General features: G+C 69.5%; 36 protein-coding genes (1 of these 36 only partly in view). 25 read left to right on the plus strand and 11 right to left on the minus strand.

The window, feature by feature from the left end; genetic code table 11:
* Window positions 1–4: the end of a polyprenyl synthetase family protein gene (locus OG246_RS31150; protein ID WP_266470653.1), read on the plus strand. 1,061 nt of this gene lie to the left of the window's left edge; only the last 4 of its 1,065 coding nucleotides appear in the window; its start codon lies off the left edge, out of view; it ends in the stop codon at window positions 2–4.
* A 217-nt stretch (window positions 5–221) separates the two neighbouring features.
* Window positions 222–1,988, plus strand: coding sequence for a M4 family metallopeptidase (locus OG246_RS31155; protein WP_266470655.1), 1,767 nt, complete (start codon window positions 222–224; stop codon window positions 1,986–1,988).
* 55 nt (window positions 1,989–2,043) lie between these two features.
* Here OG246_RS31155 and OG246_RS31160 read toward each other — a convergent pair whose 3' ends face one another.
* Complete coding sequence (locus OG246_RS31160; protein ID WP_266470656.1) at window positions 2,044–2,721, minus strand: AIM24 family protein; 678 nt, start codon at window positions 2,719–2,721, stop codon at window positions 2,044–2,046.
* A 105-nt stretch (window positions 2,722–2,826) separates the two neighbouring features.
* Window positions 2,827–3,390, minus strand: coding sequence for an NAD(P)H-dependent oxidoreductase (locus tag OG246_RS31165; RefSeq protein WP_266470658.1), 564 nt, complete (start codon window positions 3,388–3,390; stop codon window positions 2,827–2,829).
* Window positions 3,391–3,506: 116 nt separating this feature from the next.
* Here OG246_RS31165 and OG246_RS31170 point away from each other — a divergent pair, with 116 nt between their 5' ends.
* Entirely contained in the window at window positions 3,507–4,160 is a 654-nt protein-coding gene (locus tag OG246_RS31170; RefSeq protein ID WP_266470660.1) for a TetR/AcrR family transcriptional regulator, read from the plus strand.
* 36 nt (window positions 4,161–4,196) lie between these two features.
* Window positions 4,197–5,315 carry a sulfite oxidase gene (locus OG246_RS31175; protein WP_266470663.1) on the plus strand — a complete coding sequence of 373 codons (1,119 nt, stop codon included), beginning with the start codon at window positions 4,197–4,199 and terminating at the stop codon, window positions 5,313–5,315.
* A gap of 55 nt (window positions 5,316–5,370) precedes the next feature.
* On the opposite strand, the gene OG246_RS31180 is transcribed toward OG246_RS31175, so the two are convergent.
* Window positions 5,371–6,567, minus strand: coding sequence for a glycoside hydrolase family 64 protein (locus OG246_RS31180; RefSeq protein ID WP_266470665.1), 1,197 nt, complete (start codon window positions 6,565–6,567; stop codon window positions 5,371–5,373).
* A 288-nt stretch (window positions 6,568–6,855) separates the two neighbouring features.
* Between OG246_RS31180 and OG246_RS31185 the strand changes: the two genes are divergently transcribed.
* Together OG246_RS31185 and OG246_RS31190 are read left to right on the plus strand one after the other, a co-directional pair.
* Window positions 6,856–7,491, plus strand: coding sequence for a hypothetical protein (locus tag OG246_RS31185; RefSeq protein ID WP_266470667.1), 636 nt, complete (start codon window positions 6,856–6,858; stop codon window positions 7,489–7,491).
* A 110-nt stretch (window positions 7,492–7,601) separates the two neighbouring features.
* Window positions 7,602–9,737 carry a hypothetical protein gene (locus OG246_RS31190; protein WP_266470669.1) on the plus strand — a complete coding sequence of 712 codons (2,136 nt, stop codon included), beginning with the start codon at window positions 7,602–7,604 and terminating at the stop codon, window positions 9,735–9,737.
* A 6-nt stretch (window positions 9,738–9,743) separates the two neighbouring features.
* Here the strand turns inward: OG246_RS31190 and OG246_RS31195 are convergent, their stop codons facing one another.
* Window positions 9,744–11,858, minus strand: a complete 2,115-nt coding sequence (locus tag OG246_RS31195; RefSeq protein ID WP_266471041.1) for an alpha-galactosidase — start codon at window positions 11,856–11,858, stop codon at window positions 9,744–9,746.
* 177 nt (window positions 11,859–12,035) lie between these two features.
* On the opposite strand from OG246_RS31195, the gene OG246_RS31200 reads away from it, so the two are divergent.
* From OG246_RS31200 to OG246_RS31230, 7 genes are all read left to right on the plus strand, one after another.
* Window positions 12,036–13,214 (plus strand): ROK family transcriptional regulator, encoded by a 1,179-nt coding sequence (locus OG246_RS31200; protein WP_266470671.1) that lies wholly within the window; start codon window positions 12,036–12,038, stop codon window positions 13,212–13,214.
* Between the two features lie 66 nt (window positions 13,215–13,280).
* Window positions 13,281–14,594: an ABC transporter substrate-binding protein gene (locus OG246_RS31205; RefSeq protein WP_266470673.1), complete on the plus strand. Its 1,314-nt coding sequence runs from the start codon at window positions 13,281–13,283 to the stop codon at window positions 14,592–14,594.
* 26 nt (window positions 14,595–14,620) lie between these two features.
* On the plus strand, window positions 14,621–15,553 hold the full coding sequence (locus tag OG246_RS31210) for a carbohydrate ABC transporter permease (RefSeq protein WP_266470676.1): 933 nt from the start codon (window positions 14,621–14,623) through the stop codon (window positions 15,551–15,553).
* Window positions 15,550–16,476 carry a carbohydrate ABC transporter permease gene (locus tag OG246_RS31215; RefSeq protein WP_266470678.1) on the plus strand — a complete coding sequence of 309 codons (927 nt, stop codon included), beginning with the start codon at window positions 15,550–15,552 and terminating at the stop codon, window positions 16,474–16,476. Before OG246_RS31210 ends, OG246_RS31215 begins: the two co-directional genes overlap by 4 nt.
* Window positions 16,477–16,554: 78 nt before the next feature.
* Window positions 16,555–18,393 (plus strand): carbohydrate-binding protein, encoded by a 1,839-nt coding sequence (locus OG246_RS31220; RefSeq protein WP_266470681.1) that lies wholly within the window; start codon window positions 16,555–16,557, stop codon window positions 18,391–18,393.
* A gap of 163 nt (window positions 18,394–18,556) precedes the next feature.
* Window positions 18,557–20,986, plus strand: a complete 2,430-nt coding sequence (locus OG246_RS31225) for a glycoside hydrolase N-terminal domain-containing protein (protein WP_266470684.1) — start codon at window positions 18,557–18,559, stop codon at window positions 20,984–20,986.
* A complete protein-coding gene (locus tag OG246_RS31230; protein ID WP_266470687.1) occupies window positions 20,983–22,272 on the plus strand; it encodes an SGNH/GDSL hydrolase family protein in 1,290 nt (429 codons plus the stop codon). Before OG246_RS31225 ends, OG246_RS31230 begins: the two co-directional genes overlap by 4 nt.
* 25 nt (window positions 22,273–22,297) lie before the next feature.
* On the opposite strand, the gene OG246_RS31235 is transcribed toward OG246_RS31230, so the two are convergent.
* Entirely contained in the window at window positions 22,298–24,094 is a 1,797-nt protein-coding gene (locus OG246_RS31235) for a coagulation factor 5/8 type domain-containing protein (RefSeq protein WP_266470690.1), read from the minus strand.
* 443 nt (window positions 24,095–24,537) lie between these two features.
* Here OG246_RS31235 and OG246_RS31240 point away from each other — a divergent pair, with 443 nt between their 5' ends.
* Window positions 24,538–25,410, plus strand: coding sequence for a universal stress protein (locus tag OG246_RS31240; protein WP_266470693.1), 873 nt, complete (start codon window positions 24,538–24,540; stop codon window positions 25,408–25,410).
* 52 nt (window positions 25,411–25,462) lie between these two features.
* Here OG246_RS31240 and OG246_RS31245 read toward each other — a convergent pair whose 3' ends face one another.
* Window positions 25,463–26,017 carry a DinB family protein gene (locus OG246_RS31245; protein ID WP_266470696.1) on the minus strand — a complete coding sequence of 185 codons (555 nt, stop codon included), beginning with the start codon at window positions 26,015–26,017 and terminating at the stop codon, window positions 25,463–25,465.
* A 285-nt stretch (window positions 26,018–26,302) separates the two neighbouring features.
* Here OG246_RS31245 and OG246_RS31250 point away from each other — a divergent pair, with 285 nt between their 5' ends.
* The 4 genes from OG246_RS31250 (at window position 26,303) to OG246_RS31265 (ending at window position 30,816) form a co-directional block, all read left to right on the plus strand.
* Window positions 26,303–27,298 (plus strand): LacI family DNA-binding transcriptional regulator, encoded by a 996-nt coding sequence (locus tag OG246_RS31250; RefSeq protein ID WP_266470699.1) that lies wholly within the window; start codon window positions 26,303–26,305, stop codon window positions 27,296–27,298.
* Window positions 27,299–27,455: 157 nt separating this feature from the next.
* Entirely contained in the window at window positions 27,456–29,345 is a 1,890-nt protein-coding gene (locus OG246_RS31255) for a discoidin domain-containing protein (RefSeq protein ID WP_266470701.1), read from the plus strand.
* A 147-nt stretch (window positions 29,346–29,492) separates the two neighbouring features.
* On the plus strand, window positions 29,493–30,095 hold the full coding sequence (locus OG246_RS31260) for a hypothetical protein (RefSeq protein WP_266470703.1): 603 nt from the start codon (window positions 29,493–29,495) through the stop codon (window positions 30,093–30,095).
* 10 nt (window positions 30,096–30,105) lie between these two features.
* Complete coding sequence (locus tag OG246_RS31265) at window positions 30,106–30,816, plus strand: fibronectin type III domain-containing protein (RefSeq protein WP_266470707.1); 711 nt, start codon at window positions 30,106–30,108, stop codon at window positions 30,814–30,816.
* Between the two features lie 3 nt (window positions 30,817–30,819).
* Here the strand turns inward: OG246_RS31265 and OG246_RS31270 are convergent, their stop codons facing one another.
* Window positions 30,820–31,188: a hypothetical protein gene (locus tag OG246_RS31270; RefSeq protein WP_266470709.1), complete on the minus strand. Its 369-nt coding sequence runs from the start codon at window positions 31,186–31,188 to the stop codon at window positions 30,820–30,822.
* Between the two features lie 107 nt (window positions 31,189–31,295).
* Between OG246_RS31270 and OG246_RS31275 the strand changes: the two genes are divergently transcribed.
* Both OG246_RS31275 and OG246_RS31280 read left to right on the plus strand, forming a co-directional pair.
* Window positions 31,296–31,967 (plus strand): NUDIX domain-containing protein, encoded by a 672-nt coding sequence (locus tag OG246_RS31275; protein WP_266470711.1) that lies wholly within the window; start codon window positions 31,296–31,298, stop codon window positions 31,965–31,967.
* A gap of 72 nt (window positions 31,968–32,039) precedes the next feature.
* Window positions 32,040–33,026, plus strand: coding sequence for an aldo/keto reductase (locus tag OG246_RS31280; protein WP_266470717.1), 987 nt, complete (start codon window positions 32,040–32,042; stop codon window positions 33,024–33,026).
* 41 nt (window positions 33,027–33,067) lie between these two features.
* Here OG246_RS31280 and OG246_RS31285 read toward each other — a convergent pair whose 3' ends face one another.
* Both OG246_RS31285 and OG246_RS31290 read right to left on the minus strand, forming a co-directional pair.
* Window positions 33,068–35,599, minus strand: coding sequence for a SpoIIE family protein phosphatase (locus OG246_RS31285; protein ID WP_266470719.1), 2,532 nt, complete (start codon window positions 35,597–35,599; stop codon window positions 33,068–33,070).
* A gap of 236 nt (window positions 35,600–35,835) precedes the next feature.
* On the minus strand, window positions 35,836–36,762 hold the full coding sequence (locus tag OG246_RS31290; RefSeq protein ID WP_266470721.1) for a LysR family transcriptional regulator ArgP: 927 nt from the start codon (window positions 36,760–36,762) through the stop codon (window positions 35,836–35,838).
* A gap of 66 nt (window positions 36,763–36,828) precedes the next feature.
* On the opposite strand from OG246_RS31290, the gene OG246_RS31295 reads away from it, so the two are divergent.
* From OG246_RS31295 to OG246_RS31310, 4 genes are all read left to right on the plus strand, one after another.
* Complete coding sequence (locus OG246_RS31295; protein ID WP_266470724.1) at window positions 36,829–37,440, plus strand: LysE/ArgO family amino acid transporter; 612 nt, start codon at window positions 36,829–36,831, stop codon at window positions 37,438–37,440.
* 113 nt (window positions 37,441–37,553) lie between these two features.
* Window positions 37,554–38,864, plus strand: coding sequence for an MFS transporter (locus OG246_RS31300; protein ID WP_266470727.1), 1,311 nt, complete (start codon window positions 37,554–37,556; stop codon window positions 38,862–38,864).
* A 37-nt stretch (window positions 38,865–38,901) separates the two neighbouring features.
* Window positions 38,902–39,723 (plus strand): methyltransferase domain-containing protein, encoded by an 822-nt coding sequence (locus OG246_RS31305; protein WP_266470730.1) that lies wholly within the window; start codon window positions 38,902–38,904, stop codon window positions 39,721–39,723.
* 107 nt (window positions 39,724–39,830) lie between these two features.
* Window positions 39,831–40,199, plus strand: coding sequence for a DUF6479 family protein (locus tag OG246_RS31310; protein WP_266470731.1), 369 nt, complete (start codon window positions 39,831–39,833; stop codon window positions 40,197–40,199).
* A gap of 46 nt (window positions 40,200–40,245) precedes the next feature.
* Here the strand turns inward: OG246_RS31310 and OG246_RS31315 are convergent, their stop codons facing one another.
* Together OG246_RS31315 and OG246_RS31320 are read right to left on the minus strand one after the other, a co-directional pair.
* A complete protein-coding gene (locus OG246_RS31315) occupies window positions 40,246–41,190 on the minus strand; it encodes an ATP-dependent DNA ligase (RefSeq protein ID WP_266470732.1) in 945 nt (314 codons plus the stop codon).
* 116 nt (window positions 41,191–41,306) lie between these two features.
* Entirely contained in the window at window positions 41,307–42,200 is an 894-nt protein-coding gene (locus OG246_RS31320; RefSeq protein WP_266470734.1) for a Gfo/Idh/MocA family protein, read from the minus strand.
* Between the two features lie 230 nt (window positions 42,201–42,430).
* On the opposite strand from OG246_RS31320, the gene OG246_RS31325 reads away from it, so the two are divergent.
* Complete coding sequence (locus OG246_RS31325) at window positions 42,431–43,219, plus strand: PIG-L deacetylase family protein (RefSeq protein ID WP_266470737.1); 789 nt, start codon at window positions 42,431–42,433, stop codon at window positions 43,217–43,219.
* Window positions 43,220–43,250: the final 31 nt, after the last annotated feature.

The raw sequence follows: 43,250 nt of genomic DNA on the forward strand, positions 1-43,250 counted from the left end.
CTGACACGACATCGCCTCCGGTCCCGCCCGCCTGAACTCCATCGTGGGCCGGAGGCGCGCTGCGACCTCGGTCACATGCACGTGTCAACGCACCCCACCAGGCAACCTCCCCATCTCCTCGAACATCTGTCGCCCCGGGGCCCGACAGTCCCCACGGCGCTCAACGGTGCCGTGCGTCAGGGCGGTTGGCGACCCCGGCCGCCCCTGTTCGAAGGAAAACAGTGCGTAGACCCCACATACGCCGCGTGGCGATCGCCGTCGCGGTGACGACGGCCGTCACGCTCCCGACCGGCCCCGCCTTCGCGGCCGCGCCCGACTCGTCGGTACGCATCGCGGCTTCGGCCTCATCACCGGTGGACGCCGCCCGGGCGGCCGCGTTCGCCCACGCGTCGGCCACCGGCGTCGGTCAAGGTGACACCCTGCAGGCCAAGGACGTCATGACGGATCCGGACGGCAAGCAGCACGTCCGCTTCGTCCGCACCCACCTCGGTATGCCGGTCCTCGGCGGCGACCTGGTCGTCCACCTCGGCAAGCAGTCCGACTACCTCGGCGTGACCCGGGCCGCCGACCATGCCGTCGAGCCGGCCACCACCGAGGCGAAGCTGACGCCGCAGCAGGCAGAGCAGAAGGCCGCCGCGGTCGCGAAGGGCGACGCGGGCGCCGCCGAGCTCGTCGTCGACGCCCGTGACGGCGCGGCCGCACTCGCCTACCAGGTGCGGGTGACGGACAGCGACACGGCCGAGGCCGGCGGCTCGCGCACGGTAGTGGTGGACGCCCGGTCCGGCCGGATACGCAGCAACACTCCCGACAGCGACGAGTTCATCTCGCCGACCCTGGGAGAGACGCTGCGCGAGCGTGGCGAGCAGCTGAACCCCGAGACGGGCACGTCGGCCCGGCCGACCGGACTACTCGGCGCGACAGCTGCCACGACGTACCCCGTCAAGGCCACCGGCACCGGCGCCTCCCTCTTCGCCGGCAAGGTGACGCTGACCACCACCCGTACCGCGCGCACCAGTTACCTCCTCAAGGACCCCACCCGGTGGAACACCGAGACCCGGGACGCCAGAGGCCAGGAACTGGAAGCCTTCGCGCGCGGCAAGAAGTTCACCGACGCCGACAACAAATGGGGCAACGGGGCCACTTCCAGCCGGGTCACCGCCGCGGTCGACGCCCAGTACGGCATCACCAAGACCCTGGACTTCTACAAGGCGACCTTCGGCCGCAAGGGCATCAAGAACAACAGCGCCGGCGCCCGCGCGATGGTCCACTTCGGCAACAAGGTCGGCAACGCCTTCTGGGACTCGACGTGTGGCTGCATGCTGTACGGCGACGGAGACGGCGACATGCTCAAGAAGCCGCTGGTCGTCCTCGACGTCACAGGGCACGAGCTGACCCACGGCGTCGTCGACGCGACCGCCGCCCTCGAACCCACCCGCGTGGACCAGGACGGCAACCAGTACGGCGAGCCGGGCTCGCTGAACGAGTCCCTCGCCGACATCTTCGGCTCGGCGGTCGAGTTCTCCGCCAACAACCCCAAGAACCCGCCCAATTACCTGGTGGGCGAGAAGCTCGGGCTGGCGCAGAAGTTCCTGCGCCGCCTCGACCAACCGTCCCTGGACAAGCTGGAAGGCGCCGTCGACTACTGGTCGCCCGAGGTCTACGACACCGAGGTCCACGCGGGCTCCGGCGTCTCCTCGCACGCCTACTACCTGCTCGCCGAGGGCAGCGGCAGGAAGACGATCGGCAGCGTCACGTACGACTCGCCCACGTACGACGGTTCGCGGGTGACCGGCATCGGACGTGCCAAGGCCACGGCGATCTTCTACCGCGCGCTCACCCGCTACATGGTCTCCACGACCGACTTCCACGACGCGCGGAAGGCCACGCTCAAGGCCGCCGCCGACATGTACGGAGCGAGCAGCACGGAGTACAAGACGGTGGCCAAGGCCTGGGCCGCGGTCAATGTCACCGCTGCCAACGGGCGGTAACGGAAGACATGAGGGTGCCCCGCCACAGAGGGGGGCACCCTTCGCCGTTCCCCTTCTAGTGCTGCTGAGCCTTCTGCGGTGTCGCCTCGCTGGGCCGTACGACGACGTACCCCTCGCCCTCCAGCTTGAGCTGCACGGCCTCACCGGAGCCGCCGCGGATCATCGAGCCGATCGACTGCGAACGGTGCAGCGAGGTGTGCAGATTGGCGGTCCAGCCGACGATCGCGTCCGTGTCGACGAACACCGGCTGCTGCGGTGAGACGGGGATGACCAGCGGGTTGCCCTCGCAGACAAGACCGAGCTTGCCATGGCCGGTGAAGACGCTGTTGAAGAGCCCGCCGCCCGAGATGCCCGCGCCCTTCACGGTCTTTATCTCGTAGGACACCGTGGCGTCGAAGCACAGCACATTGCGCCCGTTGACGGTGAACACGTCGCCGGGCTCTATGTCGACGATGAAACAGTTCTGCGCCTCGTGTGCGAACCAGGCCTCGCCCTGCCCGCGGACGGTCATCAGCGGCAGTCCCTCACCGGTGACGGCCCGTTTGAGCATGCCGCCCACGCCCTGGCCCTTGCGCTCGAACTGCAGATTCCCCCGGTAGGCGATCATCGCCCCCTGGCGCGCGAGCATGTCGCCGTTGACGGCGTACTTGATCGACTTGGCGTTCTGGATGGTCATGCCCGGCGCTACGGCGGACTGCACCATGTGGTCACTGGAAAAGAGATCACCCTTCATGCGGGCATCCTGTCCCGGAGGGTCGCGTTCCGCCAGGATCTCGGCGACCTGGAGACACATGAAAGGCCGGCCCGGGTCAACCGGACCGGCCTTTCACGGGAGTTGTCAGGCGGCGGCGGGCGTACCGGCCTGGCCGAAGAGGGCGTGGATGACCTCGGTGAGCTGAGCGGCGACCTCGGTGTCGTCAACCGGGTGCGTGTCGGCGAAGCGGGTCACGGAGCCCGGGATGGACAGCTTGACGTCCTCGAGGACGGTGCCGCCGGCGATGCCCACGGCCTTGCGGGCCTCGTCCTGCGCCCACACGCCGCCGAACTGGCCGAAAGCGGTGCCGACCACGGCGGCCGGCTTGCCGGTGAAGGCGCCGGCGCCGTACGGGCGGGACAGCCAGTCGATGGCGTTCTTGAGCACGGCCGGAATCGTGCCGTTGTACTCCGGCGAGAAGAGGAGGAAGGCGTCGGCGCGGCCCGCGGCCTCACGCAGACGGGCAGCGGCGGCGGGCACGCTGCCCTCGACGTCGATGTCCTCGTTGTAGAAGGGGACCTCGGCCAGGCCCTCGAAGAGCTCGACCTCGGCGCCCTCGGGGGCGAGCTTGACGGCCGCCTCGGCGAGCTGGCGGTTGTGCGAGCCGGCGCGCAGGCTGCCGACGAGAGCGAGGATCTGTACGGACATGGATAACTCCCGAAGCTGAAACATTGCGGCAACAAAGCGGACCAAGGTCCGTTTAAAGTTGTATCACTGAAGCGGACCGCAGTCCAGTTGTCCGTCTGTGCCGTTACGCTGCATTCATGTCCACCCCACTGCCGCCCTTCCCGAAGCGACAGGAACCGTCCGACGAGCCGGTTCTGATGGAACTAGCGCCCCGGGGCGGCGCGCCGCAGCTGCGCGCCGACGCCGCGCGCAACCGTGCCCGTCTGCTGGAGGCCGCCGCCCGGCTGGTCGAGGAGCGCGGGGTGGCCAACGTGACGATGGAGGCCGTCGCCTGCGCGGCATCGGTCGGCAAGGGAACCGTCTTCCGGCGGTTCGGCGACCGCACCGGCCTGCTGATGGCGCTCCTCGACCACACCGAACAGCAGTTCCAGGCCGCGTTCCTCAGCGGCCCGCCCCCGATGGGCCCCGGCGCCTCACCGGTGGAGCGTCTGCATGCCTTCGGTATCGGCGCCCTGCGCCAGATGTCCGACCAGCTCGACCTGTACCTCGCCGCCGAATCGGACGTCACCCGCCGCTTCAGCCTGGCCCCCTACCGCGTCCGCCTCATGCATGTCGCGATGCTGCTCCGCCAGGCGGTCCCGGCCGCGGACACCGAGCTCATCGCCCAGACGCTCATGGGATATCTGGAGCCGGCCCTGATCAACCACCTGACCCGCCAGTGCGGCATGCCGCTCGAACGCCTGGAGTCCGGCTGGCACGACCTCGTCAACCGGAGCACCGCCACCGTCTGATAGCGGTACCCCGCGGCTCGGGAGGACAATACGGGCATGGCGCATCGCCTTGAAGACGTGAGCGGGCCTGCCCAGGTGGCCGGGGCAGGTGAGGGCATCAGCAGGCAGGAGCTGGCCCTCGCCGCCCGGAACCATGGGCTGCCACTGGAGGCCCTGCGGTACGACGTGACCCCACCGGGGCTGCACTACGTGCTGACGCACTACGACATCCCGTACACCGAGGACTCCTCGTGGCGACTGGACCTGGGGGGCCGGGTGCGGCAGCCGCTGGTACTTGCAATGGACGAGCTGAAGTCGTATCCCGCGGTGACCCAGCGGGTGACCATGGAGTGCGCGGGCAATGGCCGGGCCCTGCTGACGCCACGGCCGGTGAGCCAGCCGTGGCTGGTCGAGGCGGTCGGTACGGCGGAGTGGACCGGTGTGCCGCTGCGGGTGCTGCTCGCGGAGGCCGGAGTCGGGGCCGGGGCGGTGGACGTGGTGTTCACCGGCGCCGACCACGGGGTCGAGCGAGGCGTCGAGCAGGACTACCGGCGTGCGCTTCCGCTGGACGTGGCCACCGGCGGTGAGCCCGAGGTACTGGTGGCGTACGAGATGAACGGCGCCCCGCTGCCCCCGCAGCACGGGCGTCCGCTGCGGCTGGTGGTGCCCGGCTGGTACGGCATGGCGCATGTGAAGTGGCTGCGTGACATCACGGTGACCGACACACCGTTCACCGGCTTCCAGCAGGCCGTGGCCTACCGGCTCCGGCAGGACGCCGGGGACGAGGGCGAACCGGTCACCCGGATCGCCCCGCGAGCCCTGCTCGTCCCGCCCGGCTTCCCGGACTTCATGTCCAGGGCGCGGGTGGTGCGGCCCGGCGCCGTGCCGCTGGAGGGACGGGCCTGGTCCGGGCGCGCGCCGGTCGCCCGGGTCGAGGTGAGCACGGACGACGGACGCAGCTGGTACGAGGCGGAGTTGGACCCGGCCGACAAGCACCGGTGGTCCTGGCGGACTTGGCGTCTCTCCTGGACGGCAAGCCCCGGCAGTCATGTACTCAGCGCGCGGGCCACCGACGCGGAGGGGCACACGCAGCCGCTGGAACAGCCGTGGAACCGGGGAGGCTTCGCGGTCAACCTTGTCCAGCGGGTTCCCGTTCTCTGCGTGGACCCTGACTGAACCCCCGTACGGACGGCCGGAGTCGCACAACCACCCCGGCCGTCCGCAGGCCCCGTCAGCTGAACGGGTCCAGGGTGATGTAGGCCTGTTGCGGGTTGCCGTCGTGCACGAGCGACTCGTGGGCACCGACGTCGTCGAAGGCGAACGCGTAGGCCTTGCCGTCGGCCATCTGCGCGTGGATCTTACGGGCGTAGTGGTTGGTCACCGTGTCCAGGTAGAAGTTCGCCGAGCTGGTGTCCGGCTGGTTGGGGTTGACCAGGAGCGTAGAACGGTTGAAGCCCGCGCACAGGGTGCGTGAAATCGGGCCGCGCACCAGGTCGTTGGGGGCGTCGAGGAGCTTGTAGCAGCCGAAGATGCTGTCGGCGTCGGGCTTCTGGAAGCTGGTGACGACCGCTCCGGCGCTGTTGGTGAAGTTCATGACGTTCCCCGAGACCCGGCCGAAGTACTTCGTGTTCGGCTGGTCGGTGAACGGCGTCACCGTCAGCGTCGACGACGTGTACTTCTGCCAGACGCGGTTGATGTAGTCGTTCATGACCGTGCTGGGCAGCGCGCCCACCTGGACTCCATGACCGGGAGCGAGGGCTCGCAGGACGGTGCCGTCCGGCTTGGTCTGGATCAGGTTCGCCCAGCCGCCCGGCTGACCTCGCAGCGCGTTGAAGAACCCGTTGTACCCACCCGCCTTGAGGTGACCGGTGTTCTTCGTCGAACCGTCGGCCAGCTGCACTCCGACGGCGTACGGGGCCGAGAACATGTCCACCTGTGTGCTGTTGATCCACAGACCGGCGTCATTGAGTGTGTACTCGGACCAGTTGAAGAGGATGTTTCGGTTCGGGTCGCTCGGATTCTGCACGGCCGGCTGCACCAGACCGCCGGTGGTGAGCCGGAAGTCGAGCTTCTGCCCGTAGGAGAAGTAGACCCGGCCGGAGAACTTGGGCATCCGGATCGTCTTGGACTGCCCGTTCGCCGGTCCCGCTATCGACGCGTCAGGCGCGGGCGTCGGCGGATTGCCGCCGGCGGGCCAGGCGTGGAAGGTGCCGTTCGCGTCGGCCCAGCCCTGCTGACCGGTCGTCAGCAGTGTTCCGAGGTTGTAGATGTAGACCGCGTCGCCGCGGGCCGAGTTGTTGGTGATCTTCAGCGGGATGGTCGCCGGGACGGCGGCCTCGGCCCCGGACGGGGCCCCAAACGTGAACAGGGCCGCGGCGAGGGTGGCCGCGGCCACCGCCATGGACCGCCATCTGAGTTTTCCGAACACGCTCTTCCTCCTTCGGGTGGGGGCCTCCGGTCTTCGTGAGAGCGCTCTCAGAGTTCCGCCGGGCTGCGTACATGTCAACGTTTTCTGCAGTATTGGTCTGGTCCAATCTTGGGGCGGTCGCTTTACGGCCCATGTCGGCCAGGAAGTGGCACCGCCGTCGTCCGAAGAACGGCACCGCCGTCGTCCGAAAGGCTGCCCGGCACTCCAATGGGCCCGCGCCGTTCGCGCCGCCCGGCACCGGCACCGAGCATGAGGGAGTCCCGTACGGCAGGAAGAGGACGAGCCCCCATGACCAGACGCACCCCCTCCGGCACCGGCCGATCGAGCCGATCACGCAGGACCGCCGCCCTCCTGGCCACCCTCGCGTGCGGCGCCGCGCTCGTCTCGTGCAGCACGGACAGCGGCAACGACAGCGGTGCCTCCGTCAGCCCGCGCCCCACCGCGCCGAACGAGTCCTCCTTCACGGGGACGGCGCCGTCCGCCCTCGCCTCGGCAGGCGCCTCGGTCATCGATTCCGCTCGCGCCTCCGCGTCGGCGGCGGCCTCCTCCGTATCGGCCGCGGCATCCGAGTTCGCGGCCTCGGTCTCGGCCGACACGGCGCGGGCCAGTAAGGCTGCGGAGGCGGAGCTGAAGAACGTGCAGGGCAGCGGCAACGCGACGTCGGAAGTCGCCATCACCGGGTTGCCCAGGGCGCAGACCGGCGGGCTGCTTGCCGTGCTCGTCGCCATCACCAACAAGACCGACAAGAAGGCCTCGTACGCCGTGCAGGTCGACTTCGAGGACTCCGACGGCAAGGTCGTGGAGACCAGGTTCGTCGGAGCGCAGGACCTCGAACCCGGCAAGCGGGCCGAGCCCGTCGCCATCAGCAGGTCGCCCGTCGAGCCCAAGCTGACCGCTCGGCTGGCCAAGGCCCAGCGATACTGACCCGGCGCCCGGCTCGCCGCCCCGCCCCGGTCGGCGGAGCATTGAGGCATGGGCATGGCCGCAACCCCTGAGCAGCCGGGCGTGGGCGGGGCCGGCAGAGGGTGCGCGCGGTGCGCCTGGTGGCCTGGGTGCTGGCCGTCGTGTGCGTCGTGGTCGTGACGGCGACGGCGACCGCCCGCTCCACCGTTCTCAACGCCGGCTTCTACCGCAGCGCACTCGACGACCAGCACGCGTACGACCGGATTTTCGATCAGGTGCTGGTCGACCCCGCGGTCGCGCCCGTAACCCGCGACCTACTCGGACAGCTGCCCGTCCCGGAAGCGCTGGTCACCTCCAACCTGAAGACCGTCCTGCCGCCCGAGACACTTCGCGCGCTCGTCGACGCACAGGTCCGGCACCTCATCGCCTACCTGCGCGGCGACGAGAATCCGCTGAGCCTCTCGGTCGACCTGAGGCCGCTGACGGCGAACATCGGGGACCTCGCCCAGATCTACTTCGGCGATCTGGTCGCCTCGCTGCAGGAGCGGCCGGTGGCCGACTTCGCGCAGTTCCGGACCAACCTCGGCCAGTCCATGGACCGCCTGGCCAAGGGGGAGGCACCCGCGTGGCTGCCCGTGCTCGACCTCTCCGAGGAGCAGGCGGCGGCCGCCACCGAGACACTTCTGGGGCTCGTGCCACCGGCGGAGCGGTCCGCGTTGCGCCCCGACATCGAGGTGGCGCTGGAGAACGGGAACGTCGCCGGGGCGCTCGCCGCCGTCGGGCCTGTGGTCTTCTCCGACCGCACCCGCGAAGCCGCGGACCATCTGCGAGGCGTCGCCGACGGCGACACCTGGAACATCTCCGCCGACATCGACGAGACCGACGGGACACTCCAGCACGTTCGCGCCGTGACCCGACTCGCCCTGGACGTCGTGGAACCGCTGGCCCTGCTGCTCGCGGCCGCCTCCCTCGCCGTGCTCTGGTTCACGGGTCCGAGGAGCGTGCCGCGGCGGTTGCGGCAACTGGGCTGGGCGCTCGCGGCCGGTGGTCTGATCGCCGCCCTGGCCGCGCTGATTCTCGGCCTCGTGACCGGCCGTCAGGTGGTGGGTACCCCCGCCTCCTGGCCCGAAGCGGTGTCGCGCCTGGTCGACGACGTGCAGAGCGCCGCGTTCGACCGCCTGCTGACCGTGGCCGCGACGACAGCCCTGGTGCCCATCACCGCAGGCGCCCTCCTCGTCGCCCTCGCCTGGGCGGCCGAGCGGCGCCCGGAACCGTTCGCCACGCGCCGCGCACACCTCGCCCCGGCGCTCGGAGCCACGGCTGTCGCCCTGGCAGGCGTCGCGCTGGTCCCGCTCGCGTTCGCCGGCCAGGGCGTCCGCGTCTGCCAGGGCAGCACCCGGCTGTGCGACCTGCCCTACGACGAACTCGCCCAGGTCACCTCGCACAACGCCATGTCGACGACGGCCGACCGATTCATCGGCCCCCTCCAGGACCCCGACATCACCGGCCAACTGAACGACGGGGTACGGGCGTTGCAGATCGACACCTACCACTGGGAACGCCCCGAGGACATCACCCGGCGGCTGGCCGAATCCGACTTCCCGCCCGAGCTGCGCGCGCAGATCAAGGACGCGGTCAACCGGTTCAACCCGCCCCGCGAGGGCCTGTGGCTGTGTCACTCGGTGTGCCGGGCGGGCGCTCTGGAACTGGTGCCCACCCTGCGGGAGTTGGGGGACTGGCTGCGAGCCCACCCGTCCGAGGTCCTGACCCTGATCGTGCAGGACGACATCAGCGGTGCCGACACCGCGGATGCCGTCCAACAGGCCGGTCTGAACGACCTGTTGTACCCCCCGGACGAGGATCCGAACCGCCCGTGGCCCACCCTCGGCGAGATGATCGACGACGACCACCGCCTTGTCGTCTTCGCCGAGCGGGCCGACGGGCCGGCGCCCTGGTACCGGAACTTCTACCGGTACGGGATGGAAACCCCCTTCGCCTTCCGGACCCCGCAGGAGATGACCTGCGGACCCCACCGGGGAGGCACCGACAAACGGCTCTTCCTCCTCAACCACTTCATCACCATCGACGGCGGCAGCCGACTGGACGCGGGGCAGATCAACCGGCGTGACGACGTGCTGGAGCGCGTCCACGCCTGTGAGCGGGAGCGCGGCCGGCCGGTGAACTTCATCGCCGTGGACTACACCACGATCGGGGACACGGAGGGCGCCGTGGACGCGCTCAACGCCGAGCGCGTCCAGGGCCGTTGAGAGGGACTACGCCTCCGGCTCCCGTACCAGGTGCAGCGCGGCGCTGGACCAGTCGCCCAAGGGCAGGTCGACGTGCAACCCGTACTCGCCGAGCACGGCTGCGTGGTGCACGGCACCGGTGCGGGCGTCGCGGTAGCGCCCCCCGGGGTGCAGGCCGCGCAGCCGGACCGGAACCTGCGGGGCGCCGTGCCGCGAGACGCGCCGATACACGAGGAGCAGGGTTTCCGAGGCGTCGGCGGCGGTGTACTGAACCACCGAGACGGCGTCCTCGGCCGGTGGCGACAGACGGTCGAGCCTGCCGTGCTGCACGAGGTGGCGCACCTGCTTGTACTCGGCCACCAGAGTGGCGCCCTCGCGCAGTTCCTCCTCGGACCAGTGGGTGAGATCGCCCCCGATGCCCAGGGCGCCGGCCATCGCCACATGGAAACGGAAACGCAGCGGAACCGTCCGGCCGGTGAGCTGGTTGGGCACGTCCGTCACCCACGCGCCCATCGTGCGCGCGGGATAGATCTGGCCGTAGCCGTGCTGGATCCCCATCCGGTCGGCGGCATCGGTGTTGTCCGACGCCCACGCCTGGTCCGTACGGGACAGGATGCCCAGGTCGACCCGGCCGCCACCGCCGCTGCACGACTCGATCCGCAGCGCCGGATGGTCCGCGCGGAGGCGGTCGATGACGCCGTACAGATTGCGTACGTACTGGGGTCCGAGGCGGTCGGCGCCGTCCTGCTGCCCGGGCCAGCCGGCCTCGCTGAACGCCCGGTTCATGTCCCACTTGAGGAAGTCGATGCCGTTGTCGCCGACGAGCCGGGTCAGCCAGTCGTACGCCCAGTCCGCGACATCGCGGCGGGCGAAGTTGAGGACCAGCTGGTTGCGCAGCTCGGAGCGGGGGCGGTCGGGGAAGTGCAGTACCCAGTCCGGGTGTTGGCGGTAGAGATCACTGTCCGGGTTGACCATCTCGGGTTCCACCCAGAGTCCGAAACCCATCCCCAGCCGGTGCACCGAGTCGACCAGCGGCGTCAGCCCGTTGGGGAAGCGGTCCGGTGAAGGCGTCCAGTCGCCGAGGCCCGCTCGGTCGCTGCGGCGCGCTCCGAACCAGCCGTCGTCGACGACGTACAGCTCGACCCCGAGCTCCGCGGCCCGTTCGGCGAGCGCCTTCTGGCTGACCTCGTCGACGTCGAAGCCCGTCGCCTCCCAGGAGTTGTACAGCACCGGCGCGACCTCGTCCGGATGCGGCAGGACATGCGCGATGGTGTACGCGTGCCAGGCTCGGCTGGCCGCGCCGAAGCCGCCGTCGGTGCACAGACCCGCGAACGGGGGAGTGGCGAACTCCTCGCCCGGCGCGAGCGGCACATTCGTACCGTCGTGGCCGACGCCTCCGGTGAATCCGGCCCGGCCGTCGGGGGTGCGCTGCGTGGTGATCCGCCAACTCCCGCTCCAGGCAAGGGCGGCGCTCCACACCCGGCCGTGCTCCTCCGTGGCCTCGCCCGCGTCGAGCATCACCCACGGGTTGGCATGGTGGCTGGTGGTACCGCGACGACTGGTCAACACGGTCTCGCCGTACGGCAGTTGTTCCCGGCGCAGCTGACTCTCGGCACACCACTGGCCGGTGACGTGGCTGAGGCGGTAGTCCCGCAGCGCCGGCAGCGCCCACGCAGCGGAATCGGTGCGCAGCAGGGTGACGGGCTCGTCACCGGCGTTGCGGACCACGGTCCAGCGCTCAATGACGTCCGTGTCGCCGTGCACACGGTAGTGGAGTGTCACATCCAGCGGGTAGTTGCGGTCGCGGAACCCCAGTTCCAGCTTGTCGTCACTGACGCGCCGCCCGGTGGGCTGCCACTCGAACGCGCGTGATCCGTCCGCGAACCGGACCTGGAGCGACGGCGGCCCGTAGCGCGTCCCGCCGTCGACGGGAAGCTCCTCCCTGAAAGGGGGAATGCCCTCGAAGCTGCTGGCCGCCGGAGCCTCGGGTGCGACGAGCGCCTCTGCCTCCGCGAGCGTAAGCCGTGGGCCCCATGCGAGGTGGCAGGGCGTCCCGGTCTCGTCGACTCTCAGCGCGTACGACGTGTTCGGTGTGGCCAGCAGATAGACCCCGGAGTCCGGGGCGAAGGAGATCATCGACAGGGGTCCTCACGTTCCAGTTGTGCACGAGATGGTCGAAAGCCAACCTCGACCTTCGATCATGTGTCAACACCTTGCCCGTATCTGTCTTTTGCAGGCGACATGCCCTTCAGGGAAGGTGCCCAAGTTAATCCTGCTTATTTTATTGACAGCAGAAAATAAGGGACTTAGGTTCCGGCCATGCGCTCGACCAGTCGAACAGAGGCGTTCCCGGCCCATACGCCGGCCGTCTCCCAGATCTTCACCACCGTGCTGTCCCACGGCCCGCTCACGCGGTCGGAGATAGCGGGGCGAACCCAGCTGTCCGCGGCGGCGGTCACCAAGGCGGTCCGGCCTCTGATCGAGGCCGGTTACCTCCAGGAGGACGTCGACGAGGAGGCGCGGCAGTCGTCTCTCGGCCGGCCGGCCAACCCGGTGCTTGTCGACGGTGGCAGGGCGCTGTTCATCGGAGTGAAGATCACGGGCGACGAGCTCATCGCCGTCCTCACGGACCTGTGCTGTCGCATCAGGGTCGCCCGGCACGTGCCCCTCACCACGCATGACCCCAAGGCGGTGCTGGCCTCGATCGCGGGGCTTGTGCAGGAGTTGCTGACGGAGGCCGACGGCTTCGGGGTCCAGGTGCAGGGCCTGGGCATCGCGGTCTCGGGCGATGTGGACCGTGCCGCCGGAGTGGTGCGGTACTCACCCTTCCTGGAGTGGCGCGACGTGCCGCTCGCCGAACTGGCCCGGATGACGACGGGGCTGCCGGTCACCGTCGACAACGACGTCCGGGCGCTGACCGTCGCCGAGCAGTGGTTCGGCGCCGGAGTGGGCCTCTCCGACTTCGCCGTGGTGACCGTCGGCGCCGGTATCGGCTGCGGCCTCGTGGTACACGGGCAGGTCGTGTCCGGGGCGTACGGCGTGGCCGGGGAGATCGGGCACGTCGCCATCGATCCGGCCGGCCCCCTCTGCCACTGCGGCAACCGGGGCTGTGTGGAGGCGATCGCCGCGGACTCGGCGATCGTCAGCAGGGTCCGGGAGGTGACCGGCGTCCAGGTCGCCGACGCCGCCGAGGCCCTGGACCTCGCCCACGACGGTGACCCCGGGGCGCGGGAGGTGTACGCGCGGGCCGGAGAGGCGATCGGCCGCGGTATCGCGACCGTGGCCAATCTGCTCGGTCCCGAGCGGGTGATCATCTCCGGTGAAGGCCTTGCCGCGTACGACCTGTTCGCCGAGCAGATTCGCGACGCCTTCGCCGCGGCCGCGTTCGGATCGGCCGCGCGGTGCGACCTGCAGACCCGCCCCCTGCCCTTCGAGGAGTGGGCGCGCGGGGCCGCGGCCACCGCGATCCAGTCCTTCATCCGAGCCGACACGAACTGACCGTCGGACGCGTCCAGACCCGTTCCCAAATGCAGTGATACGCACTGAAACGCACGAGGAGTAGCTATGACGCAGCAGAGCCGCAACCCCTTGGCTGCGCGTGGGCCAAGCCGCCGCAGAGTGACCGGCGGACTGTTCGGACTTGGGGCCGCCGCGCTGGCCGCGCCCGTTCTGACCGCGTGCGGCGGGGGACCGGCGGCCGACCCGAAGACGGTCACCTTCGGATCCAACGGCGCCGACGCCACCCCGAAGAAGGCCTACAAGACCGTCACCGACGCCTTCACCAAGGACAGCGGACTGACGGTCAAGACGAACACCGTCGACCACGACACCTTCCAGAAGAGCATCACCACGTATCTGCAGGGCACCCCGGACGACGTCTTCACCTGGTTCGCCGGCTACCGCATGCAGTACTTCGCCAAGAAGAACCTCGCCACCCCGATCGACGACGTGTGGGACAAGATAGGCGGCGGCTTCAGCGACGCCGCCAAGCAGCTCTCCAAGGGCGAGGACGGCAAGTACTACTTCGTGCCGCTGTACAACTACCCGTGGGGCGTCTTCTACCTCAAGAGCGTGTTCGAGGAGCGCGGCTACGAAGTCCCGCAGAAGTGGAGCGAGTTCGTCGCGCTCGCCAAGAAGATGAAGGCGGACGGCCTCTCCCCGATCACTTCGGGATACGGCGGCGGCGACACCTGGAGCATCCTCGGCGCCTTCGACTACGTCGACCTGCGGGCCAACGGCTACGACTTCCACATGTCCCTGCTGCGTGGCGAGACCTCCTGGACCGACAAGCGCGCCGTCGCGATCCTCGACACCTGGCGTGAACTGACCCCCTACTACCAGGCGAGCGGTGGCGGCCGCTCCTGGCAGGACGCCGCACAGTCCCTGATCGACAAGAAGTCCGGCATGTCGGTCACCGGCCTCTTCATCGGCCAGCAGATCACCGACGAGGCGGTTCGCAGCGACCTCGACTTCTTCCCCTTCCCCGAGATCGACTCCGCGTACGGGCAGGACGCCGTCGAGGCCCCCACCGACGGCTTCATGCTCAGCAAGAGCCCCAAGAACGAGGACGGCGCCAAGAAGTTCCTGGAGTTCCTCGGCGGTGCGCAGGCCGAAGAGCTGTACGCGGGTGTCGACCCGAGCAACCTCGGCGTCAACGACCAGACCTCCACCAGCGCGTACAACGCCCTGCAGAAGAAGTCCGCCGAACTCATCGGCTCCGCCAAGAACATCAGCCAGTTCGCGGACCGCGACAGCGACCCGGGCTTCATCTCCACCGTCGTACTCCCCGGCCTGACCGAGTGGCTGAGCCACCCCGACGACGGCACCGAGACGCTGAAGAAGATCGAGTCCCAGCGCTCGCGCTACTTCAAGGCCTGACCAGGACCGGAAAGGTCTCACGCACCGTGTCCTCCCTCCCCTCACCCCGTACGATCCGCAAGCGCGCCCGCAGTCTCGGCCGCGGTGACCGGATCTTCCTCACCGTCATCATCGGCATCCCCCTTGCCGCGCTGCTCTTCTTCGTCTGGCTGCCCGCACTGGCCTCGCTCGCGCTGTCCTTCACCACCTGGGACGGCATCGAACTGGCCGACATCCAGTGGATCGGCCTGGAGAACTACAAGGAGATCTTCACCAACTACCCGCCGTTCTGGCCCGCGGTGCAGCACAACGTGATCTGGCTGCTGTTCACGGCCCTGCTGCCCACGCCGTTCGGCATCTTCCTCGCCTACCAGCTGGACCGGAAGATCCGTTTCACGAAGTTCTACCAGACCGCGATCTTCCTGCCGATGGTGCTCTCCCTGGCCGTCGTCGGCTTCATCTGGGAGATCATCTACAACCCGGACACGGGACTTCTCAACGGCATCCTGAACGCCGCCGGAGACGGCAACCACATCGACTGGCTCGGCAACCCCGACCTCAACCTGTGGGCCGTGCTCGTCGCTTCGGCCTGGCGGCACACCGGCTACATCATGATCCTCTACCTGGCCGGCCTGAAGGGTTTCGACCCGGCGCTCAAGGAAGCCGCGGCGCTCGACGGCGCCAACGGCCGCCAGACCTTCCTGCGGGTGGTCTTCCCGGCCCTGAAACCGGTCAACATCATCATCCTGGTCGTCACGGTCATGGAGTCCCTGCGGGCCTTCGACATCGTGTACGTCCTCGGTGGCGGCGTCGGCAGCAAACCCGGCATGGAACTGCTCTCCCTCCTCATCACCGACAACATCATCGGCGAGTCCAGCCACATCGGTTACGGGTCCGCCCTCGCGGTCATCCTGCTCCTGGTCTCCCTTGCCGCCATCGGCACCTTCCTCGTCCAGACCGTCCGCAAGGAGGACCAGTGACCACGACCGTGCCGCGTCCGGCCTCCCGACTGCGGGCCCGGCGCGAATCCCAGGCCCAGGACGGCCCCTCGAAGCCCCGCAGCCAGGCAGGACGCCACGTGATGCTGGGCGGCATCGCCCTGCTCTGGCTCATCCCGCTGCTGTGGGCGATCTACACCTCGCTGCGTCCGTACTCGGACACCGCGAAGAACGGCTATCTCTCCTGGCCGCACAGCCTGAGCCTCGGCAACTTCACGGACGCCTGGGAACAGTCCGGGATGCCGCACTTCTTCTGGAACTCGGTCCTCATCACGGTCCCCGCGGTCCTGGGCACCCTGCTGTTCTCGGCGGCCGTCGCCTTCTTCGTCTCCCGCTTCGACTTCCGCTGGAACATCGTCCTGCTGATGCTGTTCACCGCGGGCAACCTGCTGCCGGCGCAGGTCCTCATCACCCCGCTGTACAAGCTGTATCTCCTCATCCCGCTGCCCTACTGGATGACGGACTCGCTGCTTATGTACAACTCGATCTGGGGCATCATCTTCATCCACATCGCCTACCAGTGCGGGTTCTGCACCTTCGTCCTCAGCAACTACATGAAGACGATCCCCAAGGAGATCTCCGAGGCGGCGCTGGTGGACGGCGCCCAGGTCTGGCGGCAGTTCTTCCAGATCATCCTGCCGCTGTGCCGCCCGGCGTTCGCGGCCCTCGCGACGCTCGAATCGATCTGGATCTACAACGACTTCTTCTGGCCGCTGGCACTCATCGAGACCGGCGACAAGCGCCCCATCACCTCGGCCCTGGCCAACCTCCAGGGCGCGTACTTCACCAATCCCAACCTCATCGCGGCCGGTGCGCTGATGACCGCGATCCCCACGCTGCTGGTGTACTTCGCGCTTCAGCGCCAGTTCATCAGCGGACTCACCATCGGCTCCGGAAAGGGCTGAGCCGCCGGAACGCAGGGGCTTGAGCCGCCCCGTGCCCCCAACCGTCCCGTTGACAACGTCGTCCTGGAGGTCGGACCCATGCGGTCATCGTCGTTCTTCACCATGCCCGGAGCCACCTCGCGCTCCGGCCGCCGCGCCATAAGATCGCTGCTCGTCATCGCCCTCACCGCGGGCGTCGCCACAGCCGTCCCGGCGGCTCAGGCGGACACGCCCACCGCGACTCCCGCCGCCACCGCCGCCGAGGTGGCCGCCAAGCCCTACATGGGCTGGTCGAGTTGGAGCATGCAGTCCTCGAAGTACCCGGGCCTCAACCCGGACGGCGACTACAGCTACCTCACCGAGGCGAACGTCCTGAAGCAGGCGGACGCCCTCGCCTCCAAGTTGAAGAACTACGGCTACGAGTACGTCAACATCGACGCCGGCTGGTGGATGGACAAGAACTGGAAGTCCGGGTTCGACCAGTACGGCCGGCAGACGCCCGACCCGGTCCGGTTCCCCAGCGGCATGAAGTCGGTCGCCGACCACATCCACTCCCTGGGCCTCAAGGCCGGCATCTACCTGCCCGTCGGTCTGGAGAAGGGCGCCTACAACGACGGCAAGACGCCGATCTGGAACGCCGAGAACTGCACCACCGCCGACATCGTCTACGGCGACCTGCGCACCACCAACGGCTGGGACAGCGCGTACAAGATCGACTTCTCGAAGCCGTGCGCGCAGAAGTACATCGACTCCCAGGCGCAGTTGTTCGCCGACTGGGGCTACGACTTCCTGAAGATCGACGGCGTGGGCCCGGGCTCGTTCAAGTCCGGTGACAACTACAACAACGTCGCCGACGTCGCCGCCTGGCAGAAGGCCATCGCCACCGCCGGGCGCCCGATCCACCTCGAGCTCTCCTGGTCGCTCGACATCAACTACGCCGCCGACTGGAAGAAGTACTCCAACGGCTGGCGCATCGACACCGACATCGAGTGCTACTGCAACACCCTTGTCACCTGGGAGAACTCGGTCGACAACCGGTGGGACGACGCCCCCGCGTGGAGCAACAAGGGGGGCCCGGGCGGCTGGAACGACCTCGACGCCCTCGACGTCGGCAACGGTGAGATGGACGGCCTCACCAAGGCCGAGCGGCAGAGCTACATGACCCTGTGGGCCATCAGCAAGTCGCCCCTCTACACCGGTGACGACCTCACCAAGCTGGACAGCTACGGCGTCTCCCTGCTCACCAACAAGGAAGTCATCGCCGTCGACCAGAGCGCCTCGCCCATCGCGCGGCCCGTCACCACGGTCAACAACGAGCAGGTCTGGGGCACCAAGAACGCCGACGGCAGCTACACCGTCGCCCTGTTCAACCTCGGCGACTCGCCTGCCTCCGTCACCGCCAACTGGGCTTCCTTCGGATTCACCGGCAACGCCTCCGTGCGCGACCTGTGGAACAAGTCGAACCTCGGCACCTACAAGAACAAGATCACCGCGGCGCTGCCCGCCCACGGCTCGCGGCTCTTCACCATCAAGCCCGCCGGCACCACCCTGGCGACCACGAGCTACGAGTCCGAGGACGCGGCCAACACCCTGTCGGGCAACGCCTCCGTGGCCGGCTGCGACGCCTGCTCGGGCGGCAAGAAGGTCGGCAACCTCTACACCGGCGGCAAGCTGCAGTTCAACAACGTCACGGTGAAGAAGGACGGGATCTACACCGTCAAGGTCGCCTACGTCAGCGGCGACGCCCGCTCGGTGAACGTCTTCTCCAACAGCGGCAACGGCACCAGCCAGAAGTTCCCCTCCACGGGTGACTGGAGCACCGCCGAGACCGTCAGCGTCCAGCTGGCACTGAAGGCGGGCACCAACACCATCACCTTCGACAGCGGCAGCGGATACGCCCCCGACATCGACAAGATCGTCGTTCCGCAGACCGTCTGACCTGCTTCCCGTGGGGCCCGGTGACCTGAACCCGGGCCCCACGGGGACCGGCCCCACGCCGACGGCCGCCTGCGGTGATTCCCCCACTCGCCGTTTCCGCAGCGGCCGTCCCCCCACCAGCCGTTCCTGCCTGAGCCGTTCTCGCACGAGCCGTTCCCTGGATATGGAGTGCCCCGTGGACATCAAGCGCACCGAATCACGCGACAACCCCCCCAGCCGCAGAGGCTTCCTGACCCTCGCCGCCGCTGCCGGCGCGGGCACCGCACTCGGCGTTCTGCCCGCCTTCACCGCTTCGGCGGCCCCGCTGCGCCCCACCGAGTCGCCCATGCTGGCCGCGGCCGACGCCGCGAAGAACCAGCTGTGGTGGGGGGCTCCCGGCTCCCCCAACTCGATGATCGAGAAGGGGCTGCCGGTAGGGAACGGGCGCCTCGGGGTCCTCGCGAGCAACGACCCCTCCAGCGAACTTCTGATGATCACCGACGCCACCATGTGGACCGGCCATCTCAACGACAAGCTGGACAGCGACGGCCAGTTCCCCTACGGCCGAGAGGACTTCGGATCCCTGACGCTGCTGGCCAAACTCACGGTCGCCATCCCCGACCACGACCTGGGCAACGTCAACAACTACCGCCGCACCCTCGACATGGCCCAGGGCCTGGTCGGCGCCTCGTACGACATCTCCGGCGTGACCTATTCGCGGCAGATCTTCGCCAGCCTCCCCGACGACGTCATCGTCCTGTACTTCTCCCAGCAGGGCGGCGGCACCTACACCGGCACCGTCTCCCTCGCCGGCACCCACGGCGAGTCCACCACGGCCAACAGCTCCGGGCGCTATGCGTCGTTCGGAGCCACCCTCGCCAACGGCCTCAAGTACGGCGCCGCCGTCACCGCCTACAGCAGCACGGGCAGGGTCAAGGTCGACGGTACGTCGATCAGCTTCAGCGGCTGCAAGACCCTCACCGTCGTCGTCAGCGGCGGCACCAACTACTCGCCCGACGGCGAGGCGGGGTTCCGCAATCCGTCCGTGGTGCCTGAGCGCCTGGCCAGGACCAAGGTCCTCGACGCGGCCGGCCACTCGGCGAGCACCCTGCTGCACACCCACGTCGCCGACTTCCGTCCCGAGTTCGAGCAGCTGGACATCAACCTCGGCACGTCGTCCGCCGCGCAGCGCGAGCTGGACACCTGGGAGCGGCTGCAGGCGCGCTACCGGGACGACGTTCCCGATCCCGAACTCGAGGCCGCCTACCTGCAGTTCGGCCGCTATCTGATGATCTCCGGATCGCGGGGCAGCCTGCCCATGGGCCTCCAGGGCCCGTGGCTTGACGGCAACGACCCGGACTGGATGGGCGACTACCACACCGACGTCAACATTCAGATGAACTACTGGATGGCCGACCGGGTGGGCGTGTCCGACTGCTTCGACGCCTACACGGACTACTGCGTCTCGCAGCTGCCCTCGTGGACGGACGTCACCCAGCGGCAGTTCAACGACCCCACCAACAGATTCCGCAACTCCAGCGGCAAGCTCGCCGGCTGGGCCGTGGCGTTCTCCACCAACCCCTACGGCGGAAGCGGCTGGTGGTGGCACCCGGCCGGCAACGCCTGGCTCTGCCAGAGCCTGTTCGAGCACTACGAGTACACCCAGGACCGCGCCTACCTCAAGAAGATCTACCCCCTGATCAAGGGCGCCGTGGAGTTCTGGGAGGCCCGCCTCATCACCACGACCGTCACCGACGCCTCCGGCGAAAAGCGCGAGGTCCTGATCGACGACAAGGACTGGTCGCCCGAGCACGGCCCGCAGGACGCCAAGGGCATGACCTACGCGCAGGAACTGGTGTGGGGCCTCTTCGGAAACTTCCACACCGCTTCCGAGCTGCTCGGCAAGGACGGCGCGTACCGGAAGACCATCGACGGTCTGCGCGAGCGCCTCTACCTGCCCGTGGTCAGCCCCACGAGCGGCTGGCTGGAGGAGTGGATGTCGCCCGACAACCTGGGCGAGACCACGCACCGGCACCTCTCGCCGCTCATCAACCTGTTCCCCGGAGACCGGATCCGTCCGGACGAATCGACGCCGAAGGAGATCCTGGACGGCGCGACGGCGCTCCTCACCGCGCGCGGCATGACCAGCTTCGGCTGGGCCCAAGCCTGGCGCGCCCTGTGCTGGGCGCGGCTGAAGGACGCGGAGAAGGCATACCGGCTCGTCGTCAACAACCTGAAGCCGTCGGTCAACGGAACCAACGGCAGCGCGATGAACCTCTTCGACATCTACGAGGTCGAGACGGGCCGCGGCATCTTCCAGATCGAAGCGAACTGCGGTACCCCCGCGGCGATCATCGAGATGCTGCTGTACTCGCGGCCCGGACACGTCGAGCTGCTGCCCGCGCTGCCCGCCGCCTGGGCGGCATCCGGCTCGGTGTCCGGCGTGGGCGTCCGCGGCGGCTTCGTGGCGGACCTCCGCTGGAAGAACGGCAAGGTCACCCAGTTGACGCTGAAGAGCGTCGGCGGCCGCACCACGACCCTCGTCGCGGGCGGCGCCTCGCGGAAGATCAGCCTCAAGTCCGGTGAGTCCGTCACACTGCGGAACCTCGGATGAGTGCCGCCTCGTACCGGCGCCGCACGGTGGGCGTCGTATCTGCGCTGATCATGGCGGTCTGCGGGCCGCTGACCGGCTCCTCGGTGGCACAGGCCCAGGTGCAGGCAGAGGCGGTGGCACAGAAGTCGCAGCCGGTGTCGCAGGCCCCTGCGTCCGCGGCGGCGGCCCCGGCCGCCGCGAAGGGCAAGCACTCGGTGGTCACCTGGGGTGCCAGCGCCGATCGGCAGAGCGCCGGTCCCGCCGACCGCAGTTACCGGTTGATCGTGCGCACCAGTGTCGGCGGCACGAACATGCAGATCCGGCTGTCCAACGCCTTCGGCGACAACCCGGTGACCTTCGCGAGCGCCTACGCGGGGCTACAGAAGCAGGGTGCGGAGCTGGTCCGCGGCTCCAACCGGCAGCTGTCCTTCGGCGGGGCCGCGTCCGTTACCGTCCCGGCCGGCGAGACCGTGCTCAGCGATCCGCTGCCTGGGAAGCTGGCCGCCCAGAGCAACCTGGTCGTCAGCCTGTACGTGACGGGCGCCCAGGGACCGACGACCGGTCACGGCATGGCCATGCAGACCAGCTACGCGACCGCGGGCGACCACGCCGCCGAGGAGGGCGCGGGCGCCTGGACCGATCCGATGGGGTCCTGGTACTGGCTCGACGCCGTCAACGTGGAGACCTCCGCGTCCATCGGCTCGGTGGTCGCTCTCGGCGACTCCATCACCGACGGCTGGCAGTCCAGCACCGACCTGAACCGGCGCTGGCCCGACTACCTCTCCCGTCGGCTCCAGGCGGCGGACACCCCCGTCAAGGGCGTCGCCAACGAAGGGATCTCCGGGAACAAGGTGCTCGCGGATGGCGCCGGGCAGAGCGCGCTGAACCGTCTGCAACGCGATGTGCTCTCCCATCCGGGCGTGCGCACCGTCTTCCTCTTCGAGGGCGTCAATGACATCAAGGCGCACTCGGGAGTCACGGCCCAGGACATGATCGACGGCTACCGGAAGATCATTGATCAGGCCCACGCGGCGGGCAAGTGCGTCGTCGGCTCGACCATCGCCCCCTTCAAGGGCTGGTACGAATGGGACACGGCGGCCGAGTCCGTACGCCTGGAGATCAACGAATTCGTGCGGAACAGCGGGGAGTTGGACGCTGTCACCGACTTCGACAAGATCCTGCGCAGCCCCTACGACCACGAAAGGATCTCGCCGTTCTTCGACAACGGCGATCACCTGCACCCCAATGATGTGGGGATGGGAGCGATGGCCGACGCGGTCGACATCGGGAGCCTGGCCTCCTGCTGAGGCCGGGCTCCCGAAAGCGGTGCGGTCAGGGGAAGTTGACCACCACCGACGGAACGGTGGTGTTGCCCGAGGTGGGCGAGCCCGTGTCGTTGATGACGCGCTCGTACTGCCCCTGGCCGCCCAGTGAGATGACCATGATGTTGTGGAACTTCACGTTCGCGTTGACCGGCGTCGCGAATCCGTGGTGCTGGAGGATCGTCGGGTCGACGTTGTAGTAGCAGTAGCTGCCCATGCCCCAGGCCTCGTGCGTGGTCACGGTGTCGGCGACCTTGTAGGCCGCGTACCCCTTGATCGCGCCGTTCTGGATGGCGGCCTGGTTCGGCGCGTCGTACGCCTTCTCGTTCTGGAAGAAGATCGTGCGGCCGCCCTGGCCGTACCACTGGACGTCGTACTTGTTGAAGTGCTCGACGAACAACCCGGTGGCCAGTACGTCGTTGCCGTTGACGCGGACGCCGTAGTCGGCCCGGTTGGTCTCCCAGCCGACTCCGGCGCCGTGGTCGGCGCGCCAGACCCAGGTGTGGTCGATGATCGTGTTGCGGCTGTTGACCACCATGCTGGTGGTGGCCTTGCCGGCGCCCGCGCCGCCGATGCGGATGAAGACGTCCTGCACGGTGGTCGGGTTGACGGAGTGGTTCGCCGAAGCGCCGGTGGGCCCGACCTCCAGCAGGGTGGCGGAGTTGACGGGACCGGCGTCGATGAGGAAGCCCGCGAGGCGGACGCCGTCGACATCGGCCACCTTGAGCGCGGTGACGCCGTTGTCCGGGATCAGGGTGGCGTAACCGAGGCCGAGCACCACGGTGTTGGCGCGGTTGACCTGGATCGGCTGGTCGAGGTGGTAGATCCCCGGCGTCAGCAGCAGGTGGAGGCCTTGGGTGAGCGCCTCGTTGAGGGTGGCGGCGGTGACACCGGGCTTGGCCACGTAGAACTGCGTCAACGCCAGTGACGTACCTCGCGGCGTGCCGCTGCCCCAGGTGGTGCCGCGCGAGTTGACCCGCTTCTCCGGCAGGAAGACGCGGTACTCCGTGCCGTTGAGGTAGAGGAACGGCTTCTCGCGGGAGATCGGCGTGGTGTTCAGCGTGGTGTACGGCGGGTTCGGGAAGGTCTGCGCGGGGGCTCCCTCGACGCCCGAGAACACCATGTTCCAGACGGCGTTGAGCCAGCCGCCCACAAAGCTGTCGCGGGTGTACCACTGCTGCTGCGAGTACGGACCGACCGTGCCGTCGACGCGGCTGTCGGCGATGTAGCCGCCGCTGGCCCAGCCGTAGCCGTTGGGGGAGAGGTTGAGGCCGCCCCTGACGTGCATGCGCCGGAAGGGGGCGGCCTGTGCGACGGCCCACCGGTTCGTGCCGTTGACGGGAGTGATCGCGAGGTTCTCCGCCGAACGCCAGAAGTTCTGCGTGGCGTTGCCGCCGAACCAGCCCGCGTCGACGGTGATGTCGCCGTTGATCGACGTGTCGTCCGGGGACAGGCCGAGGCCCGAGATCGAGGTGTAGAAGCCGAGTTGGGCGTTGAGCCCGTTGTAGGTGCCCGGCTTGAAGAGGAACTGGTAGCGGCCCGTGCCGAACTGGGCCGACTCCTGCTGCGCGAACACCTGGTCCAGTCTGGCCTGGATGCCCGGGGTCGAGGGGTCGAAGACGATGACGTTCGGGCCGAGGTCACCGCCGCCGGGCAGGGCGAGCGGCTTGACGGGTGCGGCGGATGCCGGTGTTGACAGGCCGAGCAGAGCGGGAGCGGCAGCCGCGGCGGCCATCGCTCCGAGAACGGACCGGCGAGCCGGTGTGGAGGGGCCGGAGTCCGAGGGGTCTGTGAAGGCAGAGGGCATGGGGGCAACTCTCCTGGTTCAGGAAGTGAACGATGGAAGGTGCGGGGAGCGCTCTCTTGCCGATGCATGCTTCATCCGCGTGAACCAGGCGTCAAGAGTTGTGACCGGGATCCCGGATGTTGTTGCGGAGTGAACAGTCAACTGGGCAACGTTGTGCGGTAGTTCATTCATGTATGGGACCTGTCGACCCCTGCTGCGGAGCGTCTGCCGCGTTCAAGAGGTGCGCGAAAGGTAAGCGCTGTCCGCCCCGCGACCCTCCGGCGCGCTCGCACCAGGACGCCCCGCGCGCCTTGTCCCGAGAGCGCTCTACGGCGCCGGAACGCCACGCCGTTAAGGTGCGGGGAAGAGTAGGCAGGCTCCCACGCTGGAGGATGTCACTCGGGAGGCCGACGGCTACAGCCATGCCGGCAGGACATGTGAGCCGGCGACAGAGAGGCGGACGAATGACGCACCCGATCACCGTGGGCGTGGACGGATCGGACGAGGGCGGGGCCGCTGCGGCGTGGGCGGGCAGGGAAGCCGTCCGGCGAGGACTGCCCCTGCGGGTGGTGTACGCCTGGCACGGGCAACCGCACCCACTGGCAGGCGGGCCGGACAGCGAGGAACAGGCGCGGTGGGCACAGGAGTTGGTGGAGGCCGCCGCCCGCACGGTCACCGAACGGCACGCGGACCTGTCCGTTTCGGCCGAGGTCCTGGAAGGCGGCGCCGTCGACTCGCTGGTCGCCGCGGCTTCGGACGCCGAGACACTGGTCCTCGGTTCACGCGGGCACGGAGCGATCGTCGGTTTCCTGATCGGCTCCGTCGGACAGCAGGTGATCGCCGAGGCCGCGGGCCCCGTCGTGCTGGTGCGCGCCGATGACAACGCCGCGTCCGAGGCGGCGGGCCGCGAGATCGTCGTAGGTCAGCAGGGCGGTCCGGACGACAGTGCCGCCGGCCTTCGGTTCGCCTTCGAGACGGCGGCGGCCCGCGGCGCCTCGGTGCGCGTCGTACGTGCGTGGAGCCTGCCGCCGCTGTTCACCTACAGCCCCGGCTCGTTGAAGCTGCTCGACGAGGCCGGGGGAATGGAACCCTTCGAGAAGAAGGCTCTCACCGAGGCGGTGCAGCCCTGGCGAGAGCAGTTTCCCGAGGTGCCCGTCACCGAGTACGTCGAGATGGGCAGCGCCGGACAGGTCTTGCTCTCGCTGGCCGCGCGGGCCCAGCTGATGGTCGTCCAGCGCCGCGCCGAACGCTCGGCCGTGGGAACCCGGATCGGATCGGTGGCCCACGCGGTGATGCACCACGCGCCGTGCCCCGTGGCGGTGGTCCCGCACTCCTGAGCAACTGCGGGAGGCGGCCTCAGGGCGGTAACACCTGAGTGCCGGCCGCGGCTCACAGGCCGACCGCTCCGTCGATGCGTTCGCGGAGCAGGTCGGCCTGGCCGTTGTGGCGGGCGTACTCCTCGATCATGTGGATCAGTACCCAGCGCAGTGACACCGCCCCGAGCCAGGAGTCGTGGCCCTCGACGTCCAGGCCGGGCGCTTCGGTGACGAAGCGTTCGGCGAACGCCACGTCGGCGTGCCAGGCCTCCCAGGCCGCGGTGACGAGCGCGGGATCGGGCATCGCGCCGTCGAAGTCCTCGTCGGGTTCGGCCTCGGTGGAGAACCGGGGCGGCGCTTCCTGCCCGGCCAGCACCTTCCGGAACCAGCGGCGTTCCACATCGGCGAGGTGCCGGACGAGTCCGAGGAGTGAAAGCGTCGAGGGCTCCACGGACCGCCGCGCCAACTCCGCACCCAGGCCCGCGCACTTGAGTTCCAGCGTCGCGCGCTGGGCCGCCAGCACGGAGACCAGCATGCGGCGTTCGTCCCCGGTGGTACGGGCGTTGAGGTGGCGGCGCTCCTGGTGCGGCGCGGTGAAGAAGTCGGCTCTTCGCTGTGGTCCGGTCATGCGCACGATTATCGGCGCCGGGCGGTGGAACTCGTCGAGGGGCGCTTCGACCAGGGGTGTTTCGGTCCCCGGCGGACTGTGCTGCCGGGTGCCCGGCGGCCTCCGACCGCGTTCAAGTCCCGTAGACAATGGCTGTGTTGGGCTCGAACCACGGCAGTTTTGGCGTGAACTATTGACGGCAACATGTCAGTCCGGTTGACTCGCCGCCCAGCGCCGGAACCGGTTCCGGAACCGGTACCGGTCCTGGGCGCGAAGGCGCGATCCCCGTGTTCCGGGAGGCAAGTCATGGCTGTGACCATCGCCGATGTGGCTCACGCGGCCGGCGTGAGCAAGACGACCGTGTCCCGGGTGCTGAACACCCGCGGCGAGGTCGACGCGTCGACGGCAGCCCGGGTCCGCGAGGTCATCGACCGCATGGGCTACGTGCCCAGTTCGGGCGCGGTCGGTCTTGCCCGGGGCAACAGCCGGACGGTGGGCATGCTGGTGCCCTCGCTGACCTGGCCGTGGATGGGCGAGGTACTGCAGGGCGTCGTCGACACCGTGGAGGCGGCCGACTTCGGCCTGCTGCTGTTCACCTGCAACCGGGGCACCGAGTCCGTGGCGCGCTTCACCAGCCAGGTGTCGGCGCGCGCGTTCGACGGGCTGCTCGTGGTGGAACCGGAGAACACTCTTGACATGCTGACGGCGCTGCATCGCGAGGGCCTGCCCGTCGTCCTCATCGACGACCGGGGACACCACCCGGAGTTCCCGTCCGTCACAGCCACCAACTTCGAAGGCGGGGCCTCGGCGGCCCGCCACCTCCTGGCCGATGGCCGGCGCAAGCCGATGGTGCTCACCGGGCCCGCACGGTTCGGCTGCGTACGCGACCGGCTCGCCGGGTTCCGCGCCACCTTCGCCGAGCGCGGCATCGCGCTCGACCTGGTCGTCGAGGGCGACTTCACCGAGACCGACGGCCGCGCGACCGTGCGCCGACTGCTCGCCGAGGGACGGGAGTTCGACGCGGTCTTCGCGCACAACGACCTCGCGGCCGTGGGCGTGATGGGCGCCCTGCGGGACGCCGGGATCCGCGTGCCGGAGGACGTCGCCGTGATCGGCTTCGACGACATCCCGATGGCTCCGCACACCGAGCCGTCACTGAGCACGGTCCGTCAGCCCATGCGGGAGATGGGGGAGACGGCCGCACGCATGCTCCTCACGCGCCTCGCGGGCGAGGAGATCTCGACCGCTCCCGTCGTCCTGCCGACGGAAATGATCACGCGCCGGTCGGCGCCGGCGGCCTAGCCCGCCGCCGAGCACCCCACGCACTGCCGGGCGGAGACCACCGGCAGCACCAGAGCACGTCGACGTCCGAGCTTCCGGCACCACAGGAAGCCGACTTCGGCGAACCACGCACACCCGCACGGAGCACTGGCACCCCCAACTCCCTTAGGAGAGCCGCATGCCATCCCGTACTCCACGCACGCTCATGACCGCTCTAGCCACCCTGTCCACCCTGTCGCTGCTGGCGGCAGGACAGGCCTTCGCCGGCCCGGCGGCCGAAACCTCCGTCGCGGCCGTCGCGGCCTGGGACGCCGACCAGGCCGCTGCCGCCTACACCGCGAACCCCGCCGCGGTCACCGCCTCGGGAAGCGAGAACGCCGGCACCGCCCCGGGCCTCGCCTTCGACGGCAACGCCGCCACCCGCTGGTCGAGCCAGTTCGCGGACGACGCGTGGATCCGCGTCGACCTCGGCTCCACCCTCCGCATCGACCGGGTCGTCCTCGACTGGGAGGCCGCCTACGGCAAGAGATACGTCCTGGAGGCGTCCAAGAATGGCACCGACTGGACGCCCTTCTACACCGAGACCGCCGGCACCGGAGGATCGGTCACCGCGCACACCTACCCGCAGGAGGTCACCGGCCGCTATGTGCGGCTGCGCGGCGTCGAGCGCGCCACGCCCTACGGGTACTCGCTGTTCGCGTTCAAGGTCTACGGCGGCGTACCCGCCCCGGCCTCCACGACCCGTACGAACCTCGCCCTCAACCACCCGGCCTACTCCAACCTCTACCAGCACGCGGGCAATTCACCTGCCTTCGTCACCGACGGCGGCTGGCCCGCCGACCTCAAGGCCGACCAGACCCGCTGGTCCAGCGACTGGAACGCCAACCGCTGGGTCTCCGTCGACCTGGGCGCCACCTCGACCATCAACACCGTCGACCTGTACTGGGAGGCGGCCTACGCGGTCGACTACCAACTCCAGGTCTCCGACGACAACGTGAACTGGCGCACCGTCTACCAGCCCTCCGCCGCGGAGGTCGCCGCCCGCCGCGCCGACGTGAAGTCCCCGGCGGACGCGGTGGGCCGCCACGACACGGTCACGCTGCCGACGCCCACGACCGGACGGTATGTGCGGATGCTCGGCAAGGAGCGCCGCTCCTTCTACAACCCGGCGCCCGCGACCGCCCAATTCGGCTACTCGCTCTACGAGTTCCAGGTCTGGGGCACGGGCGGCAGCGCCGCCGCCGCGTACCCCGCCCTGCCCGGGGAGCAGTCGGGGACCTACCAGACGACGTTCTTCGACGACTTCACAGGGGCGAGCCTGGACCGCTCCAAATGGCGGGTCGTGCGAACCGGCTACGAGATGGGCCCGGTCAACGGGGAGTCCCAGGCGTACGTCGACTCCACCGACAACATCGCCACCCAGAACGGCAGCCTCCTGCTGAAGTCCAAGTACTGCAATGACTGCACCCCGACCCCGGCCGGAACCTACGACTTCACCTCCGGCCGCGTCGACACCAACACCAAGTTCGACTTCACCTACGGGAAGGTCAGCGCCCGTATCAAGCTGCCGGTCGGCGACGGCTTCTGGCCCGCCTTCTGGCTGCTGGGCAGCAACGTCGACGATCCGTCCGTGTCGTGGCCCGCGTCCGGTGAGACCGACATCATGGAGAACGTCGGCTACGCGGACTGGACCAGCACCGCCCTGCACGGCCCGGGCTACTCGGCGGACGGCAACATCGGCGCCCGCCAGATCTTCCCCGCCGGAGGCCGCGTGGACGCGTGGCACAACTACGCGGTGGAGTGGACCCCGACGGGCATGCGCTTCTACGTCGACGACGTGCTCGTCCAGGAGACGACGCGCAACAAGCTGGAGTCGACCCGCGGCCAGTGGGTCTTCAACCACAACCAGTACGTCATCCTCAACCTCGCCCTCGGCGGCGCTTATCCGGCGGGCTGGAACCAGGTCACCACGCCGTACTGGGGTCTGCCGCAGTCGAGCGTCGACAAGGTCGCGGCCGGGGGAGTGCAGGCCGAGATCGACTGGGTTCGCGTCGAGCAGAAGAGGTGACCCGGACCGCCGCAAGGCGGTGAAGACGGGTGCGCGCCGGGCCTCTTGACGAACGGTTGGTCCAGTCCTACCTTCCAGTCAACCGTTCAAAGACAGGGCTGAAGTTCACTCACCTGAACGTCGGCACCCCCCACTCAAGGAGCCCGGATGCTCACACGTCTTCGAACACTCGGTGTGGCCGGCGCGGTGTGCGCCTCATCGCTACTGGCCGCGCCGACCGCATTCGCCGAAGTGGAACCCGGCGGCTGGACATCCGTCTCGCCCACGTACACGGTGCAGGAGCGGGGTTGCGGCACGGTCTCCGGCCTGACGTTCACGCTCACCTGCTCCACCGCAAGCGGAGACCAGCGGGCCGAGCGGCGGTACGCCACGTACACCGGCGGCACACGGCAGTTCGAGGGCTACTTCAGGGTGGCCAGCCTCAGCGGCACCCGGATCAGCCTCAAGCAGACGTTCAACGAGTCGGCGGCGGGCCCGTACTTCATGCTCGCGGTCGAGCGCGGTGGCAGGCTCTACGCGGTCCACGGCGGCACCACGCTCTCCAACGCGGGCACGGTCGGGGCGACGGTCCGCGTCAACACGGTTCACCAGGTGGGAACTTCGCACCGCACCTACATCAACGGCTCGCTCCAGCACACCTATGCGAGCCCGTCCGGAAGCTTCTACGACAAGTTCGGCGCCTACCGCACCGCCAGCGGCGCCGGACCCGCGACCGTCGTGTGGAGCAACGTCCAGTTCTGGCGCAAGTAGCAGGCACCGTATGCGGATACCCGTACGCGTCGCAGCGCCGACAGTGCTTCTCCTGGCACTGTCGGCCTGCTCCGCGCCACAGACGGCGGACGAGAGCGGCGAACTGCGAGCCCGCCTCACCTCACCCACGGACATCGATCTGAACTGGCAGGAGGACGAGCCGGGAGTATCCGGCCAGGCGCTGGAGTTCGCGACCGAGAGGTCAGGCCCGTACACCGTCCTCCAGTACCTGCCGCCGAGCACGACGACCTACCGGCACCCCGATCTGATCCCGAACACGACCTTCTTCTACCGACTCCGACCCTTCCGCGGCCCGGTCTCGGCCCCGCTGACCGTCTCGCTGCCGGAGGGCGAACTGACACAAGCGGACGAGGAGTCCAGCCATGACTGGCTCCCCGCCCGCAAGGACCCGGGACGCGTCGTCCCGGGCCGGCCCCTCGGGAAATCCGGTGCGGGCGCTCCCTCCGATTTCAACGCCGTGGTCAAGCATGCGAACGGCATCCTCTTCACCTGGACGGACCGCGCGTCCGACGAAGCGGGATTCCTGCTGGAGGCCCGCAGACGGGGAAGCTCGGAATACGAGCCCCTCGTGGTCCTCGATCCCGATGTCAACTCCACGGGACTGATCACCCTGCCCGAGGAGAAACAAGCGTCCTACCGCGTACGGGCCTTCACGTACGGAGAGCTGTCGAACGTGGTCCGCCTGACCACGGGTGAATGACTCCTACGCGTTGTCGGCCCTGGACATGCGCAGGGCGAGATCCTGGAGCAGGTCGGCCGTCTTGACGTCGGTGCGTCCGGAGTCGTGGAGGTCGGCGAGTTCGGAGAAGAGGAAGGCGAAGGCGCCCACGAGCGAGATGGTGGCGGGCAGGTAGGCGTCCGCGACGGCCTGGCCGGCCTCGGCGGGTCCTGCGTCGGAGGGTACTTCGACCCTGGGGAAAACCTCCGTCACGAGCGCGCCGAGCTGGGTTTCGGTCGACTCGACCTCGGCGTCATCAGCAGCGTCGTCATCGGATTGGGCGATCCTGCGGACCATGGCGTTGGTCTCGGTGAGGACGCCGATGGCTCGCAGGATGATCTCCGTCTGTTCCATGCCGTGAGCCTAGACGGGTGATGCCCGACTGTGGCCTCGGTGTTCGGGTCGTGATGATAGACAGTGGGCGTGAACAACCTCTCCAGCTCCCGCCCGGAGTGCGCCCGATGACCAGCGGCATCGACACTCCGGACCGCCGGGGCCGCACCGGACTCGACCGGGTCGGCCGCGATCTGACCGGCAACCCCCGGATCAAGGTCCGGGACGTGACACTCCTGTCCAGCCACTGGTACGTGGAGCGCACCACGACATTCGACTTCCAGCACGCCGACGGCACCTGGAGCACCCAGGAACGCGAAACGCACGACCGCGGCAACGGCGCCACCCTCCTGCTCTACGACACCGAGCGCGGAACCGTGCTGCTGACCAGGCAGTTCCGCTACCCCGTGTACGTCAACGGACACCCCGACGGGATGCTGGTCGAGACACCGGGCGGACTGCTCGACGAGGACGACGAGCATCCCGAGGTCGCCGTACGGCGCGAGGTCATCGAAGAGACCGGGCACACCGTCGGCGAGGTCCACCACGTCTTCGACGTCTATATGAGCCCGGGCTCGGTCACCGAGCGGGTCAGTTTCTACGCCGCCTCTTACGGTCCCTCGACCCGTACGCACGAGGGCGGGGGGCTGGACGAGGAGGGTGAGGACATCGAGATCGTCGAACTGCCCTTCCGGCGGGCCCTGGAGATGATCCGCACCGGCGAGATCGCCGACGCGAAGACCATCATGCTGTTGCAATGGGCGGCTCTGGAGGGCCCGTTCAGGGAAACCCGCCCTTGACTTGGAGTGCTCTTCAAGTTCCAGACTCCCGTTCAGGCCCCGGGGTTCCGGGCCCGAACGGGAGGCGACACCATGAAGTACCGCACGATCGGCACCGACCCGAAGACCCGCCGTGAGGTGAGCGTGCTCGCGCTCGGCGCGATGCTGTTCGGCTCACTGACGGACGAGAAGACCTCCTTCGCCGTGCTGGACCGCTATGTCGAGGCCGGTGGGAACTTCATCGACACGTCCGACAACTACGCGTTCTGGACCGACGACAGCCAGGGCGGCCAGAGCGAGACCCTGCTCGGTCGCTGGCGCCGCAGCCGCGGCATCGGCGACGAGATCGTCATCGCGACCAAGCTGGGCGCCCGACCGCTGGCCCCCGGCACCGGATACATCGACAACCCGGAGGGCCTGTCGGCGAAGGTGATCCGCGAGGCGGCCGAGCGCAGCCGGGAACGCCTCGGCGTCGACAAGATCGACCTGCTGTACGCGCACATCGAGGACCGGACCGTCGACCCTCGGGAGACCGTGGAGGGGTTCGGCGAGCTCGTCGCGGAGGGAAGCGTCGGGCTGCTCGGGGTCAGCAATCACGCCGTCTGGCGGGTGGAACGGGCCCGTTCCCTCGCCGCGGCGGCGGGCCTGCCCGGTTACGAGGTCCTGCAGTATCACCACAGCCACCTGCGACCGCGTACCGACGTACCCTCCGGGCTCTTCCCGGACGGCAGCCTCGGCGGAGCGGGCGCCGAACTGCTCGGCTACCTGCGGGCCGAGCCCGGCCTCACGCTGGTCGCGTACTCACCCCTGCTGACCGGCGCATACGTACGGCAGGACAAGCCGCTGCCCGCCGACTACGACCACCCGGGAACGCCGGTCCGGCTCGCCGCGCTCCGGGACGTCGCACGGGAGACCGGAGCGAGTGTGAACCAAGTGGTGCTGGCCTGGCAGATCGGCGGACCCCTGCCGGTCATCCCGCTGGCGGGGGCGTCCTCCGTGGCGCAGCTGGAGGAGAACCTGGGCGCGGTGGAGCTGGAACTGACGGCGGACCAGCGGGCCCGCCTGGACGCGGCCCACTGACGGACGGAATCCGCGGCCGGCTGATGGGCAGCGGGTCCCGGCTACTTGTCCTCGTCGCGTGGGGCCCGGCGAGTGGTGAGCAGGAGGGCGATGTCGTCGGGGCGCTCGGTGGCCTGCCGGGCCTCCGCGGTGAGCAGGTCGGCCGCGGCGGACACGGACGGGCCGCCCGTCCGGCCGCGCCGCATGGCCGCTCGGGACAGGGTCGCGCGCAGGGCTTCGACGCCCTCGTCTATGTCGGTGCCGGGCCGCTCGACCATCCCGTCCGTGTAGAGGGCCAGCACGGCGCCGGGTTCGAGCAGCAGCTCCGTCACCGGGTAGTGGGCCTGCGGGTCCACTCCGAGCACCACCCCGCCGGGCAGGTCCAGGACCTCGGTACGGCCGTCGGGGTGGCGCAGCAGGGGCTGCGGATGTCCGGCCCGAGCGGCCCGCGCGACGCCCGTGACCGGGTCGAGGCGGACGTAGCAGCAGCTGGCGAACTGGCCAGGGTCGAGGTCGATGAGCAGCCGGTTGGTGCCGCTCATCACCTCGTCCGGGGACCGGTCACTGAGCGCGAACGCCCGTACCGCACTGCGCAGTTGGCCCATGGTGGCCGCGGCCTGGACACCGTGGCCCTGGACGTCGCCGATGACCAGGGCGAGTCCGTCGCCCGCCTCGACGACGTCGTACCAGTCGCCGCCCACGTCCATGCCCAGGGTGCCGGGCAGATACCGCCCGGCGGTGGTCACCAGAGGGTGCGCGGAGAGGCGGTGCGGAAGCAGTGCCTCCTGGAGACCGCGGGCGAGGGCGGCCTCGTTGTCGTAGCGCCGGGCCCGTTCCAGGGCCTGGGCGATCAGTCCGGCCAGCGCGGTCAGGACCGTACGTTCCTCGGTGCTGAAGGTACGGGAACGGTCGAAGCCCAGGATGCAGGAGCCGACCGGGCGCCCGGAGGCGATCAGCGGCAGGAAGGCCCGGGCTCCCTCCTTGGCGTCCAGTGCGATGCCGGGATAGGCGGTTGTCAGCTGTTGCATCGACTCGTAGAAGAGCGGGCGGCCACTGGTGAGCGTTTCGACTCCTGGTAGCCGGACATCGAGGGCCACTCCGTCGTAGGGGGCGAGGAAGCCCTGCGGGAAGCCGGTCTCCCAGGCCAGATACAGGCGCCGGTCCTGGAGCAGGTAGATGGCGAGCCGGCGTCCGCCGAACGCGGGCAGCAGCTCCCGCATCACCACCTCGGACACCTGGCGCGCCGTCACGGCCTCGGTCAGCGCGATGGCGAGAACGATGGGCCGGTACAGCGGTGCCGTCGTGGGCACGCCCTCCGCCGGCTCGTCGCCCTCGGCCGTCGGCGCCTCGAACGGGTCGGCCTCCGCGGAGTCCGCGACCCGCCCCATCGGCACGAGTTTGCAGGTCAGGCTGCCCGGTCCCGCGTAGATGGACATCGTGAGCCACTCACCGCCGTGACGCCCCGGTGTCTGCCCAGGACTGTTCCCGTGCGGGCGTCTGACCTGGAAGTGCACCGGATCCGGCGACAGCAGTGCGCCGCGCAGATGATCCTCGTACGACGGCCGGGCCAGCCAGGGCACGGCCTCCCACAGCGGCCGCCCCAGCAGCTCCGTCCGGGGCCGGCCGAGCAGCTCGGTGGCGCGCGGGTTGGCATAGGTGATCAGCCCGAGCCGGTCGAGTGCGAACACACCCTCCGGAAGGAGATCCGCCGCTCGGTCCGCGGCCGGTCCGGTGCCCGGATCGACGACCACACCGCTCACCCGGTAGGGCGGTCCGGGCGTTGCGTCCGAGGACCACAGCGCCAGTAGACGCAGCCCGCCGTCCGCGTTGCGCACCGGCAGTGCGTGCGCGGGCGGGCGCCCGGCGGCCGTCTCGCGCAGCGCGGCAAGGAGCAGGCTCGGATCCTCCCGGGACAGCGTGTCGGCCAGCGCGTCCGGCGTGCCGGCGAAGCCACCCGGCGCGGTGCCGAGCAGCGCCGCCAGCGCGTCGTCCGCGGCGACCGCGCCGTCGTACGGATCCCAGGTGAACGCTCCGACGCCTTGCGCGGAGGGACCGTCGGCCGGAGCCGGCACATTCATCGGCTCGTCGTCCCATGTGACGGTCCCGGGTCCGTCCTTGTCGAGTGCCGCCAGAGCGGCACCCAGCTCGTCCGCCACGGCTGTCATCCGGTCGCGGTCCGGCAGTACCTCGGTGGCGTCCGAGGCCGAAGGGCGCAGTACCGTCAGGACGCCGAAGGACGTCGAGGCGCCCACGACGGGGACGTACAGGGAACCGAACGGGAACGGCAGCCCGGCCGCCAGCTGCGGGTACCGGCGCATCGTCTCCGTGGCATCGGTGAGCAGCACCTCCTCGCCGAGCCGATGGACGTCGGCGACGGGGAACGGCCGGTCCACATACATGCGCCACCAGGGGCGGAACAGCTGATTGGGCAGGCCCGCGAGGACCGCCATCCGGAGTAGTCCGGGTGTGCTCGAACGCAGATAGATGCCTCCCGCGAAGCCGCGGGCCGCGCGGACCGCGTCCGCCACGGCCCCGCTGAGCAGGGCGGGCAGGCTTTCCAGCGCCTGCACCTCACGCTCGGCGCTCCCAGTCATCGGTCTGCCCTCGTCCGCCCGCCGCCGCCAGGGAGGTATCACAGCAAGAATGCGCCTGACAGGCCCCTGACCGCACCTCGACGCTCTCAGCAGCAGCCCGGGGCTGCCCGAGGCTGCGCATGGCCGAGTTCAACCGTGTCCGGCCGCGCTCAGCCATGTTCAGTCATGTCCAGCGCGAAAGATACCCGGTTTGCTCGAGTACCTCGCCCAACTCGTCGCACACCACCGCTGACACGTCAGCCACCGGCGCGGGGCCCGGGGGCGAGTGTCTCGGCGGCGGTGGCCGCCACGGCCTCGGCCACCGCCGCGAGCGCGGGGGAGTCGAGTTTCCACTGCTGCCAGAACAGCGGGACGTCGATGGCACGGTCCGGCGCGAGATTCACCAACCGCCCTGCGCGCAGCAGCGGTTCGGCCTGCACCTCGGGCACCATGCCCCAGCCCATTCCGGCCACCACGGCGGCCAGGAACCCCTCCGAGGTGGGCATGAAGTGCCGCAGCGGACTCGCGCCGCGGCCACCCCTCAGAGCCCGGACGAAACCGTCCTGGAGTCCGTCGTTGCGGTCGAAGACGATCAGCGGCGCGTCACCGATCACCTCGCGCAGAGGCACGTCCGAGAGGCCGCCGAGCCATCTGTCGCGGAAGCCGGGACTCGCCACCGGCAGGTACCGCATCCGGCCGAGAGCACGGACGGAGCAGCCCGTCACCGGGTCGGGTGACGAGGTCACCGCCGCCAGCACCTGCCCCTCGCGCAGCAGCGTCGCCGTGTGGTCCTGGTCCTCGCGGCGCAGCTCGAAGCAGAGCCGCAGCTCCTGAGGCACACGGGTGAGCGCCGGGAGGAACCAGGTGGCCAGCGAGTCGGAGTTCACCGCGATCGACAGCCGCGACGGTTCCCCGGAGCCGGTCATGCCCAGCTCGGCGTGCGCGTCGCGCTCCAACTGGGCCAGCTGGCGCGCGAAACGCACCACGACCTCGCCGGACTCGGTCGGGCGCACCGGCTTCGTCCGCATCAGCAGGACCCGGCCCGTGCGCTGCTCCAGTGCCTTGACGCGCTGGCTGACCGCCGACGGCGTCACATGCAGCGCGCCGGCCGCCGCGTCGAAGGTGCCCTCGTCGACGACGGCGAGGAGCGTGCGGACCTGGTCGAACGGCAGTTCAGTCATCACACGTGCTAATGATACGTAAGAATCTTTAGCTGTACTCTTGACGGCTGCCTTCCTAGCGTCGATGTCATGACAGACGCCCTGACCGCCGCGGCCGCCGGATTCGGCACCGGCCTCACACTCATCGTCGCCATCGGCGCTCAGAACGCCTTCGTCCTGCGCCAGGGCATCCGCCGCGAGGCGGTACTCGCCGTGGTGGGCATCTGCGCACTCTCCGACGCGGCGCTCATAGCCCTGGGCGTCGGCGGTGTCGGCACGGTCGTCGTGGCCTGGCCCGCGGCGCTCACGGCGGTCGGACTGGTCGGCGGCACATTCCTGCTCGTCTACGGATTCCTCGCCGCGCGGCGGGTGCTGCGACCCTCGGCTCTCAAGGCGGCGGCCGTGCCGGCGCACTCGCCGCGCCGCGCCGTGCTCACCTGCCTGGCGCTGACCTGGCTCAACCCGCACGTCTACCTCGACACCGTGTTCCTGCTCGGCTCCATCGCGGCCGACCGAGGCCCGCTGCGCTGGACCTTCGGGCTCGGGGCCGTCCTGGCGAGCGTGTGCTGGTTCGCGGCGCTGGGCTTCGGCGCCCGGCTGCTCAGCCGCTTCCTGGCCCGGCCGTCGTCCTGGCGTGTGCTGGACGGTCTCGTCGCCGCGACGATGACCGGGATGGGCGCCATGCTGATCGCGGGAGCCTGACAGCCGTACGCCCGGCATGGGCCGATGCGTCCGAACCCCGCCGTCACACACAACTCCCGCTCGGACATAGTGATCCCTGCAAGCGAAAGATGTAGCGAGCAACCAGGACGAGCGTGGACACGAGCAAGAGCGGTACGGACAGCGATCCCACGGCGGACGACGAGACACCGGAACCGGTACGGGCGAACAGGCGCGGATGGCGCCGCTGGGCGATGGACACCCGCCCATTGCGGCGCCCGGCGTTCCGCCGGCTGTGGTCCTCGACCATCGTCACCGCCGTCGGCAGCCAGCTCACCGCGGTCGCCGTGCCCAAGCAGATCTACGACATCACCGGTTCCTCGGCATGGGTCGGCTACGCGAGCCTCGCCGGCCTGCTGCCCCTCGTACTCTTCGCCCTGTGGGGCGGGGCGATCGCCGACAGCATGGACCGGCGCAAACTGCTCCTCATCACCAACACCGGCATGGCCGTCACGTCGGTCCTCTTCTGGATACAGGCCGCCACCGGACTCGGCTCGGTGCTCGTCCTGATGGTGCTGCTCGCCCTCCAGCAGGCGTTCTTCGGCCTGAACTCACCGGCCCGCCAAGCCTCCATCGCCCGGCTGGTCCCCAAGGACGAACTGCCCGCCGCGAACGCGCTCGGCTCGACCGTCATGCAGACGGGCCTGGTCGCCGGACCACTGCTCGCCGGCGCCCTCATCCCCGTCATCGGCCTGGCCGAGCTCTACCTGATCGACGCCGTGGCCCTGTGCGTCACCGTGTGGGCGGTCGTACGGCTTCCCGCGCTGCCGCCCCTGACGGCAGCGGCGTCCAGGCGGGCGGGCTGGCGCGAGGTCGCCGCCGGCTTCCGGTACATCTCGCTGCACAAGGTGCTGCTCCTGTCCTTCCTCGCCGACATCATCGCCATGGTCTTCGGCATGCCCCGTGCCCTGTTCCCACAACTCGCGGCGCAGACCTACGCGCCCTACGGCGAAGGACTCGCGCTCGGTCTCCTCTTCGCGGCGATCCCCATCGGCGCGGTGCTCGGCGGGCTGGCGTCGGGCACCTTCTCCCGTCTGCGCCGGCACGGCCTCATGGTCATCGTCGCGGTCGCGGCCTGGGGAGCGGCCATCACCGGGTTCGGGCTCAGCAGCAGCCTGTGGGTGGCGGTGGCCTTCCTCGCCGCGGCCGGAGTCGCCGACATGGTCTCCATGGTCTTCCGCGGCGCGATCCTGCTGTCCGCCGCCACGGACGACATGCGCGGCCGCATGCAGGGCGTGTTCACCGTCGTCGTCGCCGGCGGCCCCCGCCTCGCCGACGTCCTGCACGGAACGGCCGGCGCGGCCTTCGGCGCACGCACCGCCGTCGTGGGCGGCGGCCTGCTGGTGATGGCCGCCACGCTGGTCCTGGCCACTGCGACACCGGCTCTGAGGCGTTACACGATCTGAATGCGCGGCCGCCCGGGTCGGTCATAGAGTTACCGCCATGGGGGAAACGCGACCTACCTCGGAATTCCACGCGCAGAACATCAGCGCCGAGAGCGTTGCCCGGCTGGTGGCGGCTCTGGATGCCCAGGACATGAATGACGGCGTACGACGGCTGCGTACGTGGGCGCACACCGCGGTCGGCCCGCGGCCCGGCGAGCGGGTGATCGACATCGGCTCCGGTACGGGATCGCAGTCCCAGGCGCTGGCGGCCGCCGTCGCTCCCCACGGCGAGGTACTGGGCATCGAGCCGAACCCGGGGCTCCGTATGGTGGCCGAGCAGCGCGCGGCCGCCGCCGGGAGCACCTTGGCTCGCTTCGTGGACGGCGACGCGCTCACCCTGCACCTGCCCGACTCCTCGGTCGACGTCGTGTGGTGCGAGCGCGTACTCCAGCACCTCCTGGAGCCCGAGAAGGCCGTCGCGGAAATGGCGCGAGTGCTGCGCCCCGGTGGGCGCGTAGCCCTGCTGGACACCGACTGGGCGACCACGATCCTGCACCCCGGTGACCCCGAGACCGTCGCGGCGATCACCTCCGGTGCGCTGGCCGCGGCGGCCGACCCCTACTCGGGACGCAAGCTGGTCGGCCGGCTGACGGCGGCCGGGCTGGTCATCGACGACCGCGGATCGCAGGCGCTCCTCCAGGACCACACCTCGGTGGCATGGCCGCTGATCCGCATGCTGGGCGATTCCGCGGTACGCCGTGAACTGATCACCGAGGCACAGCGCGACCGCCTGTACGCGGACATCACCGAGGCCGCCGAGCAGGGTGCGCTGCACATGTCCGTGACGATGTTCGGAGCGGTCGCGCACCGCCCGTCGTAGGGCTGGCGCATTGAGTGAATAAAGGCGTTTGTCGGAATACACTTGATTGTCCGTCGCCGACGGAGCGCTTTGCACTCTTCCCCTGGTATTGGGGGTGCTCGAGCAAAATGAACACGGCGAGCTACGAAGTAATTGCAGCGAGCAGCACGATGAACGCGGTCGCCGCATTCATCGGTGGCCTCATCATCGCCGGTGCCCTGGTCTGGGCCGTCCGGATGGGCATCAAGGTGCGGCGGGAAGAACCGCGGCCACCCACCCTCGACGAGCAGACCCATCTCCCCGAATCCGGGGCGGTCCACGAAATCCGGGAGATGCGGGACGCCGACGAGGTTCCGCACGCGGCGGATGAGAGCGAGCGGCTGATGCCGTACAACATGCACGCGGCCGGGACCAAGCGCCGCGAGGACCAGAAACGGCGGCGCTGGGAACCCGGGTCCAGCGGCTCCTTCGGCGGCGGCGGTCTGGGCAGGACGTGACCTGGACCGCTCGGAAGCGGGCCAGGCCTGTCCGTCGGATCAGGCTCTAAGGGAGATCGGCCGCGGAGTCCTCCGGAGCCAGGTCGGGCCGGAGACGGAGCCACGACGGCTGGCGCAGCAGCCCGGCTCTGGTCCGGGTGCTGTACCGGACTTCACCCACCAGCCGCGGCACGACCCAGTGGGCCCCGGCCACCGGCGGGACGGTGTCGAAGGGGCAGTCCTCGGTCCCGGCGGCCCGCAGGAGCCGGGCGAGTACCGCCCGTTCGACCTCGCTCCAGCCGGTCCCCACGCCTCCGACGTAGCGCAGCCGCCCCGCCTCGCGCTGTCCCAGGAGAAGGGCACCCGGTAGCCCCGACAGCCGCCCCTTGCCGGGAACCCAGCCGCCGACGATCACGTCGAGGGTCTGTACGTTGCGGATCTTGACCCAGGCTCGTGAGCGCACCCCCGGCTCGTACACGGAGTCCAAGCGCTTGCAGACCAGCCCCTCCAGACCGTTCTCCCGCGTCGCCCGCAGGGCCGCCTCCCCGTGCCCGACGATCGCCGACGGCGTCGACCAGTACGGCCCGGCGAGGGCCAGATCCTCCAGCTCCTGTCGCCGCCGGACATAGGAGAGAGCGGTCAGGTCACGCCGCCGCAGGTACATAACGTCGAACAGGACGAGATGCGCGGGGGCCTCCACCGCCCGACGAGCCGCCTTGCCCGGAGAATCCGCCAGCCCCATACGGGACTGCAGAAGCTGGAAGTCACCCCGCCCCTGCTCGTCCAGGACCAGCACTTCACCGTCCAGAACGGCGGGAGTCCTGCCGAGCGCTCCGCCCAGCGCACGGAATTCCGGGTAGGCCGCCGTGATGTCCTCCCCCGACCGGGCGCGCAGCACGATGCCGCCGTCCCCGGGCAGATAGATCACGGCACGCTGGCCGTCGTGCTTGGTCTCGTACGCCCAGTGCGCGTCCTGCCCTGCGGGCGGCAGGGCGCCGGCGGTGGCGAGCATGGGAGCGATCCGCGGCAGTGTCACAGGTGTGTAGTCGACAGGGCTGCGGGCACCCACTCACCCTTGACGGCCCTTTCGCCTGAACGGCGCTGCCCGGCGAACCCGCGGGCCGCGCCCTACGCCTCCAGAGCCTGGGCCATCAGGGTCTGCAGACGCAGCCCGCGGTGGACATCGAGCTCGCCGGACTTTCCGGAGCGGACGGCGGTGGCGAACTCCCGGCGCAGCACGGGCCAGCTCTCCTCGTGGTCGAGTGCGGCGCCGTCGTACACGAGCTCGGCGTGCGGGCCGAACAGCTCGATCCGGGTGATGCCGCGCTCGACATTGACCGAACCGGACAGCGACGCCTGGCTCACAGCGCCGCTCGCGTGTTCGCAGGTGAGCTCGATCCAACGGCGGGGGTCTCCGGTGCCCCGTACCCGCACGATGGGACCCAGGGCCGCGTCCAGCAGATCGAGAACGTGCGGCCCGAGGTCCAGCAGCGCGCCGTGTTCGAGACGCCAGGCGGTCGCGAAGTCGCCGCCCAGGAAAGCGCCGTGCAGCCAGCAGGCCCGCGCTCCTACGGCGTCGACGCCTTGGGCGGCTGCCAGGAACCGCCGGGTGGCCGGGTTGTAACGGCTTGTCAGGACCAGCTGGGAGACGACGCCGGCCGCGTCGACGGCATCCACGAGGCGTTGCGCCGACGGCAGGTCCAGCGCGAGCGGCTTCTCCAGGAGGAGCGCCTTGCCCGCTTCCGCGGCACGGCATGCGAGCTCCGCCTGAACGGAGGGCGGAACCGCGAAGGCGACCGCTTCGCAGCTGTCCAGCAGGTCCTCGAAGCGCGCGGCGACATCGGCGCCGTAGGGTGTGGCCGTCTCGCGGGCCGCCTCGGCGCGGCGCGCCCACACCGCGGTCAACTGCGTCTCGGGCCCGGCGGCAAGTACCCGCGCGTGAACGGCGCGCGCCCATGGTCCGGCTCCGACGAGGCCGACCTTGACCGGTGCATGGGACCAGGGAAGCGAGGCGTCGGTCACGAGAAGTCTCCTTTGCGGTGTGGGCGGATCAACTCCACCACGTTGACCGCCGCTTCGACCAGGAGTGTGTCGGCGGGCGGGACGGCTGACGCCCCTGCGCTGTGTCCGGCCAGGAGCCGGACGCCACGCCAATTCACCGAGCTCTGCGCGCTCATTCATGCGCCGGGGCGCACGACAGGCCCGCTCGCGCCTCTGTCGGTCACTGCGTGTCCCACGTCATCATTCGGTGCATGAATCCCACACAGGACAAACCAGGCTCCGCGGACGACTCGGGGCTGCCCGCATTGCCGGAGGACTGGCAGCGATGTCTGGCCGTGGCCGCACACCCGGACGACATCGAGTACGGGACCGCGTGCGCCGTCGCCCGCTGGACGGCACAGGGCAAACAGGTGACGTATCTGCTCGCGACACGAGGTGAAGCCGGCATCGACAGCATGCACCCGGACCAGGCGGCGCCCTTGCGGGAGGGGGAGGAGCGGGCCGGTGCCCGTCAAGTCGGGGTCGACACGGTTGAGTTCCTCGATCACCGTGACGGTGTCGTCGAGTACGGGCTCCCGCTACGCCGCGACATCGTGCGGGCGATGCGCCGCCACCGGCCCGAGGTCGTGGTGACCGGCGCGTTCACCGTGCGCATGATCGGCGGCATCACGAACCAGGCGGACCACCGAGTGGTTGGCCTGGCCACGCTGGACGCGGCACGCGACGCGGGAAACCGCTGGATCTTCCCGGAACTGGCCGACGAAGGCCTCGAACCCTGGAATGGAATCCGGCTGGTGTGCCTCGCCGGCCCCCAACAGCCCACCCACGGTGTCGACGTCACGGGCGAACCCCTCGAACGCGGGATCGCCTCGCTCGAGGCACACGCCGAATACACCAAGGGCCTCGGCGCCGGGGCCTTCGAACCGCGCCCGTTCCTGACCTGGGCGGCCGGAATGGGCGGCCCGGCTCTCGGCGTCGAATCCGCAGTCCTCTTCGACGTCCACCAGCTCATCCCCGACGGGCCGCCGCCCTGGGTATGAGACCTCTGCTTTCGTGAGCCGACTCACCTCA

This window comes from Streptomyces sp. NBC_00620, from assembly GCF_026341825.1.
Taxonomy (GTDB): domain Bacteria; phylum Actinomycetota; class Actinomycetes; order Streptomycetales; family Streptomycetaceae; genus Streptomyces.

Bases quoted from the DNA above. Each gene is read 5' to 3' on its own strand.
- OG246_RS31160 (WP_266470656.1), bottom strand. From the start codon at position 2,721: ATGAAGGGTGATCTCTTTTCCAGTGACCACATGGTGCAGTCCGCCGTA.
- OG246_RS31165 (WP_266470658.1), bottom strand. From the start codon at position 3,390: ATGTCCGTACAGATCCTCGCTCTCGTCGGCAGCCTGCGCGCCGGCTCG.
- OG246_RS31170 (WP_266470660.1), top strand. From the start codon at position 3,507: ATGTCCACCCCACTGCCGCCCTTCCCGAAGCGACAGGAACCGTCCGAC.
- OG246_RS31175 (WP_266470663.1), top strand. From the start codon at position 4,197: ATGGCGCATCGCCTTGAAGACGTGAGCGGGCCTGCCCAGGTGGCCGGG.
- OG246_RS31185 (WP_266470667.1), top strand. From the start codon at position 6,856: ATGACCAGACGCACCCCCTCCGGCACCGGCCGATCGAGCCGATCACGC.
- OG246_RS31200 (WP_266470671.1), top strand. From the start codon at position 12,036: ATGCGCTCGACCAGTCGAACAGAGGCGTTCCCGGCCCATACGCCGGCC.
- OG246_RS31205 (WP_266470673.1), top strand. From the start codon at position 13,281: ATGACGCAGCAGAGCCGCAACCCCTTGGCTGCGCGTGGGCCAAGCCGC.
- OG246_RS31220 (WP_266470681.1), top strand. From the start codon at position 16,555: ATGCGGTCATCGTCGTTCTTCACCATGCCCGGAGCCACCTCGCGCTCC.
- OG246_RS31225 (WP_266470684.1), top strand. From the start codon at position 18,557: ATGGAGTGCCCCGTGGACATCAAGCGCACCGAATCACGCGACAACCCC.
- OG246_RS31230 (WP_266470687.1), top strand. From the start codon at position 20,983: ATGAGTGCCGCCTCGTACCGGCGCCGCACGGTGGGCGTCGTATCTGCG.
- OG246_RS31235 (WP_266470690.1), bottom strand. From the start codon at position 24,094: ATGCCCTCTGCCTTCACAGACCCCTCGGACTCCGGCCCCTCCACACCG.
- OG246_RS31240 (WP_266470693.1), top strand. From the start codon at position 24,538: ATGACGCACCCGATCACCGTGGGCGTGGACGGATCGGACGAGGGCGGG.
- OG246_RS31245 (WP_266470696.1), bottom strand. From the start codon at position 26,017: ATGACCGGACCACAGCGAAGAGCCGACTTCTTCACCGCGCCGCACCAG.
- OG246_RS31250 (WP_266470699.1), top strand. From the start codon at position 26,303: ATGGCTGTGACCATCGCCGATGTGGCTCACGCGGCCGGCGTGAGCAAG.
- OG246_RS31255 (WP_266470701.1), top strand. From the start codon at position 27,456: ATGCCATCCCGTACTCCACGCACGCTCATGACCGCTCTAGCCACCCTG.
- OG246_RS31260 (WP_266470703.1), top strand. From the start codon at position 29,493: ATGCTCACACGTCTTCGAACACTCGGTGTGGCCGGCGCGGTGTGCGCC.
- OG246_RS31265 (WP_266470707.1), top strand. From the start codon at position 30,106: ATGCGGATACCCGTACGCGTCGCAGCGCCGACAGTGCTTCTCCTGGCA.
- OG246_RS31270 (WP_266470709.1), bottom strand. From the start codon at position 31,188: ATGGAACAGACGGAGATCATCCTGCGAGCCATCGGCGTCCTCACCGAG.
- OG246_RS31275 (WP_266470711.1), top strand. From the start codon at position 31,296: ATGACCAGCGGCATCGACACTCCGGACCGCCGGGGCCGCACCGGACTC.
- OG246_RS31280 (WP_266470717.1), top strand. From the start codon at position 32,040: ATGAAGTACCGCACGATCGGCACCGACCCGAAGACCCGCCGTGAGGTG.
- OG246_RS31285 (WP_266470719.1), bottom strand. From the start codon at position 35,599: ATGACTGGGAGCGCCGAGCGTGAGGTGCAGGCGCTGGAAAGCCTGCCC.
- OG246_RS31295 (WP_266470724.1), top strand. From the start codon at position 36,829: ATGACAGACGCCCTGACCGCCGCGGCCGCCGGATTCGGCACCGGCCTC.
- OG246_RS31305 (WP_266470730.1), top strand. From the start codon at position 38,902: ATGGGGGAAACGCGACCTACCTCGGAATTCCACGCGCAGAACATCAGC.
- OG246_RS31310 (WP_266470731.1), top strand. From the start codon at position 39,831: ATGAACACGGCGAGCTACGAAGTAATTGCAGCGAGCAGCACGATGAAC.
- OG246_RS31315 (WP_266470732.1), bottom strand. From the start codon at position 41,190: ATGCTCGCCACCGCCGGCGCCCTGCCGCCCGCAGGGCAGGACGCGCAC.
- OG246_RS31325 (WP_266470737.1), top strand. From the start codon at position 42,431: ATGAATCCCACACAGGACAAACCAGGCTCCGCGGACGACTCGGGGCTG.